Source organism: Peribacillus sp. NPDC101480, from assembly GCF_050277335.1.
Taxonomy (GTDB): Bacteria; Bacillota; Bacilli; order Bacillales; family DSM-1321; genus Peribacillus.
Window position 1 is genome coordinate 1 of record NZ_JBNNSB010000012.1, and the last position, 57,671, is coordinate 57,671.

At 36.6% G+C, this 57,671-nt stretch carries 56 protein-coding genes and 3 pseudogenes (1 of these 59 running past the window's edge); 51 read left to right on the top strand and 8 right to left on the bottom strand.

Annotated elements, in window-relative coordinates; genetic code table 11:
- The 4 genes and pseudogenes from ACQKMF_RS24920 to ACQKMF_RS24935 form a co-directional block, all read left to right on the top strand.
- On the top strand, positions 1–211 hold a 211-nt coding region (locus ACQKMF_RS24920), incomplete at its 5' end, for a transposase domain-containing protein (protein WP_427575434.1).
- Positions 212–592: 381 nt separating this feature from the next.
- Positions 593–2,926, top strand: a complete 2,334-nt coding sequence (locus ACQKMF_RS24925; RefSeq protein WP_427575436.1) for a transglycosylase SLT domain-containing protein — start codon at positions 593–595, stop codon at positions 2,924–2,926.
- Positions 2,927–3,462: 536 nt separating this feature from the next.
- Positions 3,463–3,606 (top strand): annotated as a pseudogene (locus tag ACQKMF_RS24930) (iron chaperone); the annotation flags it as partial.
- 254 nt (positions 3,607–3,860) lie between these two features.
- Positions 3,861–4,301 carry a CoxG family protein gene (locus ACQKMF_RS24935; RefSeq protein WP_089364937.1) on the top strand — a complete coding sequence of 147 codons (441 nt, stop codon included), beginning with the start codon at positions 3,861–3,863 and terminating at the stop codon, positions 4,299–4,301.
- 378 nt (positions 4,302–4,679) lie between these two features.
- Here the strand turns inward: ACQKMF_RS24935 and ACQKMF_RS24940 are convergent, their stop codons facing one another.
- Complete coding sequence (locus ACQKMF_RS24940; RefSeq protein ID WP_427575439.1) at positions 4,680–4,883, bottom strand: small, acid-soluble spore protein, alpha/beta type; 204 nt, start codon at positions 4,881–4,883, stop codon at positions 4,680–4,682.
- Positions 4,884–5,485: 602 nt separating this feature from the next.
- Here ACQKMF_RS24940 and ACQKMF_RS24945 point away from each other — a divergent pair.
- Positions 5,486–5,746: a hypothetical protein gene (locus tag ACQKMF_RS24945; RefSeq protein ID WP_260356706.1), complete on the top strand. Its 261-nt coding sequence runs from the start codon at positions 5,486–5,488 to the stop codon at positions 5,744–5,746.
- Positions 5,747–5,850: 104 nt separating this feature from the next.
- On the opposite strand, the gene ACQKMF_RS24950 is transcribed toward ACQKMF_RS24945, so the two are convergent.
- Positions 5,851–6,201 (bottom strand): c-type cytochrome, encoded by a 351-nt coding sequence (locus tag ACQKMF_RS24950; protein ID WP_402940559.1) that lies wholly within the window; start codon positions 6,199–6,201, stop codon positions 5,851–5,853.
- A 540-nt stretch (positions 6,202–6,741) separates the two neighbouring features.
- Between ACQKMF_RS24950 and ACQKMF_RS24955 the strand changes: the two genes are divergently transcribed.
- The 26 genes and pseudogenes from ACQKMF_RS24955 (at position 6,742) to ACQKMF_RS25080 (ending at position 37,538) form a co-directional block, all read left to right on the top strand.
- On the top strand, positions 6,742–6,960 hold the full coding sequence (locus ACQKMF_RS24955) for a twin-arginine translocase TatA/TatE family subunit (protein WP_034312681.1): 219 nt from the start codon (positions 6,742–6,744) through the stop codon (positions 6,958–6,960).
- 54 nt (positions 6,961–7,014) lie between these two features.
- Entirely contained in the window at positions 7,015–7,737 is a 723-nt protein-coding gene (gene tatC / locus ACQKMF_RS24960) for a twin-arginine translocase subunit TatC (protein WP_427575442.1), read from the top strand.
- Between the two features lie 43 nt (positions 7,738–7,780).
- Entirely contained in the window at positions 7,781–8,551 is a 771-nt protein-coding gene (locus ACQKMF_RS24965) for a gluconate 2-dehydrogenase subunit 3 family protein (RefSeq protein WP_427575444.1), read from the top strand.
- Positions 8,552–8,569: 18 nt separating this feature from the next.
- Complete coding sequence (locus ACQKMF_RS24970) at positions 8,570–10,285, top strand: GMC family oxidoreductase (RefSeq protein ID WP_427575446.1); 1,716 nt, start codon at positions 8,570–8,572, stop codon at positions 10,283–10,285.
- A gap of 175 nt (positions 10,286–10,460) precedes the next feature.
- Complete coding sequence (locus tag ACQKMF_RS24975) at positions 10,461–10,721, top strand: hypothetical protein (RefSeq protein ID WP_230178574.1); 261 nt, start codon at positions 10,461–10,463, stop codon at positions 10,719–10,721.
- Positions 10,722–10,920: 199 nt separating this feature from the next.
- Positions 10,921–12,321, top strand: a complete 1,401-nt coding sequence (locus ACQKMF_RS24980) for an MFS transporter (RefSeq protein ID WP_101225727.1) — start codon at positions 10,921–10,923, stop codon at positions 12,319–12,321.
- 135 nt (positions 12,322–12,456) lie between these two features.
- Positions 12,457–12,621, top strand: coding sequence for a hypothetical protein (locus ACQKMF_RS24985; protein ID WP_230178570.1), 165 nt, complete (start codon positions 12,457–12,459; stop codon positions 12,619–12,621).
- A 153-nt stretch (positions 12,622–12,774) separates the two neighbouring features.
- A pseudogene (locus ACQKMF_RS24990) lies at positions 12,775–13,002 on the top strand (DUF4181 domain-containing protein); the annotation flags it as partial.
- Positions 13,003–13,247: 245 nt separating this feature from the next.
- Entirely contained in the window at positions 13,248–13,646 is a 399-nt protein-coding gene (locus tag ACQKMF_RS24995; RefSeq protein WP_427575449.1) for a hypothetical protein, read from the top strand.
- Between the two features lie 471 nt (positions 13,647–14,117).
- On the top strand, positions 14,118–15,500 hold the full coding sequence (locus tag ACQKMF_RS25000; RefSeq protein WP_427575450.1) for a PLP-dependent aminotransferase family protein: 1,383 nt from the start codon (positions 14,118–14,120) through the stop codon (positions 15,498–15,500).
- A gap of 217 nt (positions 15,501–15,717) precedes the next feature.
- The gene (locus tag ACQKMF_RS25005) at positions 15,718–16,920 is read left to right on the top strand and encodes a PLP-dependent aminotransferase family protein (protein WP_402940575.1); all 1,203 of its coding nucleotides are present in this window, start codon (positions 15,718–15,720) and stop codon (positions 16,918–16,920) included.
- A gap of 312 nt (positions 16,921–17,232) precedes the next feature.
- Entirely contained in the window at positions 17,233–18,126 is an 894-nt protein-coding gene (locus ACQKMF_RS25010; protein WP_427575453.1) for a DMT family transporter, read from the top strand.
- Between the two features lie 370 nt (positions 18,127–18,496).
- A complete protein-coding gene (locus ACQKMF_RS25015; protein ID WP_402940579.1) occupies positions 18,497–19,039 on the top strand; it encodes a sigma-70 family RNA polymerase sigma factor in 543 nt (180 codons plus the stop codon).
- Positions 19,032–20,447, top strand: a complete 1,416-nt coding sequence (locus ACQKMF_RS25020; RefSeq protein WP_427575455.1) for a DUF4179 domain-containing protein — start codon at positions 19,032–19,034, stop codon at positions 20,445–20,447. Before ACQKMF_RS25015 ends, ACQKMF_RS25020 begins: the two co-directional genes overlap by 8 nt.
- Before the next feature lie 345 nt (positions 20,448–20,792).
- Positions 20,793–21,350 (top strand): cysteine hydrolase family protein, encoded by a 558-nt coding sequence (locus tag ACQKMF_RS25025; RefSeq protein WP_427575457.1) that lies wholly within the window; start codon positions 20,793–20,795, stop codon positions 21,348–21,350.
- A 552-nt stretch (positions 21,351–21,902) separates the two neighbouring features.
- Entirely contained in the window at positions 21,903–22,655 is a 753-nt protein-coding gene (locus ACQKMF_RS25030) for a DeoR/GlpR family DNA-binding transcription regulator (protein WP_402940586.1), read from the top strand.
- Positions 22,656–23,208: 553 nt separating this feature from the next.
- Positions 23,209–24,189, top strand: coding sequence for a substrate-binding domain-containing protein (locus tag ACQKMF_RS25035; RefSeq protein WP_402940589.1), 981 nt, complete (start codon positions 23,209–23,211; stop codon positions 24,187–24,189).
- A gap of 80 nt (positions 24,190–24,269) precedes the next feature.
- On the top strand, positions 24,270–25,835 hold the full coding sequence (locus ACQKMF_RS25040; RefSeq protein WP_427575460.1) for a sugar ABC transporter ATP-binding protein: 1,566 nt from the start codon (positions 24,270–24,272) through the stop codon (positions 25,833–25,835).
- Between the two features lie 80 nt (positions 25,836–25,915).
- Positions 25,916–26,818 carry an ABC transporter permease gene (locus ACQKMF_RS25045; protein ID WP_225988884.1) on the top strand — a complete coding sequence of 301 codons (903 nt, stop codon included), beginning with the start codon at positions 25,916–25,918 and terminating at the stop codon, positions 26,816–26,818.
- A gap of 56 nt (positions 26,819–26,874) precedes the next feature.
- Positions 26,875–27,909, top strand: a pseudogene (locus tag ACQKMF_RS25050) (glycoside hydrolase family 32 protein); the annotation flags it as partial.
- Between the two features lie 999 nt (positions 27,910–28,908).
- On the top strand, positions 28,909–29,922 hold the full coding sequence (locus tag ACQKMF_RS25055; RefSeq protein WP_427575497.1) for a glycoside hydrolase family 32 protein: 1,014 nt from the start codon (positions 28,909–28,911) through the stop codon (positions 29,920–29,922).
- A gap of 91 nt (positions 29,923–30,013) precedes the next feature.
- Complete coding sequence (locus ACQKMF_RS25060) at positions 30,014–30,979, top strand: carbohydrate kinase family protein (protein ID WP_260356719.1); 966 nt, start codon at positions 30,014–30,016, stop codon at positions 30,977–30,979.
- An 823-nt stretch (positions 30,980–31,802) separates the two neighbouring features.
- Positions 31,803–32,102, top strand: coding sequence for a hypothetical protein (locus ACQKMF_RS25065; RefSeq protein ID WP_101225743.1), 300 nt, complete (start codon positions 31,803–31,805; stop codon positions 32,100–32,102).
- Positions 32,103–32,941: 839 nt separating this feature from the next.
- On the top strand, positions 32,942–34,294 hold the full coding sequence (locus tag ACQKMF_RS25070) for a TrkH family potassium uptake protein (RefSeq protein WP_427575463.1): 1,353 nt from the start codon (positions 32,942–32,944) through the stop codon (positions 34,292–34,294).
- 515 nt (positions 34,295–34,809) lie between these two features.
- Positions 34,810–35,280 (top strand): DUF6530 family protein, encoded by a 471-nt coding sequence (locus ACQKMF_RS25075; RefSeq protein WP_402940600.1) that lies wholly within the window; start codon positions 34,810–34,812, stop codon positions 35,278–35,280.
- Positions 35,281–35,291: 11 nt separating this feature from the next.
- Positions 35,292–37,538 (top strand): AAA family ATPase, encoded by a 2,247-nt coding sequence (locus tag ACQKMF_RS25080; protein ID WP_402940603.1) that lies wholly within the window; start codon positions 35,292–35,294, stop codon positions 37,536–37,538.
- Positions 37,539–37,712: 174 nt separating this feature from the next.
- Here the strand turns inward: ACQKMF_RS25080 and ACQKMF_RS25085 are convergent, their stop codons facing one another.
- From ACQKMF_RS25085 to ACQKMF_RS25095, 3 genes are read right to left on the bottom strand one after another with little or no spacing between them, the layout of a single operon-like run.
- On the bottom strand, positions 37,713–37,994 hold the full coding sequence (locus ACQKMF_RS25085; RefSeq protein WP_402940606.1) for a hypothetical protein: 282 nt from the start codon (positions 37,992–37,994) through the stop codon (positions 37,713–37,715).
- 10 nt (positions 37,995–38,004) lie between these two features.
- Positions 38,005–38,394, bottom strand: a complete 390-nt coding sequence (locus tag ACQKMF_RS25090; RefSeq protein WP_063236560.1) for an SHOCT-like domain-containing protein — start codon at positions 38,392–38,394, stop codon at positions 38,005–38,007.
- A 13-nt stretch (positions 38,395–38,407) separates the two neighbouring features.
- Positions 38,408–38,773, bottom strand: coding sequence for a DUF2089 domain-containing protein (locus ACQKMF_RS25095; RefSeq protein WP_101225747.1), 366 nt, complete (start codon positions 38,771–38,773; stop codon positions 38,408–38,410).
- Positions 38,774–39,331: 558 nt separating this feature from the next.
- Between ACQKMF_RS25095 and ACQKMF_RS25100 the strand changes: the two genes are divergently transcribed.
- From ACQKMF_RS25100 to ACQKMF_RS25120, 5 genes are all read left to right on the top strand, one after another.
- Complete coding sequence (locus ACQKMF_RS25100; protein WP_427575467.1) at positions 39,332–40,534, top strand: macrolide family glycosyltransferase; 1,203 nt, start codon at positions 39,332–39,334, stop codon at positions 40,532–40,534.
- Positions 40,535–40,906: 372 nt separating this feature from the next.
- Positions 40,907–41,542, top strand: a complete 636-nt coding sequence (locus ACQKMF_RS25105) for a Type 1 glutamine amidotransferase-like domain-containing protein (RefSeq protein ID WP_427575469.1) — start codon at positions 40,907–40,909, stop codon at positions 41,540–41,542.
- Between the two features lie 80 nt (positions 41,543–41,622).
- Complete coding sequence (locus tag ACQKMF_RS25110) at positions 41,623–41,934, top strand: hypothetical protein (protein WP_101225754.1); 312 nt, start codon at positions 41,623–41,625, stop codon at positions 41,932–41,934.
- A 38-nt stretch (positions 41,935–41,972) separates the two neighbouring features.
- Positions 41,973–42,470, top strand: a complete 498-nt coding sequence (locus tag ACQKMF_RS25115) for an SRPBCC family protein (protein WP_427575471.1) — start codon at positions 41,973–41,975, stop codon at positions 42,468–42,470.
- A gap of 29 nt (positions 42,471–42,499) precedes the next feature.
- Positions 42,500–42,919 carry a VOC family protein gene (locus ACQKMF_RS25120; protein WP_402940621.1) on the top strand — a complete coding sequence of 140 codons (420 nt, stop codon included), beginning with the start codon at positions 42,500–42,502 and terminating at the stop codon, positions 42,917–42,919.
- A 52-nt stretch (positions 42,920–42,971) separates the two neighbouring features.
- Here the strand turns inward: ACQKMF_RS25120 and ACQKMF_RS25125 are convergent, their stop codons facing one another.
- A complete protein-coding gene (locus ACQKMF_RS25125) occupies positions 42,972–43,838 on the bottom strand; it encodes an SDR family oxidoreductase (RefSeq protein ID WP_427575473.1) in 867 nt (288 codons plus the stop codon).
- Positions 43,839–44,013: 175 nt separating this feature from the next.
- On the opposite strand from ACQKMF_RS25125, the gene ACQKMF_RS25130 reads away from it, so the two are divergent.
- The 5 genes from ACQKMF_RS25130 to ACQKMF_RS25150 all read left to right on the top strand — a co-directional run bounded on the left by ACQKMF_RS25130 (position 44,014) and on the right by ACQKMF_RS25150 (position 47,389).
- Positions 44,014–44,448 carry a GNAT family N-acetyltransferase gene (locus tag ACQKMF_RS25130; RefSeq protein WP_427575475.1) on the top strand — a complete coding sequence of 145 codons (435 nt, stop codon included), beginning with the start codon at positions 44,014–44,016 and terminating at the stop codon, positions 44,446–44,448.
- A 680-nt stretch (positions 44,449–45,128) separates the two neighbouring features.
- Positions 45,129–45,392, top strand: a complete 264-nt coding sequence (locus ACQKMF_RS25135) for a hypothetical protein (RefSeq protein ID WP_427575477.1) — start codon at positions 45,129–45,131, stop codon at positions 45,390–45,392.
- Positions 45,393–45,441: 49 nt separating this feature from the next.
- Positions 45,442–45,633 carry a hypothetical protein gene (locus tag ACQKMF_RS25140; RefSeq protein WP_101225760.1) on the top strand — a complete coding sequence of 64 codons (192 nt, stop codon included), beginning with the start codon at positions 45,442–45,444 and terminating at the stop codon, positions 45,631–45,633.
- Positions 45,634–45,839: 206 nt separating this feature from the next.
- The gene (locus ACQKMF_RS25145) at positions 45,840–46,844 is read left to right on the top strand and encodes a phosphotransferase enzyme family protein (RefSeq protein ID WP_427575479.1); all 1,005 of its coding nucleotides are present in this window, start codon (positions 45,840–45,842) and stop codon (positions 46,842–46,844) included.
- A gap of 11 nt (positions 46,845–46,855) precedes the next feature.
- Positions 46,856–47,389: a GNAT family N-acetyltransferase gene (locus tag ACQKMF_RS25150; protein WP_260356733.1), complete on the top strand. Its 534-nt coding sequence runs from the start codon at positions 46,856–46,858 to the stop codon at positions 47,387–47,389.
- Between the two features lie 92 nt (positions 47,390–47,481).
- Here the strand turns inward: ACQKMF_RS25150 and ACQKMF_RS25155 are convergent, their stop codons facing one another.
- A complete protein-coding gene (locus ACQKMF_RS25155; protein ID WP_101225763.1) occupies positions 47,482–48,279 on the bottom strand; it encodes a peptidoglycan-binding protein in 798 nt (265 codons plus the stop codon).
- 293 nt (positions 48,280–48,572) lie between these two features.
- On the opposite strand from ACQKMF_RS25155, the gene ACQKMF_RS25160 reads away from it, so the two are divergent.
- The 8 genes from ACQKMF_RS25160 (at position 48,573) to ACQKMF_RS25195 (ending at position 55,037) form a co-directional block, all read left to right on the top strand.
- Positions 48,573–49,223, top strand: a complete 651-nt coding sequence (locus ACQKMF_RS25160) for an HAD family hydrolase (protein WP_427575499.1) — start codon at positions 48,573–48,575, stop codon at positions 49,221–49,223.
- 113 nt (positions 49,224–49,336) lie between these two features.
- Positions 49,337–49,831, top strand: coding sequence for a GNAT family N-acetyltransferase (locus tag ACQKMF_RS25165; protein ID WP_427575482.1), 495 nt, complete (start codon positions 49,337–49,339; stop codon positions 49,829–49,831).
- A gap of 49 nt (positions 49,832–49,880) precedes the next feature.
- Complete coding sequence (locus tag ACQKMF_RS25170) at positions 49,881–50,114, top strand: hypothetical protein (RefSeq protein WP_402940642.1); 234 nt, start codon at positions 49,881–49,883, stop codon at positions 50,112–50,114.
- Positions 50,115–50,452: 338 nt separating this feature from the next.
- Positions 50,453–51,385 (top strand): ABC transporter ATP-binding protein, encoded by a 933-nt coding sequence (locus ACQKMF_RS25175; protein WP_427575485.1) that lies wholly within the window; start codon positions 50,453–50,455, stop codon positions 51,383–51,385.
- Complete coding sequence (locus ACQKMF_RS25180) at positions 51,385–52,338, top strand: ABC transporter permease (RefSeq protein WP_402940645.1); 954 nt, start codon at positions 51,385–51,387, stop codon at positions 52,336–52,338. Before ACQKMF_RS25175 ends, ACQKMF_RS25180 begins: the two co-directional genes overlap by 1 nt.
- A 388-nt stretch (positions 52,339–52,726) precedes the next feature.
- A complete protein-coding gene (locus ACQKMF_RS25185; protein WP_402940648.1) occupies positions 52,727–53,269 on the top strand; it encodes a hypothetical protein in 543 nt (180 codons plus the stop codon).
- 400 nt (positions 53,270–53,669) lie between these two features.
- Positions 53,670–53,873 carry a zinc ribbon domain-containing protein gene (locus ACQKMF_RS25190; RefSeq protein WP_137020214.1) on the top strand — a complete coding sequence of 68 codons (204 nt, stop codon included), beginning with the start codon at positions 53,670–53,672 and terminating at the stop codon, positions 53,871–53,873.
- Positions 53,874–54,140: 267 nt separating this feature from the next.
- The gene (locus ACQKMF_RS25195; protein WP_427575488.1) at positions 54,141–55,037 is read left to right on the top strand and encodes a DMT family transporter; all 897 of its coding nucleotides are present in this window, start codon (positions 54,141–54,143) and stop codon (positions 55,035–55,037) included.
- A gap of 24 nt (positions 55,038–55,061) precedes the next feature.
- Here ACQKMF_RS25195 and ACQKMF_RS25200 read toward each other — a convergent pair whose 3' ends face one another.
- Positions 55,062–56,471 (bottom strand): LysM peptidoglycan-binding domain-containing protein, encoded by a 1,410-nt coding sequence (locus ACQKMF_RS25200; RefSeq protein WP_427575490.1) that lies wholly within the window; start codon positions 56,469–56,471, stop codon positions 55,062–55,064.
- A 365-nt stretch (positions 56,472–56,836) separates the two neighbouring features.
- Between ACQKMF_RS25200 and ACQKMF_RS25205 the strand changes: the two genes are divergently transcribed.
- Positions 56,837–57,346, top strand: coding sequence for a DinB family protein (locus tag ACQKMF_RS25205; RefSeq protein ID WP_260356740.1), 510 nt, complete (start codon positions 56,837–56,839; stop codon positions 57,344–57,346).
- 281 nt (positions 57,347–57,627) lie between these two features.
- A protein-coding gene (locus ACQKMF_RS25210) for a fatty acid desaturase (RefSeq protein ID WP_101225773.1) crosses the window boundary here: on the top strand, positions 57,628–57,671 show its start. It continues 988 nt past the right edge of the window; the window shows 44 of its 1,032 coding nt (coding positions 1–44); its start codon is at positions 57,628–57,630; its stop codon lies off the right edge, out of view.

The following is a 57,671-nucleotide window of genomic DNA, read 5'->3' on the forward strand; positions in this document are numbered from 1 at the left end:
AGGTGCTAGAGGGAGTGCCATCATGTATAGTGTGGTTGAAACGGCAAAAGAGAACGATTTGAGTCCCTATCATTATCTTCGCTATTTGTTTGAAACGCTACCAAATATGGATCTAACGAATAAAAAAGAAATAGATAAAGTCTTGCCGTGGTCATCTAGTTTACCCTCTGCATGCAGAGTACCGATAAAAAGTGAAGCAAACAAAACATAGTCCCGAAATACACCATCCATGTAGTATTTGGGGGCTACTTAACGTTTACGATTAACTGGAAGGGCTAGCTGCAATATTGCAGTTTATAATGGAGTAAGGAGGTAGGTGGGTTAAAGACGTATAGAATAAAACCTTCCATTAACATAATCCGTTGGGTTACATCAAGAGTGATGCTACCCATCTAATATCGAAATTTCTTTGAGGAAGTATTTGTTATCGAAGATTGATTTAAATAATTTTTAAAAAAAGTGCTTCATTGAAACTTTTACTTCAACAATGTGAAACACTTAATCTGGACTAAGTATGTTAAAATAAATTGATAACTACATAAATAAATAGAATGGTAACTACATAAACAAATAGAGTGGGGAAGATGGAGTCATGAAATCTTTTTTAGTAAAAACAGGGTTACTAGTGGCATGTATGGTCGGTTTGTTTCATGGTAAAGCGACAGCAGAATCGGAAACAGAATGGTCATTGAATTGTGAACAATATAGTGACATTAAACCAAATGAAAACCCAACTTACCAACATATCAATTGTTTGTTGACAAACGCTGCAATCCAAGCGGATATTCCGCCTGAAGTCGTAAAAGGGATTGCCACAAGAGAATCATACTGGAGACAATTCGTCGATGGTAAGCCGTTCATCTCGAAGGACGGGGGAATTGGGATTATGCAAATCACAGATACAACCTTACCAGAGGAACAGCAAGAGCGCTTAAAGAATGATATTCTTTACAATATCGAAACAGGCGTACGTATTCTCAATAGCAAGGCCAGTTTGACTACGCTTCCGAGCATCAAAGGAGCAGGACGAGACATCATTGAAAATTGGTATTTTCCTGTCATGGCATACAATGGGGTCGTGCCAGTGAATAGCCCTCTATACCAAGAAACAGGAGAAATTAATCATGAGGCCTATCAAGAATTAGTTTTCGGAAAAATCGAAAAAGACAGTTTCGGAAAAATCGAAGAAGAAAGTTACAGGGGCGATACCATCTTAGCAAGGTATCCATTTGACGTAAAGGATTTCAAATACGACAGAGAAAGTGATAAGCCCATTGAATTCCTAAAGCCCGAATATATCGTACAGGGTGTTCATGAGACAACGATCAAATTAAAAGCAGGGGACCGAGTACTGACAACTGAGAATGACGTTAAATTACGAAAAAAACCAGGGTCACCGGATTATAAAAGGTTGCCGATCAATACACCCTTACTAATTGAAGGCACATTTGAATTTGATGAGTCTGAAATCAGTCAAAATCAATTTGTCTGGTTTCCAGCGAAAACACTCGATGGACAGTATAGTGGATACGTTTCATCGGCTTATATCGAGAAACAAGTCGCGTTTAAAGCCGCATCTTCTTCCTATAATAGTATTAAAACTAGCTGGGCGGCAGTAAGCGGTGCATCAGGGTATGAGATTTATCGATCGACATCAAGCACAGGTACGTATTCTAAGGTTGGAACGACGACATCCACAAGTTTTATGAATAGCGGCCTGACAACCAATCAATCGTATTATTACAAAATGAGAGCATACCAAACGGTTGGAAGTACCAGAGATTATAGTAATTATTCAGCTATTGTTACGGCAAAACCGTTACCAGCTGTACCAAGTTCAGTTAAAGCCGCATCTTCTTCCTATAATAGTATTAAAACTAGCTGGGCGGCAGTAAGCGGTGCATCAGGGTATGAGATTTATCGATCGACATCAAGCGCAGGTACGTATTCTAAGGTTGGAACGACGACATCTACAAGTTTTATGAATAGCGGCCTGACAACCAATCAATCGTATTATTACAAAATGAGAGCATACCGAACGGTTGGAAGTACCAGAGTTTATAGTAATTATTCAGCTATTGTTACGGCAAAACCGTTACCAGCTGTACCAAGTTCAGTTAAAGCCGCATCTTCTTCCTATAATAGTATTAAAACTAGCTGGGCGGCAGTAAGCGGTGCATCAGGGTATGAGATTTATCGATCGACATCAAGCACAGGTACGTATTCTAAGGTTGGAACGACGACATCCACAAGTTTTATGAATAGCGGCCTGACAACCAATCAATCGTATTATTATAAAATGAGAGCTTATCGAACGGTCGGAAGTACGAAAGTTTATAGCAATTACTCAGCTATTGTTTCGGTAAAACCGATACCCGCAACACCGATTTCAGTCAAAGCAGCTTCATTGTCTTATAATAGTGTAAGAACTAGTTGGACCGCAGTAAGTGGAGCAAGTGGGTATGAAGTATATCGGGCCACATCAAGCACAGGGACTTATTCTCTTGCAGGATCAACAACCTCAACAAGTTATACTAATACAGGACTTACAACGAATAAACCATATTATTACAAAATTAGAGCTTACAGGACCGTAGGAAGTATGAAGGTATATAGTAATTATTCAACTGTAGTTACTGTAAAACCAGTACCAACTGTTCCAACTATTTTTAAGGCAACCAGAATAAGTTCAACCAGCTTAAAACTGACATGGGGCTCTGTATCTGGAGCAAGTGGCTATGAACTTTACAGGTCTACATCATTCTCAGGAACATATAATCTACTAAAAAGCACAACTTCCTTATATTATACAAATAGTAGTTTAACAACAGGAAAGACATATTATTATAAATTAAGAGCATATAGAACGGTTGGCACAGCAAAGGTATACAGTGGTTGGACAACAATAATTAGTGCCAAACCTTAATTATTATTACCTGAATATGTATAAAAAGCTGACAAAATCAAAGCCCCCACTTCATACAGGAGGGGGCTATTTTCTTTTCACGGACAATTTATCAATTAAGGTGTACCATTACTTTTAGTTCCGTTACATCTTCCTTGAGAGGTTGATAATCTAAAAAATGCCATTTCAAAAGCGTAAAAATACGCTTATAGTAAGGTGAACAAAGCTACATCATCACTTTATTATTTTTTCTACAATCAGCAGTCCGCACATGTTGAATGTGTCTCGCAGCTCATTTTAAAAGAAGGCAACTAACCCTTATGGGAGTTGCCTTCTTATGTTTATTGTAATGGATTTACAAAGCTGTATTTAATATGAATTGTTATGTCTAAGGGTGCGATTCCCAATAATGAAGGATCGCTTTTTCTTATTCGAGTAAAAGGAAGTTTTATGGAAGAAGGAGTTTGTGTATTATTTGTAGAAGTTTAAAAAGTTACAAACGAATGGTTTGAGGAATTTCTCTGAACGACCTAATTTTTATTTTAGGAGGGAACAACATGGAAGTTTTTGCGAAATATTTAGCGGGTATCTATAAACCCGAGCACTGCGAACGAACAGAGGAAATTTTGGCGTGGGTTGCTAATAAATTCCCCAATTTGGAATCACAAATCAAGTGGAATACGCCAATGTTTTCCGATCACGTTTATATAGGGAATTATTAAACTAACGAGTGCATTAACTTAAGATTAGAGCTGTCTTTAAGGCAGCCTTTTCTTTATGGAACTAAAGGGCCGGATTGTGGAGGATTGGAAAATTTTGATTCTACAAAAAAAATGGGGGATTGGAAGAAGGAAAGCTATGTATAATTAGTGATGTAAGTTTATGCTTTTTATGTAATAATTATTTTGTAGAGATGTAAAGTTACAATTCATACATAGTGAAGGTGGGGATCATGATGGCAACGGGAACGCATACTGTAGTAGTTCCAGTAGATGTACAAGCAGTTTGGGATTATGTCAGTGATCTCGAAAAATGGGCAACGACAGTACCAGCCTATAAAGAACATGAAATCATAAATGACAAGCAATCTATTTGGACGTTTGAAGGTAGTGTGAAAGGTATTAAAAAAACAATACAAGCACAGGTAGATATTACCGAATGGAATGAACCTTCAAATATTAAGTTTGAATTAAAAGGTTTATCAGATAATTTTACAGGAAGCGGTCACTTTACTGCAGAAGATGTTAATGGTGAAACAATAATGACTTGTACGGTGGAAATACATGCAGGCGGATTATCTGGTGCGGTGTTAACACCAATTATTAAATGGGCTGTTCCAAAAGTAGCATCTCGTTTAACAGAATCTATCGCACGTAAAATTGCAGTATTCTCATAGTTTTCAAAGATTGAAAGCCAATTCATTTTGGAGATACCTTCTCTGAAGTATAGATGGTAACATTCTGAAGTGACCAATATAATTATATCGAGAAATTTTATAATTAGCGGAAGGGGGGCTGTCCAAAAAGGATGGCCTCTTTTTTTCAATATTCCAGAATCGCTTTTCTTAATGAACTAACATGAGCGTTAGCTGAAGATCGAGCTGTCTTTAAGGCAGCTTTTTCTTTATGGAACTATCGGGGCAGGTTAGTTGAATAAGCGTAGTGTATTCCTAATGCGACATAGCAAAATATTGTTTCTGTTTCTTTTTTAAAATTTGTAAAATTATAAATAGGGATAGTCCAATGACTATCCCTAACATTACATATGATTTCGATTAACGAGTTCTTCCGCCTAATTGTTGTTCAGCCATTTGCACTAAACGTTTTGTAATTTCTCCACCAACAGATCCGTTCGCACGGGATGGTGTATAAGCGCCAAGTGTAACACCGAATTCACTAGCGATTTCGTATTTCATTTGTTCTAGAGCTTGCTCTGCGCCATTAACTACTAATTGATTACTGTTGTTATTTCTAGCCATGTTGTCAGCTCCTATGAATGTAATGTGTTGCTAGTCATAGGTTTTGATATTGTTAAGAGTTATATGCATAGAATTTAAAATAAATCAAGGCAGTGATTAAGTGAAATTAAACTCATCTGTAGCTCTAGAAGGGAAGAGTTACAGGAAAACATTGAAGCCACCGGCAAGGTAAGGGTTTCAGAAGCTCCGAAAAGCAAATAATCTGATGTAGAGGTTTTCTCCTCCTATTGCACAGTTTATATCATAGCCGAAGTTAAGGTAAAGAAAAGGCGATAATAAACGGGATATTAATTAATAATCAGAGCTGTTCTTAGACGGCTTTTTATTTTTGAATAGAAGGTACAGATTAGTGTGAGGAGGCACTGCCTTCTGTTAACAACGGAAGGCCTCCCTTATGCCGGCGGTCTCGGTTAGAATCAAAGGCTAAGAAGTTATAACATTAATTTGGAGCCGGTGTTTTAGCACTGATGATAACACCTGTAACGATTGAATAAATAGACTATTGTCTTTTATAAATCTAAAACGGGCGCAGGCAATTTCGTATAAAAAATTCACCATGAAGTATTATAGGAAGATAATATCTATTTCGAAGGAGGAAAAAATTGAGCGATCATATTAAAAGCGAATTATCATTATTCACCGAGTACCTTGTATCATTATTATTCACAGCTTGCCTTGCGGTTTTTCTCACAAAGTTCACTGATTCATTTCCATGGCTTTCCTTTATTGGTGTTTCAATAGGTCTTGCCCTCATGATTTACTGTTGGGAACAAAAGAAAAACCAATGGTCTCTTTTTATTACAGGCTTATTATTGAACACTGTTGTTTGGTCTATTGTTTTGAATTGGTCCTCATTTTTTTAAATATATTTATTCCTGAAAAATACAAAACAGCCTGATCCATATTGATTGGATTTGGCTGTTTTATTTTAAGTTTAATTAAGGCCTTTTTTTAGAAAATTGCCTACTCACTTTTTCTGTGATAACCACTCTGCCACGATTGCAGCTTCTTCATTTGAAATAACGCCTGCTGGCATCCCATTTTTACCATTATTAATAATATCCTCTATATCACTTTGTGAATATTTTGAACCAATTTTATTTAAAGCTGGACCAGCTCCTCCTTGTAAATTTTCTCCGTGACAAGATATACAACTATTACTCACAATTTCTTCAGGATTACCAGCTGAAGTATCCTGTGGTCCCCCATTTGAATTTGGGGAAGGTGAGGGTTGATGGCCTCTGTAAAAAAACAGTAAAAATATTAAACATCCTGCAAGAGCAATACTGACTCCAGAAGTAAACCAAATTTTTTTCATAAATACCTCCGTATTTAATGTAGATTGGAGTAAAAATCTTTTTTGATAAAAGAACAAAGAAAGTTTCTAATTTATCTTCTAATAGAATCCGTGGAAAATACATAAACATCTAAGTTCTTATTTACTCTTCCAAAGTACTTAAGCATTATTATTTAATTCATATCTTTCCCCAAAGTTATTTTTGCATGAATACATTTTTACAAAAAGGTGAGGTTCTTTTAATCTATCTCGGGTACCAAAAATTCCTTTATAAATTTTCAACTTTCTGCATGGTATTTAATAAAAGTTAATACATATGGTCGAATTACTGAAAAACTAATATGAACTATTAGAAAGATGAGGAATTTGGATATTGAACTGTAAACAAAACAGGCATGTATAAATATAAGCTAGGTATAAAATTGAGCAGTTTTGTGAATATATTATAAGGAATAAAAAAGGCAACTAACCACCCTTTGGTGTAAATAATAAAGTTTACTGGAAAGGTTACAAACGGTTTTTAGTAAATGTAACTGATGTTTTTTATGGAGGATTGACGTGATGTTTCAGAATATTGGGATTCCAGGCTTGGTCGTAATTCTTATCATTGCACTTGTTATTTTCGGTCCGAAAAAACTACCTGAAATTGGTCGGGCGTTTGGACGGACATTAACGGAATTCAAGGGTGCAACAAATGGATTAATTTCTGATGAGGATAAACAGGAAGAGAAAAAACATGAGTTATCGACTGCTGAAAAGAAGATGCTGGATAAACAGTAGAGTCCATAGTGGATATGAAGGTGGGCATTTTTCATATAACAGGAGGAGGCCACCATGGAAAACAAAGATTCACATCTCATTGAACATCTTGATGAACTTCGGCAACGAATGATTAAAACTTTGATAGCCTTCGTTATCTTTTTCGTTGGTGCGTTAGTTTTTGTTGAAGACATCTATAGTTGGGTAATTAGAGATCTTGGGAGGGATTTAGCTATCCTAGGACCAAGTGATATTTTATGGGTGTATATGATTATTTCGTGTGTTTTTGCCATTGCAGCTACGATTCCTGTAGTTGCCTATCAGACTTGGAAATTTATAGCACCTGCCCTGACAAAAGAAGAACGCAAAGTGACTCTAAGGTTTATCCCAGGATTATTCATTTTGTTTATTATCGGAATCTCTTTTGGATACTTTTTGTTATTTCCCATTGTGCTAGGATTTTTAACAAATATGTCAGCGGGGCAGTTTGAAATGATGTTTACAGCAGATAAATATTTTCGGTTCATGATTAATTTGATTTTACCGTTTGGCATTCTATTTGAAATGCCATTGGTAGTGATGTTTTTAACAAGATTAGGAATTCTCAATCCAGAAAGGTTGGCAAAAACGAGGAAGGTATCCTATTTTTTTCTGGTAGTCGTATCTATTATGATTACCCCTCCAGATTTCATATCGGATATGCTGGTCATTATTCCTTTACTGATTCTTTACGAATTGAGTGTCACTATATCCAGGATTGTGTATAAGAAAAAGATAGTAAGCGATGCATTAATGTGATAAGGGAATTCACACCTTTTTTTTAAAAATAGGAGGGTTTTTTTTGTCGGATAAAGAGAAAAGTCAAATTGAAAAACAAGGTAGTACGAGACGTACCTTTTTAAAGAACTCTGGATTAGCTGTTGGAGGCCTCATTTTAGGTGGAGCAGTTGGAAGCATGTTTGATAGAAATTCGGAAAGTGGTGTGACAACAGAACGGAAAGGTCAAACTCAAACTCAAGCTAATAATCCGAATGAAGCCCTGATGTTTTTTTATCCAGAAGAATATCAGACGACAGCGGCAGCGGCAGAACGTATTTTCCCAAAGGACGATCTTGGACCAGGGGCTATGGAATTAAATGCGGCGATTTATATTGACCATCAACTTAACAGTGGGTGGGGAGTAAATGAAAAGGATTATAAACTTGGACCCTATTATAAGCCAGAAATAACACAAGGTGAACAGAATAAGCTTTACCGAAAAGATTTGTTTCGGCTAGGCTTAAAAGAATTGAATACATATAGTAACAAAAACTTTAAAAAGAAATTTACAGAATTAGAGGCTAATGAACAGGATGAAGTTTTAGCTGCGTTTGAGAAAGGTAAAGCAAGTTCACTTTCTGGTGCATCTTCATCGGCATTTTTCCAATTGTTAAGAACTTTGACCATTGAAGGTGTTTATGCCGACCCATTGTACGGAGGAAATAAGGAAATGCTAGGCTGGCAGATGCGAAAGTATCCTGGTTCTCGAATGAGTTATACAAAAGAAATCCAAAGTAAAGAATTTTTAAAGCTAGATCCAAATAGCCTTCAAAGTCATATGAAACATTCATGATAGAAAGGGATGAAAAACATGGCAAAAAAACTACCTAAGGTACCCGTCGTTGTTGTCGGGATGGGCTGGGCTGGAGGTATTATTGCCTCGGAATTAACAAAGGCAGGAATCAAAGTCGTTGGACTAGAGCGCGGGAAAGAACGGGATATGAGTGATTATTTAATGGTGCATGACGAATTGCGTTTCCAACATCGTGAAGAGTTAATGCAAGATTTATCAAAAGAAACTATTACTCATCGTAATAACCAAAAAATGAGAGCACTCCCTATGCGTAATTATGGAACTTTTATCGTAGGTGAAGGTCTTGGAGGAGCTGGTAGTCACTGGAATGGACAGACCTACCGTTTTCTTCCTTATGATTTTGAAATTAAATCTCTAACTGAAAAAAGGTATGGTAAAAATAAAATTAAATCAGACTATCCGATTCAAGACTGGGGCATTACATATGACCAAATAGAACCATATTATGATACATTTGAAAAAATGGCAGGAATATCTGGTGAAACTGTTAAGTTATATGGAAAACGCTCAAATCCTTATCCAACAGGACCGATGATAAAAACACCTGTTTTAGCGGAATTCGAACAAGCAGCGAAGAAGCTTGGCTACAAACCATATATGATTCCATCTGCAAATCTATCAGAGAATTACGAAAACCCTGATGGTATTTCACGTTCAGCCTGTCAATATTGTGCGTTTTGTGAAAACTTCGGTTGTGAGTATGGTGCAAAAGCAGATCCAGTTGTTACGGTCATTCCTGTTGCAAAAAAAACTCGTAACCTTGACCTGCGCACATACTCAAATGTCACCCGTATTTTAAATGATGGTACGAAAGCGACAGGTGTTATTTATGTGGACACCTTCACGGGTGAAGAATTCGAACAACCGGCAGAAGTAGTGGTCTTAGCGAGTTATGTATTTAATAATGTTAGACTTTTACTTAATTCAAATCTTGGAACACCCTATGATCCAAAAACCAGAAATGGGGTAATTGGTAAAAACTATTGTTACCAAGTGAGTTCAGGATATTCAAGCCTTTATTATAATGACCGTGAGTTCAATTTATATGGAGGTGCAGGTGCATTAGGTATTGAGATTGCAGAATTCACAGGTGATAATTTTGACCATTCGGATGTAAACTTCCTTCACGGAGCAGGAATTCGTACAACCCAATATGGGAATAGACCTATAGCAAATAATAACTCACCGATCGGGACACCTTCTTGGGGTGCAGAATTCAAAAAGCAATCAATCAAATATGCCAATAGCATCCTGCAAGTCAAATCACAAGGTGCAAGCATGCCACACATACAAAACTACCTTGATCTGGATCCTACTTATAAAGATGTATATGGTATGCCTTTATTACGGATGACATATGATTATACTTCCCAAGACCGTGAGTTAGTAAAATACATGGCGAAGGTAACAAGATCGATTGCTAAAAAAATGAGTCCAGATCATATTGATACGGTCGCAGAACAAGCAGATTTTAACGTAAACACAGATACGAATACGCATAACACAGGAGGCGTCATCATGGGGGCTGATCCTAAAGATTCCGCAGTCAACACTTACCTGCAAATGTGGGATGCTGAAAATGTATTTGTTGCTGGTTCTTCGGCATTTCCTCATAACAGTTCGTTTAACCCAACTGGTACATTAGGTGCTTTTTCATATAGAGCGGCAGAGGGAATTGTAAAATATCTTAAAAAAGGGGGTTCTCTCGTATAAGCCCTTTTCTTTGACCTAAAAATAACATGACCTGCTCCCACAATAATTGGGGGCAGTTTTTTAATTTTAGGATGCTAAAAAAAACAAACATGCATGCTCCATTTAAGACTAAGGGTATCGTTTAAGGTACATATTAAAATTAATACCAAAAACTTAAGATACGGGGGGTTATAAAATGAAAGGCAAATGGAAAATCACTATTTTATTCGCATTACTTTCGGTAAGTATTCTGTCAGCATGTAACGCTGGTAATAACGACTTTAATGATCAAGAGGAAGTAGATTATCGTCCTGTTCGAAATGACACTGACACGAATCCAAATAATAATGATGATAATAATCGATCATTTAAGCATGATGAAAACCCTGATCAAACAGATAAACAAATGGAAAAAGGCGATAACCTTGAATTTAATAAAACGAGAGGCGATTTATAGAACCCTAATAACTAATGTCCAAAGGCTTTTCGATTCGATTTCTGGTGAAGTTAGTCTAATGTTGTTGGAACTGTTTCCATAAGAAGACAAAATTTCATTTGGGATACCATTGGAAAAACTCCCAAAACCCGCTTATCCTCCAGTTTGACTTTATTTCTCATTCTTGCACAAATGTATTCCATGGAGTTGACATGATAAAATGAAATTTAACAAGAAAAAAATCAACGTTGTAGATATTAAAAAAGCGAAGAAAAGTGTGTTTGCTACAGGGGTAGGAAATGCTATGGAGTGGTTTGATTTTGGCTTATATTCCTATTTAGCTGTTATCATTAGTCAAAACTTTTTTAGTGCTGTTGAAAATGATGAGCTAAAATTAGTGTTCACCTTTGCAACATTTGCGATTGCCTTTTTAATGCGCCCGGTAGGCGGTATCATATTTGGTAAAATCGGAGATAAATTAGGAAGAAAAGTCGTTTTAACAACCACGATTATTTTGATGGCTTTTTCAACATTACTAATTGGTTTATTACCTACATATGATCAAATCGGTATATGGGCACCTATACTCTTATTAATTGCTAGAATTATTCAGGGTTTTTCAACTGGTGGCGAATACGCTGGTGCAATGGTCTATATTGCAGAGTCTTCTCCAGACAATAAACGTAATATGCTTGGAAGTGGATTGGAAATTGGTACGCTCATTGGTTATATATTAGCTTCACTACTTGCCAGTACACTCTTTATCACTCTATCTGATCAACAGATGGCCTCATGGGGTTGGAGAATACCGTTTCTACTTGGCTTACCTTTAGGGCTTATTGGGTTGTACTTAAGAAAAAGTTTAGAAGAATCACCGATTTTTGAAAATGAACTTTCTGATGATGAAGCCCAAGAGGAAAGCTTTCTATCTATTTTTAAAAATCACAAAAAGGATATTCTTGTATGTTTTGTAGCTGTTGCATTCTTTAATATTACAAGCTATATGCTATTATCATACATGCCTTCTTATTTAGATGAGATTATTGGATTATCTAGTACAGTAGGAACCCTATTAATTACGATTCTAATGATCATTATGGTGCCACTTACTTTAATGTTTGGAAAGCTCAGTGATAAAATTGGAAATAAGACTGTTTTCTTAATCGGTTTAGGCGGTTTAAGTCTATTATCTGCCTTTGCTTTTTATTTAATAAACTTGAATGCTTTAGTATTTATTTCGTTAGGTGTTCTAATTCTAGGTGTTCTGCTTTCAATTTATGAAGGCACAATGCCTGGATCATTACCAACCATGTTCTATACTGATATTCGATATCGAACATTATCAGTGACATTTAATGTTTCGGTTTCAATATTTGGTGGAACTACCCCTTTAGTTTCCACATGGTTAGTTCACCAAACGGGGAATAACTTAGCACCTGGTTTCTATCTAACAGCCGTGAATATTATCGGATTTTTAGTGATATTATTCTTGTTCAATAGTACTTCAGGAAAATCCCTAAAAGGTTCTTACCCAACAGTTGCTTCTAAATCTGAATATCAAGAAGCTGTTGAAAATCCAAAAGATTCCCTATGGTGGAAAACGGAAAAAAGAGAAAAGTAAATGGAATTAAAAAGCACCCATTCAATGGGATGACTACTCGAAATACAGACACTCAAACATGAGCGTCTGTATTTCGGGTTTTTGTTTTACTTATTGAGGTCTCGCCAGCTATTTAACAAAGGGTGGTGAGGAATTATGAAAAAGAATTATACGGTTTTCTTTTTACTTTTGTTTATTGAAGCTATTTCTAGTGGTATGCCACTTAAAAATTATTTCGACTATTCTATGATTATTGGAATTGGTTTAGCGACAGTATATTCGCTTGGAAAAAAGATCAGGGTAAATAATTCACATCATTAAATGGTTTACAATTGGTAGTCAGGGCAGGTGAGTTTTTTGTTAAATTACATCATTTTTATTATAACTTTTTTTATTATTGCAATAGTGTTTGAACGTTGGTTGAAGAAGAAATTGAAGATTGATAAAAGTTAGGGGGCATTTTATAAAGGTGTCAATCCATTTCAGAGGTGGACTGAAATTGCTATGATAATAGCATTTCTTTTATTAATATGGTTTGTTGATAATCCTATTTCCTGGCTTATTGGCTACTTTCTTATTTCATTAAGTTTTCGTGCTTTCATGGAATGGAAATATAAAAGGGAAGAAAAAGAATACATCTTAACTTTATACTCTATGTTTATATACCTTTTGGTTTTGGTCATAGGCTTTTATTTAATTTAATTTAATATTATCTAAATAAAAACAGCCCCAATAAGGGACTTTTTTTACTGTGTCCTTAATGAACTAACGGGTGCTTTAACTGAAGATCGGAGCTGTCTTTAAGGCAGCTCTTTCTTTATCCAATTAACGGTGCAGGTTAGTTTGTTTAATAAGCGTAGTATGTTCGTACTGTGTAAAAACAAACACGAACATTTTATGGAAAAAATTACATAAATTAGTTAAAATGTTTACGAGGTGATTTTGTTTTGGGATACACAGGTTTGTTCGTAATGCTGGCAATTATCTTTTTAATAGTAATTTCCAATAGGCATTTATTTTGGTGGATAAAAGCCACAATAGCAGCCTATTATTTTGTAATTTCTTATATCTTTATCACTACTAAAAACAAAATTGATAAACAATATGAGAATATACTTCCTGTACCAGATGCATATTGGGATAAGAATTCAGGATGGGTTAATACAATGGTTGGTTATTATTTCTGGCCTTTGGCTGTAATTCTCCTTTTTATTTACTACAAATGGTATAGAAGTGTACAAAGCAGGATAGCAAAAGGATGGATTGTTGTTAGTTTCATTCCAGCAACTGCTATTTTTTTAATTATTACTTTTTTCTTTGGTTTCGGATACGGGTACAGACCATAAGGTTTGTACTTTATTTTTATTGCATAGTTTGTGTCAACTCTACACTAAGCCTTTTAGAACTAATGGTGCTTTACTTCAATAAGGCAAGCCTTTTTCTTATGGAACTATCGGGGGAGAGGGCTGTTTGATCTTTAATTGGGCCATATTCTGGAGTAACTGATTGTGCAAATGACTAAAATTTGAAATAGTTGTTATTAATCTAAATGGTAGGATTGTTGAAGGAGTAATGCTTTTATTAATAAGGAATGTTAATGTGGATAAAAAAGGTAACACTAAGTCTGCAAGTAACTCCATAGTTTTTCCCACACTAATGGGTTCCTTTCCGGAATATCCATGCTGCGTGAATATTCCAGGCACGAGCGTTCCGCACACTACTAGTAAAAAATTTTAAAAGAATTTATGGATTTGAATTTGTTGCCATACAATTTTATAATTGTATGATTAATGATTGTATGAAAAAGGATGAGGAATGTGCCGATTAATTCGTTTGAGGATTATCCAATGACATGGAAGCCGACAATAAATCGAGAAGACAGACCGATTTATCAGGCATTAGCTAAGCAGTTAGAATATGACATTATAGAGGGGCGTTTAGTGCCTGGCACGAAACTTCCACCACAAAGGGAGTTAGCGGATTACTTAGAGGTGAATCTAAGTACGATTTCGAAAGCTTTTAAAGTATCTGAGTTAAAAGGAATGGTCAGTGCGACCATAGGTAGCGGCACTTATGTTTCGTATGATGCGATTTCGAACGCTTATTTGCTTGCAGAAGAAAAGCCAAAGCATTTAATTGAAATGGGAGCAATTTTACCAGATCGTGTGTCGTATGGGCCTTTATTTGACTTATTGCAATCAATGTTACAAGAATCAGATTGTGCGAGATGGTTTGGATACAGTCGGCCAGGCGATTCGATTTGGCAAAAAGATGCAGGCGTCAAATTATTGAAATTTGCCGGTTTTGAAACGACCAGAGAACATATCTTACTTGCTAATGGCGGACAAAACGCCATCACAGCAACACTTGCAAGCCTTTGTCAGCATGGAGATCGAATTGGAGTAGATCACCATACATATCCAGGCTTAAAGACAGCAGCCGCGATGCTGGGAATTCAGCTTGTACCGATTCGTTCAGAGTCTGATGAAATGAGTCCGGAAGCACTTCTTTATGCATGTAAAAATGAAAATATTAAAGGATTATATATTATCCCAGATTATCAGAATCCGATGACATATACGATGAGCGTTGAAACTCGTAAGGCTATTGCTGAGATTGCTGTAAAGTATAATTTATTTATTATTGAAGATGGAGCGTACCATTTAATCCAAGAAAAAGTCTTGCCGGCTGTAGCGACATATGCCCCTGAGCATACGATTTATATAGCGAGTTTATCGAAATCGATGGCACCTGGACTCCGTCTTGCTTATGTGGCAGTTCCTTTAAAATACCTGAATTCTACTCGAAAGGCTCTTTATAATTTAAATATTTCCGTATCGCCACTACTTGCAGAGTTAGCATCACGAGTAATTGTATCGAATCAGTTTGAAAACATTGTTGCATTTCATAAAGAGGAAACAAAAGCTCGCAATCAGTTGGTTAATCAATATTTAGGTAAAGAGAACTGTTTAGGTGAAGAAACAGGGATTTTTCATTGGTTACATCTGCCGCATCAGTATACAGGTGACCAATTTGAACAACTAGCTGCAGCACAAGGTGTACAGGTATATAGTGGACGGCGATTTGCGGTAGGTAATGTCGCTCCAGCAAATGCCGTACGTGTGGGGGTTTGTGCTCCAGAAACGAGAGAGGAACTTGAAAAAGCTCTTATTATACTTAGAAAAATAATTGAAATGTAAAATAAATATTGTTTGCCATACAATAATTATATTGTATGGCTTTTTTTTTACGTGTTATGATAATTCAAACTTAGTTGGGGGATGAAAGGCAATATTAATTTTGGTGTCATAAGCTTATCATTGGAATAAGTTTATTATAAAAAATCTGAATATTCCAATAAAATTGGAATTGGGTAGGTAAAAAAAATTGAAATGTTAAAGGAAGGAAGGTTTACAAATGGATAATAAATTTGCTGAGAGGGCCCGTCTAGTTAATTCGTCTGAGACCCGTGAAATATTAAAAGTAACAGAAAGGCCAGAAGTCATTTCTTTTGCGGGAGGACTTCCAGCTCCGGAGCTGTTTCCTGTTGAAGCCCTTAAAGTTGCTTGCAATGTTGTATTGAATGAAGAGGGCGCGGCTTCTCTTCAATATAGTACCACTGAAGGCTATGGTCCTTTGAGAGAAGCTATTTGTCAAAGGATGAAAGCCATTGGGATTAACTCTGCTATTAACAATGTTCTTATCACTTCAGGATCCCAGCAAGCGATAGATCTTACTGGAAGACTATTTATCAACGAAGGAGATACTATTATTTGTGAAAGCCCAACCTATCTTGCAGCAATTAATGCATTTAAATCATACAATGCAAACTTTGTGGAAGTTGCTATGGACAATGATGGGATGATAATGGAAGAGCTGGAGAGGAAACTGCAAGAGCATCCAAGCGCAAAATTCATCTATACTATTCCCGATTTCCAGAACCCTACAGGTCGTACATTAACACTTCAAAGACGTAAAAGAATGATCGAACTTGCTAATCAATACGATGTACTGATTGTAGAAGATAATCCCTATGGAGCTATAAGGTTTGCTGGAGAGGGGATACCGCCGGTGAAACATTTTGACACAGAGAACAGAGTAATTTATATGAGCACGTTCTCTAAAATTTTCACTCCAGGCATGCGAATTGGATGGATTTGTGCAGATCAATCGTTTATTGATAAGTACGTGGCTTTCAAGCAAACAGCTGATTTACATACTGACAGCTTTGCTCAAAGGATAACAGCAAAGTATATGGAACTTTACGATATGGAGGAGCATATTAAAAAAATCAAAGCAGTTTATAAAGCAAGATGTACAATAATGTTAAAATGCATAAAAGAATTCTTTCCGGAAGATTTGTCTTACAGTAAGCCAGAAGGTGGATTGTTTATTTGGATTGAGCTCCCAATGGGGATTGATTCCAAACATATATTTTCAGAGTGCTTGAAAAATAATGTTGCTTGTGTTCCTGGTGTTCCATTCTTTCCAAATGGCACACAGAAGAACACTTTACGTTTAAATTACTCGAATATGCCTGAAGAGCAAATCATTGAAGGCATGAAGCGTATGGGTGATGTATTACATCGTGAACTAAATAAAGAGACAATATGTTTGTAACTAAAGGAAACAAAATATAATTAAATCAAACACCAAAACCATTAATAAATACCTTCTAAATGTTTAATGAAAGCACTAATCTTAAAAATATCCAATTCAAAAAATAAGATTTTAATTATATTTTTTTATAAATCTTACATTTGAATAATCAGGAGGCTTATTATGCCAATATCATTTATAAATCCATATATTACAAAGTCCGTTTCGACATCACCACCACCACCGTTTACTCCTTTATATACGCTTATATATAAAACAGATTAAGAATCTGCGAAATATATAAGCTGTTTCGCAGATTCGAAGGAGTAGACGATGAAATCTAAAATTCAGTTTATATTATCAATGATTATTTTCGGTACAATGGGTTTAGTTGTGAAATACATTGATTTATCTTCGAGTGAAACAGCTTTTCTAAGCAGTTCAATTGGGTGTCTATTTTTAATGTTTGTATTTTTCATTATGAAGAAATCCATTCCATGGAATTTAGTGAAAGTTAATGCTTCTGCCCTTTTTCTTTCTGCGATTGCATTAGGAGGGAATTGGATTTTTCTTTATCAATCCTACGATCATACAACACTTGCTAATGCAACACTGGGGTATTATTTTGCGCCAGTGTTTGTCATGGTTCTCTCGCCATTTGTACTTAAGGAGCTTTTACCAATTAAAAAAATTGTTTGTATTGGTGTAGCGATATTAGGTATGTTATTGATTATTGGAAACGGCATTAGCGCCTCTGGTAAAGATGATCTACTTGGAATCCTTTTCGGATTAGTTGCGGCTGCATTTTACGCAGCCTTAATGTTATTAAATAAATTCATTCAAAACATGGGCATGTTAGAGATTACAATCATTCAACTTGGAACAACTGCTTTACTTCTCTTTCCCTATGTATTATTCACTGAGGGATTTGGTATCTTGGAAGTCTCAAGATCTTCCATTCCTTTTATAATACTATTAGGCGTTGTTAACACTGGTATTGGCTTTTGGTTATTTTTTTCTGGTATGCTAAAGTTAAAGGGACAAAGCATTGCTATGCTAAGCTATGTAGATCCTTTTGTAGCTATACTGATTTCTGCTGTAATCTTACAAGAAAAAATGACAATTGTTCAAATTATAGGTGGCACACTCCTTTTAGGTTCAACTTTTATTAGTGAAAATAATTCAATTAATTTTCGAGAACGACATACGAAGATTTTAACAAAATAAAGAAATGGGGCAGTGAGGGGAAATCCCGCACTGCCTTTTATTATGTTCAAGTAAAAAGACTAAGCTTTATTAATCACCTTACTTCCACCAAACTACTTCTTTATTTAACTTACGCAGAGTTTGTGTCACTCTACAATACGTCTTAATGAGCAAACGGGGCAGGATAGTTCAATAAGATGTCGCAGCACACACTAAAAGAATGGTACAGCTTTCAAGAAAAATAGAAAGCGGAAACCAAAAATGGTTTCCGTTTGTTTATTTTGAACTTAGGATTTTAATTGCATGATATGCTTTTCTTGGAAAATACTTAAACTTTTTGAAACTTTTCTTGTTTATAGATTCCACTAATTAGTAAAGGGGGTCAAATAAGATGGAAATAGAAAGCCACCGGCTAGTTAAAAAAGCAATCAAAGGTAATAAAAGCGCCTTTGAAAAGTTAGTTCAACAACATTATGAAAGAATCTACCGTACTGCCTATCTTTATGTACATAACGAAGAAGATGCGTTGGATGTTGTCCAAGAAGCAACCTATCAGGCCTTTACATCTATCCATTCGTTAAAAAATCCGGAGTACTTTATGACCTGGCTCACCAGGATTGTCATACGGTGTTCGGGACATGTCCTAAAGAGAAAAAGCAATGTCGTTCCTTTGAGTGATGAGATATTGTCAAACCTGCCGGGTCAAGTAAATCCAAACATTGAAGAATCATTACAGCTGATTGATGCAATTCAGCAGCTGAAAGAGAATTACCGTACTGTTATTATTCTATTTTACTATTACGACTACTCGATAAAAACGATTAGCAGTGTCATGGAAATTCCAGAGAATACCGTAAAAACTTATTTAAGCAGAGGGAAAGCGGAGTTAAAAAAGTCCTATAAAAATGAGGAGGAGGACAAATGCCATGGATAAGAAGGAACTCAAAGAAGCAATAGAACAAATAGCTGTACCGAAAGAAAAAGTATTTAGTGCCATTTCCAAAGGGATAAACAAGGAAGGTAATAGTGGAAAGGCAAAGAAAAAAAAGGTTCTTGCAGGTGTGGCGACTGCTGCTGCTCTTCTTGGAATCACCGTAGCCTCAGGATTTGTTAATCCTACAATGAATAGAGTATTAGCTAATACCCCTTTAATAGGCGGGATTTTTCAAGAATTTAATGATTCAACAGGCGTGGAATTAGCTAACCAGGATGCAGTTACAGAATTAAACCAATCAATTACAAAAAATGGGGTAACTGTAAGACTGACCAGCGCTTACTTTGATGGCAATGTAGTATCAATTACAGGATTTGTAGATGAAGATGTTGAAAAGGGGCATAACGAAAAAGGAGAAGTAAGCTTTGATGTAAACTTTGAACACAATAAAGGGGATCATGACCCTTGGTTAAATGGAAAGTCAAATGACATTAAGAAAGTGGAAAATGGATATAACTTTCAATGGAAAATGGTATATCCTTATAAATCATTTAAGGAGAATTCTACTCTTCCCATAACGATTCATAATATCAACGGGATAAAAGGTGAATGGAATTTTGATATTCCAATTCAACAAGAAAAAAATCGTACATTAGCTATTAATCAAGAGCAAGGATACCCGGACGATGAGGTCAAAATTCGTATTAAAGAGATTCTTACCGCAAAAGCGTCATCTTCGCTTGTTTATGAGACCGTGGAGAAATACAAGGGTGATGACATTATTATATTAAAAGCTGTTGATGATAAAGGAAATGTGTATAGGTTTGGAAACCAAACAGTTCTCGAGGATTCTGAACAAAAAGATGGATATCATAGTACCGTTCGGACAGAGATGACCAAGCTGAATTCTACTATTACTTCCCTTACTTTTAATCCGCAGATAAATATCGCAGATCCAAAAGTAAAACAGCTTTTGAATATTAAATCTTTCACCTTAAAAAGCACACGGTTCAATTTAGGCCTGCAGGTAAATGATGTTACTCAAAAAGATGAGAAATTGGTAATAGATTATCAACTTACAGGGCTTCCGAAGAATTTGAGTAAAGGTAAACTTGAAATAATTAACCATAATTTGAAATACCTTTTCTGGTTGGTTGATAAGGAATATTTAACTAAGATCGACCCGGAAAATCCATGGCCTCCTAAAAACCACGGTATTCCCTTTAATAAAGTAAAAATGATTGATAAGGAAACAGCACACTTCCAATCTACCTTTGACTTAAACGGAGAAGAAAGGATTGAGAATTTTAAGCTGGAAAATACAATGTTGCTATTTGACTTTTCAAGCTTGGTCCCAGCTAAGGAATTAAAACCATTTACTGTTGTACTTTCAGTGGGGAATGAATAAACAATTAAAGCAGCTCATTTTAGGGACCATATAGTTGACGAGTGGAATGCTACTAGTGCATTGAATAATTAGTAATATCGGGGCGATGACTTATATAAGTCACCGTCTTTTTTTATTAGTTAGAAGTCTGTGAAATATTGTACTTAAACTATAGGGTGCTTTAGTTCATTAACAGGGGTTGTTTCGGCAGCCTTTTTCTTATGGCACTAACGGGGCAGGTTGGTTCAAGAAGGTATTAGTAAATCTTTTGACGAAAATATAAAGAGCTTAGTAAGAAGCGCTTAAAATACCATTTAATAATAAACAGGAAAAAACTAACTGCTAAAAACTTTAGGGGGGAAAATATTGAAACAAACATTACTGATAATCGATGCTCAACAGGAATTAATAGAAGGTAATAAAGAAGAACAAGGAGTCTTTGAGAAAGAAAAAATCGTTAATAACATTAATACTGTAATTGAAAAAGCGATAAATGAAAGTATCCCCGTTGTTTTTATAAGAGATTTAGATGTTTCAAATGGAGAAGGACCTGGATTCCAGATACACAGGGATATTAAAATACCATCAACTGCTATCATATTTGATAAAGCTGCCACAAATTCATTTTATGGAACTCCATTACACGAACATTTAAGTAAAAACAATGTAGACCATATTGTAATAATGGGATGTAAGACGGAACATTGTATTGATTCAACTGTTAGAACAGCAACAATCAATCATTTTGATGTAACATTAGTTGGTGATGGACATTCCACTTCTGACTCCAAAAACTTATCTGCAAAACAAATAATCCTTCATCACAATGAAACCCTTCACGGTCACTATAATGTAGACAATTTTTCACTTGTTAGAAATTCTAATGAAGAATTGTTTAAACCTATTCACAATAATTACCGATAATAATCATCTTCAATTAACGAATGCGTTAGCCGAAGATCGGAGCTGTCTTTAAGGCAGCTTTTTCTTTATGCAACTAAAGGGGGAGGTAATCCGATAATAAAAAAATACATATATAACGAGATTTGGTAAAATTAATTAGAGGCTTTAATCATCTTGGTTATTTGTTTCTTTTCTGGAAATATAACACAAGTGGTTGACCCTAGAGTAACAACTTTTCGTGTATTGATGATATGTGGAATCATTATATCTTTCTCTTTCTCTTTTCTCAGTGAGAAAGGACTTTGGAGAAAATTAGCTTAGGTCTTAGTAGATTTGTTGGTTTAGTTTACTTTATGGTTGTTGAATTAATGAGAATAATATTCCAGGGTAATGGATTTTAAATTGTTTATTCAACAAACAGGTGCTTACTTAAAATTACCAGGAGCTGATCAACAGCTCCTTTTCTTATGGGGGTACCCTAATAGTTCTCACATGTCACTGCAAAATTCTATATACTAAAATTAAATACACGAAGAATCTTTAAATAGAAGTGTAATACGAGGAGGAGATATCATGCTTATTACGGAACGGCATCAATTAATTTTAAAGCTATTAAAAGAAAAGGAGAATGTTAAGATTCATGAGCTAGTAGAATTAACAAATACTTCAGAATCTACTTTGCGTCGTGATCTAGATCAATTAGAAAAGCAGAACTACTTAAAACGTGTACATGGTGGAGCTTCACTTTTACATAGTAAACGAGACGAACCGAGTGTGTTTGAGAAAATAACGCAGAACCTTGAGGAAAAAGCTAAGATAGCAAAATATGCGGCAGAACTAATTTTGGACGGCGACTGTGTTTATCTTGATGCTGGAACAACAACGTATCAGATGATCAAACATTTAAGACAAAAAGATATCGTTGTCATTACAAACGGAATTGATCATTTAGATGCATTACTTGAAAATGATATCTGTACATATTTTATTGGTGGATTTGTTAAAAAGATTACCAAAGCAACAGTTGGGCGTTATGCATACGAAAGTATAAAAAAATACAGATTTGATAAGTGTTTCATGGGTGCGAACGCTATTCATTATAATTTTGGATTGACTACCCCAGATCCAGAAGAGGCGCAAATTAAAGAAAGAGCCATTTTTTTGTCACGTGAGGCCTTTGTATTAGCAGATCATACAAAATTTGGAGAAGTATCATTTTCTAAGTTTGCAGATTTAAACCAGACAAAAGTTATTACGAATGAAGAAGGTACAATAACGTTAGGAAAATATAAGGAGAAAACGGAGATAATTATTGTGAAGGACTAAAAACTAAATTTGCTATCGTTGAAGGAAAGCTGGTATTCGAACTGTCTGATTCAGACATTTAGAATACTAGCTTTTTTTTTTGAAGATTCCGAAATTATTTTATAAAAAATTTTCCCCTTGTTGTATCAATATAATAAAGAATGCTTGATTTATTGTAATGTGGCCAATTAACAATGAGGGAAAATCTGCTCCATCTATTAAACATTCCATTGAAACGTTTAATATTTTGTTTTATCAATATATTTTTTGTAATAATTGGAACCATTGACAATTACAAACAGCTTTAATATAATCAAAATCAATCAAAACCAATCAAATTCACTCAATTATAATTCTAATGTGTAAAGGGTGATTATATTGTTATACAAAAGATGAAAGCGTTACCAATTGATTAAGATGTCATTTTAAAAACTATCAAAATCAACCATATTTCCATTGTTTCAACCAAAAATATTCATTTAAGGAGGTGATCTAGTTTAAGAGATTGAGAGCGTTAACAATTTCTCGTTCTGCAGCTAATTATTTTCATCTTCAAAAACTAGGGGGGACTAATATGGTGAAATATTTAAAAGTAATAGGAATGCTAGTTTTGGCGTTTGTAATTGCCGCGATGACGGCATGTAGTGGGGCTAGTGAATCATCAAATGGATCAACAGACGGTAACGAAGGACAAAAAGGTAACAAACAATTAACGATCGGTGTAGCGGTGGGTAGTTTAGCAAACCCTTTCTTCGTCTCCATGGCTAAAGGTGCTGAAGAAGCAGGAAAAGAATTAGGTGCTGAAGTTCTAGTTGAAAGCGCTGAATATGATTTAGCCAAACAAGCAGCTCAAATTGAAAACTTTATTACGAAAAAGGTAGATATCATTCTTTTAAATGCTGTTGATACAAAAGGAATTGCGGCAGCTGTTCAACAGGCCAAAGCGGCTGATATTCCAGTAGTTGCTGTAGATACCAATGCTGAAGGTGGTGTCGATGCCACTGTTACTTCAGACAACTATCAAGCTGGTAAACTGGCCGGAGAATATGTGATTGAAAAATTAGATGGAAAAGGAAAAATAGTTATTATTGATGGACCTCCTGTTTCGGCTGTATCTGATCGTATTCAAGGATTTGAAGATGCAATAAAGGATTCCGAAATTAAAGTTATCGCGAAGCAAAATGGAGAAGGGAATCGCGAAAAGGCATTAACGGTGATGGAAAGTGTTTTACAAGCTAATTCATCAGGCTCTATTGACGCTGTATTTGCGATTAATGATCCAGAAGCAATTGGTGTTGAAATTGCTCAAGAGCAAGCGAATCGTAAAGATGAATTTTTCATTGTCGGAGTGGACGGTGCTCCTGAAGCCACAGAAGCAATGGCAAAGGAAGGAAGTACAATTGCTGCTACTTCAGCTCAGTCACCTAGTAACATGATCAAAAAAGCTGTTGAAATCGGAATGAAAGTGAAAAATGATGAAAAAGTTGAGGAGCTTATTAAAGTTCCAGTTGAGATTGTAACTCAAGATACATTAGATTCTTACCAAGGTTGGTAAGAATCTTTCAATAAATAGGCTGATAAGGATTCCTCCTTTAATCAGCCGATTCAAATCAATATAAGGGGTGAGATAAAGGTATGGCAGTGAATGAAATGTCCCTTAAAGGCCAACAAAGTCTAAAAAAGCCAGTGTTGAATATGGAAGGGATTGGTAAGACGTTCTCGAGTGTAACCGTATTGAACAATGTGAGAATTGAACTTTATCCAGGTGAAGTACATGCATTAATGGGAGAGAATGGCGCTGGAAAGTCAACTTTCATGAAAATCCTCGCAGGCATTCATACACCTGATGACAATGGTGGGAAAATCTACTTGAAAGGTCAACCAATTTTATGGAAGGACCCTACTGATGCAAGGAACAAAGGAATTAGTGTTATTCATCAGGAGTTAAACCTTTCTCCTAATTTAACAATAAGTGAAAATATCTTAATGGGTTCCACCTTTCCTAGAAATGGTTTAGGAATGGTGAAATGGGATAAGGTCCATGAACGTGCCCAAGAGGTGTTAGATTCAATGGGGTCGAATCTAAATCCACGCCAATTGGTTTCGACCTTAAGTGTTGCTCAACAACAAATGGTCGAGATCGCCCGAGCATTATCCTTTAATGCAGAGGTACTCATAATGGATGAACCAACCGCCTCTTTAACAGATAAAGAAATAAAAAAGCTGTTTGAAATTATTGATGATTTGAAAAAGCAGGGAGTTGCCATTGTATATATCTCTCACAGAATGGAAGAAATCTTTAAAATTTCTAATAGGTTCACTGTATTACGTGACGGCGAATGGATTGCAAGTGGGCCGATTGAAGAGACAAATCCTGATCATCTCGTAAAGCTGATGGTAGGACGGGATTTAAAGGACTTGTTTAATCGGTCAAAAGCCTTTGGCACAAAAAATCCAAAGGAAGTTTCACCTGTACTTGAATTGAAAAATGTTTCTGATAACACAATTGTAAAGAATGTATCTTTAAAAATTTACCCAGGTGAAATTGTTGGTTTAGCGGGGCTTGTTGGTGCTGGCAGAACAGAATTGGTTAGGGCCATTTTCGGTTTGTCCGAGTTGAAAAGTGGCGAAATATTGGTTGATGGTCAATCTGTTAGAATCAAATCCTCAATAGATGCTATTGCTAATAGGATTGCACATGTACCTGAAAGCAGGAAAGAACAAGGGTTATTTTTATCAATGTCCGTAAAAGAAAACATCATAATGGCTGAATTGAAAAAACACGCTAAAGCAGGAATTGTTAGTTGGAAGCAAGCAAATGAAAGCGCTAACCAATATATTGAAGACTTAAATATAAAAATAGCTTCCCCAGAACAGCAAGTATCAAACTTAAGTGGTGGGAATCAACAAAAGGTAGTGATCGCTAGGTGGCTATCAATTGCACCAAAGGTATTACTACTTGATGAGCCAACACGAGGGGTTGATATAGGTGCCAAGACTGAAATCCACAAGATTGTTTCAAAGCTTGCAGATGAAGGATTGGCCGTTTTAATGATATCATCTGAACTTCCTGAAGTATTGGGGGTAAGTGATCGAATACTTGTCATGAGTGAAGGAAGGTTAAGAGGCGAGCTTTCGAAGGAAGAAGCTACACAGGAAACTATTATGCGTTTAGCTACCATAGGGGGAAGAGAGAAATGAGAGGGAATACGCAAACTATTACACATTCACAACGCCTAAATATAGGAAATGTCCTTTATTCTTTATGGAATAGGCTTGGCATGATCATGATTTTATTATTATTGTGTGTAGTACTTTCATTTACAGCACCAAATTTTTTAGATACAGCCAATTTATTGAATGTATTAAAACAAGTTTCCATTATTGCTATTTTAGCTGCTGGGATGACAATCGTTATTTTAACTGGTGGTATTGATTTATCAGTTGGTGCAACAGTTGCTCTATCTGGCGTTATCTCAGTCATGGTCTCTTCTGCAGGAGTTAATCCTATAATTGCGATGTTATCAGGCGTACTAGTAGGGTATGCAGTAGGACTGATTAATGGGTTTCTTACAGCCAAAGCAAAGTTACCAGCATTTATTGTTACACTAGGCAGCTTCACATATGTTCGTGGACTCGCTTATGTCATTAGTGGCGGTTATCCAATTGTTTTACAAAACGAAACATTTAAATTCATCGGTGGTGGAAGTATTTTCGGAATCCCCACTCCTATTTATATCATGTCTTTAGTATATGTCGTGATGTTTTTTGTTCTTAAATATACGATGTTCGGCCGTCATATTTATGCGATTGGTGGCAATGAAGAGGCAGCTCGGTTAACTGGAATTAAGGTTGAAAAGTCTTTAATCAATGTGTATTCGATTAGTGGTTTACTAGCTGGTTTAGGAGGAGTCGTTTTAGCGGGAAGGTTGTTTTCTGGACAGCCAACTGCTGGTCAAATGTATGAGTTAGACGCAATTGCTGCTGTTATTCTAGGAGGAACAAGTTTAACAGGTGGAAAAGGGAAAATAATAGGAACAATTATTGGGGTTTTAATTATGGGGGTAATCAGTAATGGGTTAACTCTAATGGATGTCAACTATTATTGGCAGTTAGTTGTAAAAGGTGGAGTCATTGTAGCAGCCGTTCTATTAGATCGATTGCGCGGAAATAGTCCAGCATAACGATCACATATCATTTTAGATTTTAAAAAAAGGGATGTGAAATAAAAGTGAAGAGGATCATTAGTATTCTACTAATATGTTCAACTGTCACTTGTTTACCATTTAATCGTGCATATGCAGAAGACCCTGGGTATTATAATGAACCATACCGTAATCAATTTCATTTTTCTCCTGAAGCTAACTGGATGAATGATCCGAATGGTATGGTTTTTTATAAAGGTGAATATCATTTGTTTTATCAATATCATCCGTATGGAACGACATGGGGACCGATGCATTGGGGGCATGCTGTCAGTAAAGATCTTGTTAATTGGGAGCATTTGCCGATTGCTTTATCGCCGGATGAAAACGGTCAGATTTTCTCGGGGAGTGCTGTTGTTGATTGGAACAATACAGCTGGCTTTGGAAAAGAAGCAATGGTTGCCATCTTTACGCATGCAGGAGATAAGCAAGTCCAAAGTATAGCGTATAGCCTAGATAAAGGAAGAACTTGGGGAAAGTATAAAGGGAATCCCGTAATGCCAGACCCTCCTTCACAAGATTGGCGCGATCCTAAAGTATTTTGGCATGAAGAATCAAACCAATGGGTTATGTCGTTAGCGGCTAAGGATAAGATCATGTTTTATACCTCACCTAATTTAAAAGAGTGGGAGTATGCAAGTGAATTCGGCGAAGATGGTGGAATACAAGCAAATAGCTTAGACAGAACTTCTTATAGCATGTCATCCCAGACAGGTGAATCATTTAGCTATGAGGGAGATATTACACTTAATGAAAAGAATGGGAGAGAAGGGACAGGCGGTTTAGTTTTTCGGTCAGATAGGCGTGCAAAGAACGGCTATTTTGCGAGCTTAGATGCCAAAAACGATGTCATAACATTAAGTAAGAATGTAGATGGAACAAACGAGGAAATTGCGAGAAAACCTTTTACCCTCAAAACTTCAACTACCTACCAGGTGAAGGTGGAAACAGATGGGGATCAAATTCAAGTCTCTGTAAACGATCAATCTGTTATAAACAAAACAGATAAAGAATTCGATTATGGATACTACGGATTGTCAGCGTGGAATTCAACGGCTGCCTTTCGAAATGTGGAGTTCAAGAATACATCTAACTTTGAAACCAATTTATCGAAATGGACAGATGTAAACGGAAGCTGGGAGAACACGATGGATGGAAAAAGTGGAACCTCTACGGAGGATGCTTTTGTAATGAGTGGTCAAACAGGGGATAACTTCTTTTATGAAGCAAACATTGAGATATCTGGGGAAAAAGGTGGCAATGGAGCTGGCTCGCTCGTTTTTCGTGCAGATCCTAATGCAACAAACGGTTATATGGCGAATGTCGATGCTTTAAACGATACAATAAAAATCATGAAAATCGAAAATGGAGACATATCCATTCTAGCTGAAAAAACAATAAATCTAGATACAGATAAAAGGTACCATTTAAAAGCAAGCACCCATGGAAAAAATATTAAAATTTCTTTAGATGGAAATCTCATTCATGATGTAAATGATTCAACTTTTTCATCAGGGCATTTTGGCTTAAATGTTTGGAATTCATCCACGTTATTCCAAGATGTTCAAGTTGGTAAGAACATCATGACAAATGAGAAGGAAATTATTAATCATGATTTTGAGACAGGTGATCTAACTGGGTGGAGTACAATCGAAGGTAATGCTTTCACAAAAGACCATGTGACAAATGTACCATCATACTGGGGAGGGGATTTCGGCCACCAAGGAAACTACCACCTATGGGGGTTTACTGATCTTCAAAAGGGAGATGACGCAACAGGTGAACTGCACTCCTCATATTTTAAACTAGATGGCTCTGGAGAAATCAACTTTCTGTTGGGCGGAGGTAATGATATCAACAACCGCTATGTTTCGTTAGTGAGAGCCTCTGATGATCAAGAATTAATTCGACAAGCCAATACCAAATTTAAAGAAGAAAAATATCAAAAATACGTCTGGGATGCTTCTAAATACATTGGAGAAGTGTTATATATTAAAGCTGTAGACCAAGCTACAGGTGGTTGGGGTCATATAAACATGGATGATGTTAATGTTTATAATGAAGGGGCCATGCCAAATGAAGTAGACCAAGTTGCCAAAGAGCCTGAGAAAGACGATTCGAAAGAAAGCGGTATCCTTACAGACTGGTCTGCTGTTTCTGGAGAGTGGATACCTTCTACTCATGGTAGTAACGGAGGGATTTGGGAATGTCCTACACTTATCGAATTACCAATTGATGGTGACCCTTCAAAAACAAAATGGGTACTACAGGTAAGCATTAATGATGGCGCTCCTGCAGGCGGGTCAGGTATGCAATATTTTGTAGGTACCTTTGACGGGAAAGCGTTTAAAAATGAAAATTCTTCCGATCAAGTGTTATGGACTGACTACGGGGCAGATTATTATGCCGCAGTAGATTGGAGCGGAATTGATGGTAAGAATGGCGAAAAATATTGGATTGGCTGGATGAGTAATTGGCTGTATGCAAATCATACACCAACTTCGACTTGGAGAAGTTCAACGACATTGCCAAGAAAGATGGAGCTAACTCAGACAGATGAAGGTTTACGTTTAAAACAAACACCAGTTTCTTTAAAAACCATTCGAGATAAGGGTGAAAAAATTTCATATAAAAATAAAGTCATATCTGGTGAAAGTAATCTCCTATCTAAACTATCAGAAGATACATTTGAAATGATAGCTGAGTTTGATGTAGATGATATAAAAGCAACTGAATTCGGCTTTCAAGTTCGTAAAGGAGCAACTGAATATACGACTATTGGCTATGATGTTGCCACCAAACAATTATTCGTAGACCGTTCAAATTCAGGAAGCTTTGATTATGGGAACAATGTGGTCGGTAAGCATGACGGACCGTTAAATGCATTAAATGGGACTGTGAAAATGCATATTTTCATTGACCGATCTGCTGTAGAAGTGTTTGGAAACAAAGGTGAAACGGTTATTTCTGATCAAATTTTCCCGGATCCATCAAGTAAAGGATTACAAATTTATAGCAAGGGTGGAGAAGTTACATTAAAGTCTTTGAAAATATACCCTTTAAAGAGTATATGGAAAAGATAGATGGGTTGATAGTAAGAGTTTATGAAGGCTGTCGAAAATGATCGATAGCCTTTCATTTTACCTAAATCACAAGAATGGAGATGTAATGTAAATGAATAAAACAAACCGCGCAGTCATATGCGTTGGGGAGCTTTTGATCGATTTTTATTGTACAGATATTGATGTTAATTTAATGGAAGGTAATCATTTTCTAAAGAAAGCAGGGGGTGCACCAGCGAATGTCGCAGCTGCTATTTCAAGGCTAGGTGGGGAAGCAAGTCTTATTGGAAAAGTAGGAAATGACCCATTTGGATTATTTTTAATAGAAACGATAAAAGAGGTGGGGGTTGATACATCGATGATTGTTACTGATGATTTGGCACCAACTACTTTAGCATTTGTTTCTTTACAAGCAAATGGTGAAAGGGATTTTGTATTCAATAGAGGAGCGGATCGAAATTTAACAGAGGATAACTTATACCCAGATAGATTAAGTGGTGCAAAGATCATTCACTTTGGATCTGCAACTGCATTTCTGGAAAACCCTTTTAAAACAACTTATTTAAAGGCAATGGAATTTGCACAAAATAGGGGGATATTTCTATCGTTTGACCCTAACTTCCGACATGATTTATGGAAAAATAGAGTGGCTGAATTTATTAGTTTAGCTAGAAAGGGTATATCAATGGCTGACTTTGTAAAAGTAAGCGAAGTAGAGCTTGAACTAATCACGGGAAAAATGGATAAATATGATGGAATAGCAATGCTCCATCATTTAGGGGCAAAAATAGTGGCTGTTACCCTTGGATGGGAAGGCACTCTTCTTTCAAATGGAAGTGGAATGAGTGTAATAAACAGCGTCGAAGTAAATTCAATTGACTCAACTGGTGCTGGTGATGCATTTGTCGGTGCTGCTTTATTTCAATTTGCAAATCTTGAGTCCTATGACACAATTCTTAGTGATTTTAGTAAACTTAAAGAGATCATTCTTTTTGCAAATAAAGTGGGTGCCGTCGTATGTACGAAGGTAGGAGCGATTTCTTCTCTACCAAACGAAGAGGATATATATAAGGTTTAGTCTACATCGTATTGTTTCGAATTTTTAGTTTATATTGGTCCCTTAGCGGATAAATATTATATATATATAAATAAGAAGAACCATGAACTGAAGTGAATTAGATTTTATTTTGATTAACTAGTAAAAAAACAGATGAATAACAAAATCATGCCTTAATCGTTACTTAGAACAGTAATTAGGTAATTACTAATAGTGCCTCGCCCATTTGGATTGAAGGCACTATTTAGTGATTTAAGAAAAATGAGCCCACTTAATGTGAACTTTGTGAAATATTGTACATAAACTAACGGGTGCGTTAGCTGAAGATCGGAGCTGTCTTTAAGGCAGCTTTTCCTTATGGAACTATCGGGGGCAGGTTTGTTCAATAAGGGACTTGAGTACAAGCTGCTAAAATAGTTAGAAATAGGCAGGGAAGGGTGAAGTAAATGTGTGGAATCAATTTCATTTTAGCTAACACTTATAAAGAAACGTATAAGGAAGAAACATATGTAGAATTTGAAGAGGGAATACATTCATATCTTTTAAGCAAGGAAAAGGACTCTAATAAAACGAGTTATGTTTACTTCTAAATCTTAATATTTATGGTGAAACAATATTGTATAGAGACGAGATTAATGAATTAAAATTTTTTTGCATAGAAGCGTTAGAGCGAAAAAAACATATATTTGCCATAGGTGATTAGTTTTAAAAAGTCTTAAACTTGGTGCGTTAATTCAAGATCGGAGCTGTCTTTAAGGCAGCTGTTTCTTATGGAACTAACGGTTTAATAAGGAATGCTATAATAGCCTTAATTTTCAAAACGATTTTAAGGAGTTAAACTCTTATGATAATAAAAATTGACTTTGGTGACGATTTTATTCAATACCTTTCTTGTTCAACAAAAGTAGGTAGGAAGATGAATAGTATTCAGGAGGACTTTCTAAATTGGATTTTTGACGAGGAAAAGAATACAGAACATTGGGCTTTAGAAAATGGGGAAAGAATTCACCCTAATTATGATGCAAAAGCAATTGTTGAATGGTTAAACAATGTAAGATTTAAGCGAGGAATGGCGAAAGCTAAATTAATCACGAATCCTCAATTATGTGTTAAAAAAAATTATATTTTTAGAGTGTTTTTTTAATATTTACTGGTCAAACCATAAGATTGTGGAAAAATGTACTTAAAATATCGGGGAAGGTTAGTTAAAGAAGGTATAATCAATTAATCAACAAGAATATGAGGAACACGAGGTCAAAAGTGATGTATCAACCATAAAAGGCTGTCAATTGGCGGCCTTTTGAAAGTAAATCAAAGTCATTGTTTTTTATTAAATCCTTGAAAATGTAAGCGCTTTCTATTATAATGATAATGGGTTGGATGGCATGTGTGGCTGTCATAGTATCTGGCGTAGGCGGGGCCGATACTAGGAAGAGGGCTTAGGCAATGTCCTTTTTTATTTGTTAAAACTAGTTTTTTTATGCGGTCAGAAGTCAAAATGTTAATGTCCAACGATGTATAAATACATACATAAACAATAAAAACGAAAGACATTAAACCCCTTGAGGCCTAAGGGGTTTTTAGCATGCTGCTTAATTACATTCGTTAAATTACACTATTATGGACCTACAGCATTCATAATTAGATAAATCAATGATTGAAATAGAAAAAGCTCTAGTGGTTAATCTAGTGGTTTTATTGATCATCTAGCAAACCCTTGCTACATCAAGGTTGTATAAAATCCTGAATATACGATAATAAATGACTAAGAACTAAACCCTTGATACACATGGGTTTGGCTTTTTTAGCTACTACCTAAAATAGAGTTGTATAACATATGCATTCGTTCCTTTGAGGTCTTCTTCAACGGGGCAGTTTATTTTCTTAATTTAATGGACAAATTATTATAAGTTGAATTGTGTAATGGTACGTTAGTACAAATAGGTTTATGTTAGTCAAAAAACATATAGAAATTGGAGAAAAATGAATAGTAAAATAGAGAACTTAACAAAACGACTATCTGCTGCTCAAATAATTGTTTTTTATTACCTAGTGGCTGTAGTGGTTTCAACCATTTTATTGCTGCTTCCTATTACTCAAACGCAGAATGCAGAGCTCTCATTTATTGATGGAGTATTCATTTCTATTAGTGCGGTAACTGTAACAGGATTATCTCCGGTAGATGTAAGCCAGCTGCTTAGTGTTCCCGGTACGTTTATTTTTGCAATCATCCTCCAGTTTGGTGGAATTGGGATCATGGCTTTCGGAACAATACTATGGCTTGCATCAGGAAAGAAAATAGGACTCAGGGCAAGAATACTCATGACGACGGAACAAAACAGCTCCACTTTTTCCGGGATTGTTCGGTTTATACGAATGATCTTCTTTTTCTTTGTCATGATTGAGCTATTAGGGGCTATTGTCTTCGGTACATATTTTTTGAAGTATTTCCCAACATGGCAAGAGGCATATTTACAGGGTTTCTTCGCCTCTGTGTCTGCTACGACAAATGCCGGTTTTGATATCACAGGAAAATCACTGATTCCGTTTGCAGACGATTATTTTGTCTTGACCCTTAATATAGTACTCTTTATTATCGGATCCCTTGGGTTTCCTGTTCTAATGGAGGTAAGTCAGTGGCTGAGGCATAAGGGTAAGATGCCATTCCGGTTCACCTTGTTCACAAAAATTACAACCGTAACTTTTTTCATACTGATCGTAATCGGAGCCATTTTCACTTATCTGTTTGAGTACAGTCATTTCTATTCAGAAACCTGGCATCAATCCTTTGTCCATTCTTTGTTTTATTCGATATCTTCAAGGACTGGCGGAATGGCGATCAGCGACGTCAACCAATTTTCAGTGCCTACCATTTTGTTACTGAGTATTTTTATGTTCATAGGGGCATCCCCCAGCAGTGCTGGGGGTGGGATAAGAACCACCACGTTTGCTGTGATGCTGCTTACCATTTACAACTATGCGAAAGGGAACAGAACAATAAAAATATTCAAAAGGGAGATCGATGAGGAAGATATCATCAAGTCATTCATCGTTTTCACAACAGGTATGATACTGTGCAGTTTGGCAGTTGTCATTCTTGCATGCATTGAATCTGCCTTTTCCCTAATGGAAATTTTATTTGAAGTTTCCTCTGCTTTTGGCACTGTAGGCCTTTCGCTTGGCATTACACCGGAATTGAGTACTGCTGGGAAGGCCGTAATCATGATTTTAATGTTTATAGGGAAAATCGGGATGTTTACCTTCTTATTCAGTATGGGAGGCAAACCAGTTAAACATCCGTATCACTATCCCAAAGAGCGCATCATTATAGGATAAAAAATGTACTACAGCAAAGGTAATCAATTAATAAAGATATACAAAAGTGCAATAGTTGTATTGAAAATCCTTTTCTTCTTCAACTATCTCCTCCACTTATATTAAACAAGCAGTAAAAAGGATCCTTCAGTTTTGAAGATCCTTTTTTTATACCGTCTCATGAGGATAAATACGTATAAGAGACATATATAAATCAGACTCTCGAATATACCCCGTAATTCTTCTAATAATGCGTTCCAAAAAAATCGTGAAATCTTCATTATTTAAACATAATCAATTTTATTATGCATAACAATAAACGTAATTAACTTTTGTTTGCAATATAACAAACATAATAATATAATGTTTGTTAATTAGCGGGAGTAGAATGTGGTGTTTAAAATATGAATTTCGCCTGTCCTATGTTTATCAGAAATCTTAAATAAGAAGATAATTAGGATTTCTAAGCAGAAATTTCTGACGGAACATCGTATTGGGGGAAGGAAAAAAACGAAAAAATAAAAAGGAGCAATGATATGAATAAAGGTGAATATAAGTATAAATCAATTATCACTGTTGAAAATTACGACAAAGTAGATGGTAAGGCTGCCTATGGTAAAGAAATCGAATCGTTAAGCACAGGAATGCTACAGGGGAAATCGCCCAGAACAGGAGATATCGTTGGAAAAATTGTAATGATTGATGATTCTGCTCAAGAAATTGAGTTATCTGCCACTAGAATTTTAGATTTAGCCATCCTTATTTTATCGACCAACTTATATTTTAGAGATGCTTATAAATTTGAAAAGCTGTATGATCCTGAAAATCCAATCGTTACAGCTTTAGGGTTGCAGGGAAATAAGATGCAATTAGAAATTGACACAAAAAATGAGAATTTAGATAAAGATATTCAATATTTTTATGATATGTTGCAATCGGATGGCGAAATTTTGGGAGAAAGATTTAGAATCATCAACGATATTATGAAGGAAATGGGATATCGGTAAGGAGAATCATAATGATAAGAGGATTTGTCGTTTCAGATGGCAGAAAATTTACAGAAGAAGAAAAACAAATGATTTGGAAAAAGTCTCCTAGCCATCAAGAAAGTGTGGAGGAATTACGTGTTGCAGATACAATCAATAGGAATTGGCATAATGGAGAACTGCGAGTCATCAATGTACTGCTAGAGGGGGATGCTGGCTCAGGTAAAACACAACTTGCCAAAGCTCTCTCTCATGATCTTCGATTGCCATATACGAAAATTACCTGTTTTGCCGACATGGATAAATCAGATATTTTCGGCTCACTTTTGCCAGTAATGGAAGAAGCACAAGTGGAAGATAAAAAAATAATTCAGTTTTTTGAAAATAATAGCACGGCGCAGCAGTTTTTAGAAAATTTGTCTTCCTATCTACAGTTAAATATGGCAGAAACGAAAGAATACTTGGCAAAACTTGAAAAGAAAATCAAAGACACCGGTAAGAATGTAACATATAAGTATTATCCATCAGAAATCGTTCGTGCACTACATGAAGGCTACCTGTTAGAGATACAAGAACCTACTGTCATTAGAGATGCATCGGTTTTAGTTGCATTGAATTCTGCTCTTGAAATTGATGGTATTTTAAATACTCCAACTGGAATGATCAAACGGCACCATGATGCTGTAGTAGTTATTACAACCAATAGAAATTATCAGGGGAATAGACCCCTTAATGAATCATTACGTGATCGAGTTCAACACACGGAACGAATGAATCTTCCTTCTAAGGGAGTGATGGTCAACCGGGCTCTCAGTAAAGTTGGTTTTGCAGATGAAGAGCTATTAGCAATGATGGCTGAAATCATTATTTTATTAGATGCTACTTCAAAAGCTAATGGAATCAAGGGTGTAGCAGGAATGAGAAGTTATTTCTATTGGGTGAATGCAGTGCATCAAGGAGAAAATATCTTTGATTCTATTTATCAAAAAGTCATCTATAAAATTACCACCGATGAAACTGAGATTAGAATACTAGAAAAAGAATTAGAAAGCAGTCAATTATTGGAGCGTATTCAATCTTATTTACTGAATCAAAAGAATCCAATGAATAAACCGCAAGCTCCTCCAGGGTCACCAATGGTAGATAATTATGAGGAACAACAAGACGGTGAGGAGGAACTTCAAAAAGATACATCTTCCATTTATTTTACAAAAGAAGAGGAGAAAATTCAAAATAGTGATTCCGCTCTGCCTCAACAAGAAAAAGGGGAACCCTTAGAGATTTTTTCTGAAAAGAGATCAAAGGACATTGAAATCGATAGTAATAAAGGAAAAGAGCATGAGGAATCTCAAACAGGTATTTCTCAGCAACAAGTAAAACAGTTGCCGGAAATACTAGAGAAGCAAGAAGCTGATAAGAAAAAAGAGTTGAATAAAGAAGCTCGAACGCTTATGAAAAACACGATTCATCAAAAAGAAGGGATCATTATCCACCGCCCTCATGCAACGAAGGAAAGTATGAGTGAAGCAGAACATATTAAAAAGGAAATAACACCTCTTGTGGAGAGTATGGCAAGAAAAATTCTTGCTGTATTAGAAAAAAAAGAGTCAGTAACATACACTCCAGGGAAGTTATACGGTACGCGATTTAATGCTTCTAAGGTTGCAATGGGAGACTATCGTTACTTTGATAAAAAAAATCCTCCAACTGAAAATCCCTCTCTAGCTATAGCGATACGTATAGATGAGTCTGGTTCCATGGTTCGGGCTCAACGAATGGAGAGTGCCAAAAAAGCAATAATCGCTTTAACAGAGTTTTGTAGAATGTTAAATGTTCCTTTGATGATTTATGGAGACACTGCAGATATTAGTCAAAGGGAAATGACTTCACTATACTCGTACAAAGAGTTTGATGATGGGTACGATGGGGCTATAGGGAAAATTGCGACAATGAAGCCTCGCCAAAATAATCGTGATGGTGTTAATTTACGAATATTGGCAGACAAACTATCGAAACAAATCGCTTCTACCAAGCTATTGATAAATATTAGTGATGGACAACCAAAAGCCATGCCTAATTATTCAGGGGATGCAGCGAGGGTGGATATCCAATCAGTTATTAGAGAATATGAAAGAAAAGACGTGCTATTCCTATCTGTTGCTATTGGAGAAGATAAAGAAAAGATTGCAGAATTACACGGAAGAGAGAGATTCCTTGATATGACTGACCTTAAATCGTTTCCTCAAAAATTAGTGGAAACAATCAGTCGCTTTTTATAGGAGGGATTTGAAAATGGTTGAAAAAAGCAAAAAGGCACTGGTACGGTATCAATAAAGATTTTTCCGTTTTTTTAACCCCGTCCTATATTTAGAACGGGGTTATGCTTGTTTGAGGTTTTAAAATTAAATAACTTTGTTGTCTTTGTGCAATTTTCTCGGTATTGTAAGCGAAAATTATAGTCTAACCATAACCTCAGTGCCGTCCTTAGCTTTGACATCTACTAGCACGATCCCCCTATAATTTTTCAGTTCCTTGACGATAGGCTTTAGCGTTTTTTTGTCTATTAGTGGAAAGGTAAAGTCCAGTTTTTTTCTTTCGAAGTGCACTTTTGTCCATTTGTTTGCATTTTGCTGAATAAATTTTGAAGATAAAATTGAAATAACAATGTTTAAAATGGCATATGGAATTGGAAGGGTAAACCGAACGCCTTTCGCTTTCACTTTAACATGCATCATAAGCGAATCACTAATCAATGATGACTGAAACGGTATCCCCGTTTGCCGATTTAATATCAACAATTTGTCCATCTAATTCGTTTTCGATTGCTTCAATAATAAGACTTATGTCTATATCTTTAACGTATTTTTCCGATTGAGGAATACTCGCTGCGATGCTGTGTCCAGCCACTAATACTGCCTTGACAAGTTTTATAGGCAAATTGACCGTGACATTATCATTTTCGGCGGATACAACACGAACTTTTAAGGTTTTATCTAAATATTTAGTCGGTTTTTCAAGAAGCTTGTTACCTGTTTCTTCTTTCTCTTTTAATATTTGAATCAGTTCTGATCCCTTATCTGCATCAATCTTCCCTTCTTGAACCATTGTTAACACTCTTGTAATTTCCTCTTTCATGATAAATTCCTCCCTATTCCTCTTTTAAGAGCTTAATGGCTTCTTCTGTTGTGATTTCGCCATTTTCCAACATGGTGACAACTTTTTTCTCGTCCACTTCATTTTTCTTCTTCTGTACATATCCAAGGGATGAAATGATGTCAGTTAGCTTGCCTCGAACCGTTGGATACGAAATCCCCAGTTCCTTTTCAACTTCTTTGATATTCCCTCTGCATGTTAAAAATACTTCCACAAAATGAAGCTGATCCTTTGATAAGGATGCCAGCTTAGATATTTCAAACTCATTTTCAATCGTAGTGTGACAATGAGAGCACTGCAACTTTGTAATTTTCAATGTTTTACTGCAAACAGGGCAATTTGTGATTAATTTATAAGCCATAATGAAATCACTTCCTTTTAGTTAATTCGATTATAAAACAAGGAATTAAAAATATAAATAATAAAATTTAAATTTTTAATAAAATAATTCAATAATATTAATTTAAGGTTTAATATTATTGATTATTCGTTTTTATTATCCATTCAAGTATTATAATGGTTGAAATTGTAGACATTTTTCTTGGGTAAAATAACCAGTCACATAATGAGCACAATTACATAGTCTTTGAGATGCTGTTCAATAATCCATTTGATATTAATATTCCAATTATGATGATTATTCAGCAGTCGGTGGCATTGATGTATTATTATTGATTTAACTTGAAAATTATAAGCTTACGGGTTGATTAATCTCCGATTATGCAGTGAGTTGAGGACTTAGTCTTTATTAATGTGTTGAATGCCGTTTTCAGCTAAGCTCCTCTAATGTACCAAAACAAGGGTGATTAAGAATTTGAGATTTTCCAGTATTGTACTATGATAAATTTATATTATTTTGAGTTTGGAAGGGTATGGGTCAGTAACCATACTCTTACAGATTTATTTAAGGAGTGGTAAAATGGCACGTGTTTTATTTATTAATGCTGGATCAGAAGGACATATCAATCCAACTATTGGAGTTGTGCAAGAGCTTATTTCGCGTGGAGAAGAGGTAGTGTACTTTACGATAGAATCATTTCGAGAACGTATCGAGAAGACGGGAGCTACTGTACGAACAATTGACGGTGAAAAATTTATAGAAGCTTTTCTCTCAGGCGGAAGAAATTATTTACTCGAAAGAATCAACGGTCTTTTAAATACGGTAGATATCGTCATACCTAGCGTTCTTGAACAGATCAAAGGAGAGCATTTTGATTACATCATCCATGATTCCATGTTTGGCTGTGGACGTTTACTTGCCCAAATCCTTAAGCTTCCCGCAATCAATTCTTGTACTTCTTTTGCGCAGACAAAAGCATCATTCGATAAAATGCTGGAACAGCTTTCTAAAGAAATTCCTCCAGACATAGTTAAACCTATACACGATGAATTTCAAAGACTGACGGTAATGGTGAAGGAAAAATATGATGTGGAGATCCATTCTACTTACGAAGTTTTTTGTAATCCTGCACCACTTTCAATCGTTTATACAACTAGGGAGTTTCAACCTTTTAAAGAAGCATTCGACCAAACTTACAAATTTGTAGGTCCATCCATCTCTTCACGGTTAAAGCAGGATAACTTTGACCTTGCTGATATCAAAGGAAAAAGTCCCATTTACATTTCTCTTGGAACAGTTTTTAACCGGTCTCTTGATTTTTATAAGCTTTGTTTTGAAGCATTTGGAAATAGCAATCACACGGTTGTCATGTCGGTCGGTCAACAAACCCCACTAATTGAATTAGGAGAAATCCCCCAAAACTTCATTGTGAAAAAATATGTTCCACAAACGGAAGTGCTAAAATGCACTAAATTATTTATCACACATGGTGGAATGAATAGTACCAATGAGGGTCTCTACTACGGGGTTCCGCTAATTGTAATCCCACAAAGCGCGGATCAGCCCATAATTGCAGGGCAAGTTGCCAATATCGGAGCCGGTATTAAATTACAAATGCAAAGCTTGACTGCAAATCAACTGCGTGAGGCCGCAGATCATGTATTAAACGACCCATCTTACCATAAATCTGTTTCAAATATAAGCGAATCCTTTCAAAAATCGGGTGGATATCACCAAGCTGTTGATGAGGTTTTTGAATTTATAGGTCAATACGATATTTAAAATAAATTATCGGTGGCATTTTCTTAGTGGCAATTCTTTTTTTATAAATGAAGGAATGAATCAATTTGTATTTTTGAAAGATGGAAAAGTGGTCTGCTATTTATATGGTTATCCTAAGAATAATGGATATGGTATATTTTTGAATCTGAGGATGCTGGCTAATTAAGGATGATTTAAAATTTCGAGTAGACAGAAATGACATTGTCGTATATTTGAGAAAATAGGCAAGGGTTTAATTGAGGGTTTCTGCGGCAGCCTTTTTTTGTGGAGCTAAAGGGGCAATTTAGCTGAAGAGTAGTGACATATAAAGGTATTGTCCTATTTACATAGAATATTTTAAGAGAATAGCATGTGGAAAATTGGGGGACATATATGGACATTTGTTTTATTGGTGGCGGAAATCACACGGATAATGAATTAGGTGAAGTGTTCCTGGAACTTTCAAAAATGATTAAACATGATGCTAAGATTTTAATTATCCCTTTTGCAACCGACAATTCCAGGTATGAAAGTTGGATGGCAAGTATAAAACAAGCCTTTTCAATCATGGAGAATGTAAGTATTGAATTATTAAACGAAGACCTTTCAGACAAAGAAATGAAAGAGTCTATAAAAGAACATGATATTCTTTACTTTATTGGTGGAAAGCCAGAAAGGTTAATCCATGTTATAGAAGAAAAAGGACTCGTCCCAATTATCAAAGACTTTCAAGGTTTAATCATCGGATATAGTGCGGGTTCATTAGCCTTCTGTAATGATTGCATAATAACAAAAGATAAAGACTACCCAGTAACGGTAGTGATCAAGGGCTTAGGATTAGTTGGGTTTAGCGTTGAGGTCCATTACGAGGATAATATAGATGGAGAATTAATTCCCCTTTCAAATGAACGAAGGATATATGCAATACCAAATGGAAGTGCGATTTTCTCCAAGAACGGGGAACTATTTAAAGTTGCAAATGATATCTATTCCTTTCAAAATATGAAAAAGGAAATAGTGAATTCCTAAGTCTTAAAGAACCAACAAGCTCTTTACCTCAATTGGAGCAAGGGCGCCGGGCGCTAAAGGATAGAGAAAAGGAGACTGCAATGAAAATAAATTTAATGATTTTCATTACATCAATAAAAGAACAAGAAAATGGTATATCAATGATGAAAACAGTTGAATCTGATATTCGTCCTGTTAAAGGGGATATAATGGATGATCCAGGATTCGATTCAGGATTTCATAATGGATATGAAGTTGTAAAGGTTTCGATTAATTATGCCTCAAATGAATGTTTTGTTTCGCTGCACCCGCTTGCGATTGAGATTAAGGAAATCAGGATGGAAACCTATATAGAGAAACTGGAAGCAAACGGTTGGCGTGCTGTCTCAAAAGAGGAATTGAAAAGTATGTAAAAAGGTAAACCCATAAAATTGACGTAAGGAGCATGTAAATGGAAAAATACTCAACAACCACTTTAAAGATGACAAGAAATTTTGATGTAGTGCCTGAAATGGTTTTTGATGCATGGTTGAACCCTGAGATGATGAGAAAATGGTTTTTTACATTGGAAGGGACAAATAAGGTGGCACAAAATGATCCTCAAGTGGGAGGTACTTGGGAAATTATTGATCATCGCGATGGAAAAGATTATCGGGCGATAGGGGAGTACCTTGAAATGGACCCTCCCAATAAATTAGTGTTCACTTTTAAAATGCCGCAATTCAGTGAATTAGTAGATACAATTACAGTTGAACTGAAAGAACTTCAAAAGGGCTGTGAAATGACATTTTCACAAAAAATCATCGTTCCTCATGAAGAAAATTGGACAGAATCCGATATCGAAAAAGCTCTTGGAGAGTATCACGATGGATCTGAACATGGCTGGAACTTAATGTTTATGGGACTGAAGGAACTGGTTGAAACTGGACAAGTTAGCTATAAAGGCTAATGATTCGAATTTCAGAGAGGGATGGGACAATGGAAAGTAAATGGCCAAATGATATGAAAGTAGCGCAAATGCGGGTTGCACGTCCTACTGATCAACTAAAAAAGGTTATAAACTTCTATTGTGAAGGATTAGGCTTGAAAAAAATCGGTTCTTTTGAAGGGCACGAGGGATATGACGGTATCATGATCGGTCTTCCTGATTCCAGCTATCATCTGGAGTTTACTCAACATAAGGATGGCAGTCCTTGTCCTGCCCCATCAAAAGATAATCTGCTTGTCTTTTATATTCCTGAACGTAAAACCATTGAGGAAATCACGAATAGGTTGAAAGGTATGGGATATGAACCGGTTTCTCCGGAAAATCCATATTGGGAAAAATCAGGTGTTACTTTTGAAGATCCGGATGGTTGGAGAATTGTATTGATGAATTCGCCCGGCATAGGAAATTAAATTTTGAAATGAAAACGACCAAAAAGCACCATGCTTTTCGGTCGTTTTGGGTTTATGAGGACATCGTGATCCCGCCATTGATGTGAATGCACTGTCCTGTTATATAGGCACCTTCATCAGATGCCAGCAGCACGTAGGCACCTGCATGATCTGCAGGCTGCCCGGGGCGGCCAAGCGGTGCCTCGGTACCAAATTCGGCAACGGATCGTTCGTCGAATGTCGCAGGGATGAGCGGAGTCCAAATCGGTCCTGGTGCAACCATATTGACCCGGATCCCTTTTTTAGCCACATTCTGTGCAAGGCTGCGTGTGAATCCGACGATTGCTCCTTTTGTCGCTGTATAATCCATCAAAGTTGCATGGCCTCTGTAAGGATTGATCGATGTTGTGCTGATGACCGAGTTGCCTTGTTTCATATGAGGAACCGCGTGCTTGCTCATGTAAAATACTGAATAAATATTGGTGCGGAACGTTCTGTCCCATTGCTCGTCCGTGATATCTTCAATGTTTTCCGTCGGAAATTGCACCGCAGCATTATTGACGAGGATGTCCAGCTTTCCGAACTCGTCCAGCGTCTTAGTAATCAATTCTTTACAATTCGCCTCCACGGAAACGTCACTTGGAAGTAGGAGGCAGCGAACGCCTTCCGCTTCAATCAGCTGCTTTGTTTCTTCGGCATCACCGTGCTCATCTAAATAATTCACAATCACATGGGCGCCTTCCTTTGCATAAGCAATGGCAACCGCACGTCCGATGCCGCTATCTCCGCCTGTAATTAAGGCAACGCGGTCCTTAAGCTTACCGCTTCCTATGTAATCCTTTGGCTGAATCGGAAGTGGATTCATCTCAGATTCAATACCAGGCTGTCTTTCCTGCGTTTGTCCGGGCTGTCCATTCTTTTGCTGTTCATATATATTCAATGAAATCTCCTCCTTTTAAACTATTGATCTAGTCATACTTTAGCCGGTAAAAAGTACGGTTAAACATCGACATTCCCACCGATTCCATCTGCAAACGATTACAAAAATATAGTGAAGAAGGACTTACGGTGTTCAAAGTTGAATTACATTTAAATAAAAATTTCAGGGGTGAAATATGAATTCGACAGGAACAATACAAGAATTGACCAAAAAAGAACAATGGTTAGAAGCCTTTCCAATCATGAATCAGTTGCGTACTGACTTAACTCAAAAAACATATCTGGAGTTACTTGAAGAAATGAGGAAGGACGGATACTGTTTGTTTGCTTTATATAAAGATAACCAGGTTGTATCCTTGGCTGGTTTAAGCTGGAGAGTGAACTTTTATAATAAACGTCACGTGTTTATTTATGACCTTGTAACAGATTCTGCACACCGCTCATTTGGATATGGAGAGAAGTTATTAAGTTATATACATAACTGGGCAAAAGAAAACGGAGCTGCATATGTGGCATTGGAATCTGGGATCCAACGAAACGAAGCCCACCGATTCTATGAAGAGAAATTAGATTATGATAAATGGTGCTACTCATTTAGAAAAACGCTGTGAGTAAGAATAGCAACGTAAAAGAGCTGAGTATTCAGCTTTTTTTGTGCCACTTTATAGAGCAAATGGAGTGAATGTAAGACACGTTGTCCACTATGTGTATTGGATTATAAACATTTTTAGTAAGAAGAGATCAATTAAAGATAAATTCACGAGTAAACCGCTGAAACTTACAAGAATAAGCCCCAAACTCACCGCAAATGCTCCAATACCCAGAAATTGGAACGTTTATAGCAAGTATAATAATGAATCCAATTCCTTTGAAAAAATATATTGAACTACTCATCTTACTAACTAGAATATCCTTCTGCTGCAGAGTTTGATCAAAAGTCCTTATTTTGATGTTTACGTCAAGATGAAAAGTGAGGAGTTCGATGAAGTGTTGGAAATGCTAGTTTGTTTTTTTGTTTTATAACGGGAGTCGTGTTTCTATATTTTGGTTTGTTTCAATACAATTGGCTGTATAAGGGTGTAAAGGAGATTGAAGAAGACAATGATTTTCCTTTCATAAGCAGTTATTGGTTCTGGCGGATTTTGTTCATCGGAATCAGTTTATTCATCATTTTTAGGACTGTAAATTCATTCTTTCGCTGAAAAACCCAAATTTTTGTAATGATTTATTTAGCCTTGGACATACTTAATTAAGATATCAAAATGTAACATTTAATTAAGGAGGAAACCAAATGGCTAACGAAAATATACAAATGAAAATGGAACATATTTGGCAGGATACCTGTGGTTCTTGGGAAAATTGTACGGAAACCACAATTCAGTCATTCTTGGCAAAATCCGAAGAAGGCAATATAGATCCGCAGTATTGCATGAGCTGGGTGGAACAACATAAAGCTCAAATACCCGAGTGGGATGCCGTTTCAAAAGTGTCGCTCGCCTGGGTTAATCAACATACATCAACGGGTTCACCCATTTCAATCAAGGAAGATTATTAAAAGGCTTATGAATGGTTCGAATTCCACTATATTTAAGAGGTGAAGATAGTTGTCAAATAATGAGGAAAACGGTAAATCAAATCGTCGGGATCCAGATTACAGAGTTAATGCTTGGGATGAAATGAATGGTGAAGATAAGTTTGTACAATCAGCCATCCAAGAGGAATTCAATAATCCAGTAATTGAAGAAACGATTTTGAAGTTCAATAAAATAGCAAATGAAGAAGAAAAGGAAACTTGATTTTTGGACGCGCCCTATAGGGCGTTTTTTTTTTGAAAAAAGGAAGAAGGAACTGCTAATAACTTATTATTCAAAAGCTTTATCTTTTAGATTTATAAAAAACAATAATATACAAATAAAGGGGAAAGGCATCTTGGTATCGTATAAAGCATAGTATAAATCGTTTTTAATAATAAGTTAGCAATATCATTATGGGAGTGAAGATCATGGAAGCTGCTGTAGAACGGATTTTTTCTAATGAATTGGTGAAATTGGCTGGAGATTTTTTTCAAGTGAATGCGGGGAATCCGGTTAAACTTGGAGATGCAGAGAACTACGTATTTGAGGTTTACAGGGATGGAACGCCATACATTTTAAGAATGACACATCAATCACATCGTACAAAAGCTCAAGTGCTTGCTGAGTTAAAGTGGATTGAGCATTTACAGAATAATGGTAGTGAAATTCCTAAGGTTCTCTTTTCGAAAGATAATAACTTAGTTGAAATTGTAAAGGGCTCGGATGGTTCAGAATTTTATTGTTGCCTGTTTGAAAAAGCTCCTGGTGTAAGAATGAAAGTCACCGATGAAAATTTCAATGAACCTTTATTTTTTGAATGGGGAAGAACCATTGGCCAAATGCACAAACAAACTAAAAGTTATAAGCCAAAAGCGGAATATAAAAGGCTGGATTGGCATGAAGAAGAATTATTGAATGCTCAGCTCTTTCAATCCGATGTACCGGAGCAATTGATGCGCCAACAAGAATTAGTCACGAAGAAGTTAAATGCCCTTCCGGTTCATCAAGATAATTTTGGATTGATTCATTCTGATATACATAACGGCAATTTCCATTTTCATGAGGGGAAGATTCATGTTTTTGACTTTGATGACTGTTCTTATCATTGGTTTGCCAGTGATTTGGCCATACCTCTGTACTATCTGATGTGGAGCTTGGAACGTGAAGGGACAAAAGGGCTCGATGAATATGCTGCCAAGTTCATGAGGGAATTCATAAAAGGCTATGAGACGGAAAATATTCTTGCGCCTATAGAATATGAAACGATTCCTCTATTTTTAAAGCTAAGGGATTTAACGTTATATAATTTTTTCCATAAAAAATACGATTTGAAGAATGCGGATAGTCCATTATACAAAACCGTTCAAAAAATCGAACAAAGAATCATCGAAAGCCGTCCTATTGTTCACTTCGATCCGAACATGGTTCATTAAGGGGGATTGGAATGTCAGATATAAAAAATAATGGGCTTGCATATAGAATTCGGACTGGTGTATTGGAAGATGCGGAAGCGGTTTTGGATGTGCAAAATTCCGTTATTTCCGAAGGCGAGTATTTTATTGCCGTATCGGAGGAGTTCAATAAAACATATGAACAGCAACGAGATTGGATACGAAGGTTATTGGAAAATGAACGGGAAACCATCATCGTGGCCGAAATAAATGATAAAGTGGTTGGATGGATAGCCTTTCAATCGGAGAATAGGAAGAGAATGTCCCACAAGGGTTCATTTGGGGTGATGATCAGAAAAAATTTCAGAGGGATGGGATTGGGAAAGGAGCTTATTGAAGCGTTATTGGATTGGGCAGAAGCCAATCCGTTGATTGAGAAGGTGAGTTTAGGAGTTTTTTCCACAAATCATCGGGCAATATCATTGTATAAAAGGCTGGGGTTTGTTGAAGAAGGCCGTAAAATAAAAGAATTCAAGATGAGCGAAAGTGAATACGTTGATGATATTATCATGTACAAAATGGTTTGATCAGACCGAAAGAGCATGAATGGATTCATTACATGCTCTTCCGGTTTGGTTATGTATCTATTTTTATAGTAAAACGATATTTATGTCATGCATTATTTAATTACTCTTACCTTCACTTGCTTTCTTCCCCACGTTAAAGCATCCGCTTCCTTCGCGATGAAGACATCGATTCTGTTTCCTTTGATCGCACCGCCCGTGTCTGCAGCGATAGCTTGTCCGTAGCCTTCGACTTCAACGATGGAGCCTAGCGGAATCACGTTCGGATCGACTGCTATCAGTTTGGCATCATCATATTTTTCTAAATCGACACCCATTCTTGTAGTGCCTGAGCATCCCTCGCAACTTGCTGTATATGCTGTACTTGTAACCGTCAGTTCTTTAACGGCTGAGCTTGCCGAACTGGCTCTTTCTTCTAATTTACTGATGGTCCGTGCACCGGCTATACCGTCAGCGGATAAGCCCTTTTGCTTTTGAAAGTTGATAACGGCTTGCTTTGTACCTGAACCATAAATGCCATCGACCGTTGATGAGTAAACATCCCAGGCTTTCAATAGCCTTTGCAGTTCAGCTACAGGCCTTCCCATATCCCCGCTTTTCAGTACCTGTATTTTCTGATTCGTTTGTGTTCCTGCTATTCCATCGACTTTCAGCCCTGATTTTTCCTGGAACTTCTTTACGGATTCCTTTGTAATCGGTCCGTAGTAACCTGTTGCTTCATGATAGGGAAAAACCCCTTTTGTCAGTAATAATTCTTGTAATTGTTTTACATCACTATTACTCATCCCAAATGAAAGTGTGCGATCCAAAGCAGCGGCTTCGCCTTTTGTTGGCATGCAAACTCCTAGAATGAATACAGAAGCCGTTAGGATCGTTAATAAAATTTTCTTCATGTTTATCCTCCTCGTTGTTTCCTGCAATTAAACCATTCGTTAAACTATCACTCTTTTAGGCGCAGTAAAGGAAAAACACCGCGAAGGCACTAAGTAATTGTTAAAACATGTAACATATAAAAAAGAAATGAGGCGGACATCGGGTTACCATATCCTTAGTGATTAACTAATTATGGAAAAAATCACCTTCATATGGAAACGGACCGGAACCGTTTGGTTGAACAGGGGCATTCATTCATGTACGTTTAAGTTAATAGAAGTTCTATTTTAAGGTTAAAGGAGGAAATCATTTGATTAAGGCAGTTATTTTCGACTTTGATGGTTTAATTTTAGACACGGAAACGGCTTGGTATGAGGCTTATAAAGAAACGATGGCTTTTTATGAATCTGATTTGCCCCTCGAACATTTTGTTACATGTATCGGAACGGATAATACTGAGCTTAATCAGTACTTTAAAGATCAGCTGGGGGAAAGGTGTAATATTGAAGAAATTGAATCCAGAGCAAAAAGCCTCCATGAAGTAAAGATGAAAACATCACAGGCACGTGAAGGTGTGAAGGATTATTTAGAAGAAGCAAAAAGAAATGGATATAAAATCGCCCTCGCTTCAAGCTCGACAAAAGAGTGGGTCACTCATCATTTGGCGGAACTCGGACTGTTACACTATTTTGAAGTTATTATCACAGGGGATGAAGTCGAGAAAGTAAAACCAGCGCCTGATTTGTATGTAAAGGCAATTGATGTTCTGGCCATTCAGCCGACAGAAGCCGTAGCATTTGAAGATTCGTTAAATGGGCTTCAAGCGGCCCTGACTGCAGGTTTAAAATGTGTGATCGTTCCTAATCCCGTGACGGAAGCTTTAGCTTTTGAAAATCATCATTTACGCCTCCGTTCCATGATGGATAAGAGCTTGTCTGACGTCATAAAACATATTGAGCAATAAGCGTTCGAAGGAAAGTATAGTATGATAAAGGGATGAAACCGAGCCGAAGATGGCAGAGTCTTCGGTTTTTCTGGTTTTAATGAAAGTTATATTTTGGTGGGGAGGGTGAGTTTATGGGATTGCATATCAATGACGAAGGAGTCCGGCTGCAGGAGGTCAATGAGAGCGATCTTCCAATCTTTTTCGAGCAGCAATTGGATCCTGCCGCAAACTATATGGCTGCCTTCACATCTAAAGATCCATCAGACAAGGCGGTTTTTTTGACACACTGGAAGAACATCTTATTGAACCGGGATATTCAAAAAATGACCATAATCCACAACGGATGTGTTGCGGGCAGTATTCTCAAGTTTGAACAGTTTGGTAACCCGGAAGTGAGTTATTGGATCGGGAAGCAATATTGGGGGGAAGGGATCGCTACAGGGGCACTGCTCCATTTTTTGCCGAAAATAAAAGTCCGCCCTCTTTATGCCCGCGCAGCCAAGGATAATCTTGGTTCCATCAGGGTGCTGGAGAAATGCGGATTTGAAAGATTTGATGAAGACAAAGGTTATTCCCATGCAAGAGGCAAAGAGGTTGAAGAATTCATTTTGAAACTTGAAAGTTAAGATAATAATAACAATATCGTTTAGCCTATGAGGAAACGGGTGACAGACAATGGGATATAAGATTTTTTCGATCATTTTTATTTTATGCGGTCTATTTGTAATGTGGTTCGCCATTTTTGGCAAAAAGAAAGAGATTAAAGAGATCGGCATACCAACGAATTTCATCGATGTAGTTTTAATGATGATATATAAGCTTTTACCTTCCAGTATTAGAAAAATCCTTCTTTTTGCATTGGGTCTGTCCATTTCTATCGGATTTACCTATATATTGATTAAGTTATGAAAAATTTTCCTTATTAGATTAAATAATCCTGAAACTTTATTCTTGCGGAATCGTATTAAATGGTAACGATATATAGGAGTTGTTGCTATTTCGAGGAAAAAAAGTGATGGCAGTGTTTAGGATAATTGGGGCGGGAAGTTGACGCAGACGGAAGGCTTGATGTTATTTCACAATAAGGTCAAGAACGGGAAACCATAAAATTCAAATCTATTGATTGCAGCTGATTCAAGGGGTGTTTATATCCAAATGGAAGAATATCAGTATAGTAATAATATGCATAATATGGTAATGTTGAATTTGTGTGATTTTGGAAATTTATAAAAAAAGGAAGGTATTATATGTCTGAATCGGTTCTTAAGGTTCAATCCTTAACTAAAAAAATTGGAAAAGCAACCATCGTAGACAATGTTAGCTTTGAAATAAAAAGCAATGAAATATTCGGTTTGCTTGGTCCGAATGGAGCGGGTAAGACCACGATCATCCGTATGATCACAGGTCTCATCAATCGTACGGGCGGTACTGTCATGATCAATGGCAGTGACCTGGATAATGATTTTGAAGGTGCGATGAATCAATTGGGGGCCATTGTTGAAAACCCGGAGTTCTATAAGTACATGACAGGCAGAAAGAATATCCTGCATTATGCCCGAATGTCATCCAATGACATATCCACTGAGAGAATAGAAGAGGTCATTAAGCTTGTCAAACTGGATCATGCCATCGATAAGAAGGTTAAAACCTATTCATTGGGAATGCGCCAGCGCCTTGGAGTGGCACAGGCCATTTTACATAAACCATCGTTATTGATTTTTGATGAACCGACGAATGGCTTGGATCCGCAAGGGATCCGCGAGTTTCGTGATTATTTGAAAGTACTGGCAAGTGAAGGCGTCGGGATATTGATTTCATCACATTTACTATCGGAAATGCAATTGATGTGTGATAGTTTTGCCGTTATCGAAAAGGGAAAACTGATCCATACGAAAGAACATATTGTTGATGAAAAAACCGAAACGATCAATGAAGTTTCATTCACTGTCAGTGATGGGAAGCTAGCTAAAAAAATCCTTCAAGAACAGTTTGCGGATATTACGATTCTAAAAAATGGTGCGAAGACAATCTCCGTATCGGCCACCCGAGAACAAACGGCCAATATAAACCGGAGTTTTAATGTAAATGAACTGGATGTCTTTGAAATTGGCATAACCACAAAATCGCTGGAAGATAAATTCTTCGAAATCACTGAGCAGGAAATGAGGGAGTCTGTATGATGTCCTTAGTAAAAAATGAATGGATGAAAATCTTCTCAAAAGTATCAACTTATATATTCATCGCTTTTCTATTATTGGCAGCATTAGGGGCTGCGGTCATCGATTATAAACTAAGTCCTGACGAAACGAATAAAGATTGGAAGCAAGAGTTAAACGCAGATATCCAAGAACAGGAAAAGGCTTTGGAAGCTAAGGAAATCAGTGAAGATGAAAAAGCCGCCATCATGGAAGACATTAATTACAACAAGCAACTGTTGGCTGATAATATAAACCCTGACTTAAACACGAATTGGACCTATATGGCTGAATGGACTACATCACTAACATCATTTGTCACTTTATTCGTCGTTATAGTTTGCAGCTCGCTCGTTTCTTCGGAATTTTCCGATGGCACCATTAAACAACTGTTGATCAGGCCTTATAAACGTTGGAAGATCCTATTTTCCAAATATATTACTTCCCTGTTATTTGCAGCGTTACTACTTGCGAGCCTTCTTATATTCAGTTATCTAATCGGAATCATATTCTTTGGCAATGGTTCGTATTCAGATAAAATCATGGATCCTGCATCTTTCGAATTCAGTCCGGTGGTAGTCGGCGAATATTTCGTAGACATGATCGTTTACTGGATACCAGGATTCCTAGTCATCACGACCATCGCTTTCATGTTAAGCACATTATTTAAAAACCAAGCACTTGCAGTAGGGATATCCATTTTCATCCTATTTGCATCTTCGACATTAAATATGGTCATTCAATCATTCATCGGAAAATACGAGTGGTTAAAATTCGTCTTATTCCCCCACCTTGATTTAAGGGGCTATATTTCCGGAACCATAGAAATGTTCGATGGAGCTACACTTGGATTCTCGATGGGTGTACTCGGCATCTATTATCTTATCTTTTTAGCGCTAACTTTCTTCTTCTTCCAGAAAAAAGATATCACTAATTAAATAGAGCGAAAAACCGAAATCAGTGGCTGATTTCGGTTTTTCTTATGCAAAAGGAATGTTGCTACTTAGAATCTGGCATAAAGTGAAACCTTTATCCAAAATTATCCGTATAAGATAATATGAGGATATTCAGTTGGGTGTAGGGGTGAAAAATGAATAAAAACAAGGTTCTATGAATTGGACTTATAGGATTTTCTTTATTTCTAATAGGCATGATGATTTCACAATGGACAGTTGCTGGCGTAGTGATCGGGATAGGCGGAGGGTTCATAATGGGGATCAGTTCCTACCTGCTTGCTAGTCAGTAGCTCCATGTACATATGAACAATACACTAGTTAATTGCGGGCTTCGCGGAAATAATCTGATAGAGATGGAGCAGATTTAAAGATGGGGAAAATGCATTATAAACGAAAGTTAGTCATTGTATTTATAATTATTGGAACAGCATTAGGGCTCTATGTGTACTCGGCATTCTCTGAAAAATTGACAAAATCAACAGATTTGTCTGATGAATCTATCGGGGGATTTAAAGTGTTGGATAACATATCGAGTCCAGAATTCATTAGGGAATATGGTGAACCCATCGATCAAGATAATAATAATGCTTATGATTATTATTATTGGAAGGGCGGGTTGAAAACGGCCTCTATCAATACAGACGAGGATAAAGGGAAAATCATGCGGTTGATCATTTCAAGTACGGACGACGCCCAATTTGAAAACTCCCTTCAAACAAGCAAAGGTATTAAATTAGGAAGTAAGAAAGCGGACGTCCTTTCGAAGTACGGGGATCATTATTATAAAAGTTATGAACAGGGAGCGGATATTATCGGATACATTGACCATAAACGAAATATTACCTTAGAATTCTGGTGTGTACCAGGTGGAAGGGTCGCAGAAATACGATTGGATGATGCAGATGTCATGTAATGTTTTTTCACCAGCGTCCCCGATTAAGGGTCTTGGCTGTTTAAGTGAATAAGAAAGCGATGCGATAAATAATATGTTCATAAAAAATTTCATCTATCATTACATCATTTATCCAATCATATTTGTTGGGGTATATGCAGCATTTACCATTTTCAAACTTGATGATACCCCGGTTCCTATAAATGATGCTCTGCATAGGTTTTACTCTATTATTTTGCAATAAGTGTGTATCATGCTTTTCCTACTATAAATTCTAAGGGGAAACAGAAAAAATTTCCATTTTTTTCATGATCTCCGAAACCATTTATTACTTTATCCGTATATCTAAGTATGTACGGTGCTTAGGAGCACCGGTATTTATCGGCATTTATCATTTTAATAAATTGGGAGATGAAGGATCATGAGCGAAAAGGGTTGTATGAAATGCGGAAGCAATGATGCGGCTAAGAAGGATGTAGCCATGACAGGAACAGGCTTGTCAAAAATGTTCGATGTCCAGAATAATCAATTTACGGTTGTGTATTGCAAGCAGTGCGGTTATTCGGAGTTTTATAATAAGCAATCATCTGCAGGCAGTAATCTCCTGGATCTATTCTTGGGATGATCATTGGCAAAACAAGAATCCCCTTTTTCATGAAAAGGGGATTCTTGTTTTTTATTCATTTTAGGAAGAGAATTACTGATGGAACCGGACTAGGCCGCCAAAATAAAGGAAGGCAGGGAAGACGAGATCATGACAATCTTGCCGCGAGATAGCAGGTGTAAATTAAGTATTCCGGATCAAATGTGGGCGAATATCATTACTCGTGACGGCATGCCCGAGAAATGATAGTATTAATGTAAAAAATGGAAATTTCATGAGGGGAATTAAATGAATAAAATAGCACTTCTTCAACTGTCTCTAGCCATGACAATCTTCGGTTCTGTCGGTTTCTTTTCGGAACTATCAGGACTTCCTGCATTGGAATTGGTTTTTGTTCGCTGTATTTGTGCTGCCGTATTCTTATGTGCAGCCTGGATGATTACCGGACATTTCAAGAACGAAATATGGAATGGCAGGGAGGTAATGCTCATCATTTTCTGCGCGGTGGCGAACTTGTTAAACTGGATATTCCTCTTTAAATCTTTTGAGCTGATATCAGTGACAATCGCCATTTCGCTTTATCATTTAGCGCCGATCATTGTACTCATTATAGGGAGCTTCATCTTTAGGGAGAAAATGAATTTATTCTCCATCTTGGCCATTTCCATTTGCTTCATCGGCACATTACTCATTATGGGAACAGATGGATTTCGATCATCATCTCCTGAATGGGAGGGCATCATGTATGGAATCATTGCTGCATTTTTCTATGCGGCAACCATGCTTTTAGGAAAGAGCATTACAAAGACCAGTGTATATGCGACCACATTTCTGCAAATGTTCATTGGATTTCTATTACTGATTCCTTTTGTCGATTATTCCGTATATACAACTTTAAATTCTTCCGAATGGTTTTATACGGTTCTTACCGGCATCATCCATACAGGCGTCGTGTATTTGCTGTTTTTTAATAGTATTCGCCATTTGCCTACAAATGTAGTATCTTTCATGATTTTTGTCGATCCGGCAGTTGCCATCCTTTTGGATATTCTGCTTTCAGGATTTAAACCGGACGGTATTCAAATTCTGGGTATTTCCTTGATATTTATTGGGGTGGTCTATTCACTTAAAACGACTAGACCGACTGAAAATGATGTCATGCAGAAAAGGCCGCACACAATGTGAGGCCTTTTTCCTTTATGAATTTACCTATTGATTAAAATGATAGACATCCCAAATGTCAGGGGTTTCTGATCCAATGTACCAAGCAGCTGCACCGCCTAGATGATTTTGTTTTACCAGGTCAATCCGGAGCTTGATCGATTTTTTATCCTCTATCCAAATTTGATGCTTTTTCCCTTTGGAAGTATACACCACGTAATTTTGTTGAGTCTTTTTATCCCATACCTTTTTAAGTTTTTGAGATGAAATGATTTTGTTGACCTCAGCCATGGTACGGTCATGACTTATCACTTTTTTGGTCGACAAATCGGTTACCCATTCTCTCGTATAAAATGGTACAGCCAATATGATCTTATGAGCAGGTACTTCTTTCATTAAAAGCTTGGTTCCTTCTTTGATCCAAGGTAACGAGGAAACGGACCCGGCTACTGGGCTCCCTCCCCAATGCTCGTCATAACCCATTATGATTATATAGTCCGCTATTTTGCCAAGTGCTTTCCTATCTAGACTTTTTGACCAATAAGGGTCGTCATTTTCTCGGGTGACATCCACAGACACTTTAATTCCATGCGGTTTTAGTGCCTTTTTTAGTTCGCCTATGAAAAGTACAAAGTCCTTCTTATTTTTTGGGTCGATGTTTTCGAAATCTACATTTATTCCATCACTTTTCGTTTTAACAAGTGAATCCCGTAAAGTTGAAACCAATTTCTGGCGTTTTTTTGTATTGCCTAGTACTGAACCAGTTAAAACAGGGTCAAATTTATTCCCGATTAGCTGCCAAACTTGTTTTCCTTGTTTATGTGCAGCTTGGATGTATTTTGTATCTACAGAAACCGAAACGTAATTACCGGTATCCGTCAGTGTATAAGAACGGGGAGAAACTACATTCAAATTGGGTTGTTTAAGTTGCTGGGTATAGTTTTCTTTCGATCCATTATGCTTCCAGCCCATGACGATCCGGTTTTGCGCCTTTTTTTGAAGTTGGGATTTCTTTATCCATCCCTTTTTTCCGCCAAGCAATTGGACCTGGTAGTAATAATCCGGAACCTTCAATTTTTGGCCCACTTTAAGGGTAACCGAACCTAAGTTATTTAATTTCGTCAATTCACTTGTTGTTACCTTGTATTTAGTAGAAATCTTCCACAATGTATCTCCTGATACAACCTTATGAATCTTATATTTCTGGGGAATCTTCAGGTTTTGGCCGACAGTTATTTCGGAAGATGTTAATTTATTTTCTTTTTGTAGCGCACTTACTGTAACACCATATTGATTTGCTATTTTCCATAGTGTGTTTCCAGTCTTTACTTTATGAATGATGGGCCCAGCGGAATCCCCTACTGAAGAAGAAATGACGGGAAACGCCTCGCCCTTTTTTAAAGTCTTTAATAGAGTAGAACCTAATTTAGGAGAACTAAAAACTTTTGTATTGTCCACTTTAACAGAACCTATGTATTGGGTTTTACTTGATGAATGACCACTGGTTGGAAAGAGACACATACAAAGAAGGATTAACATAATAAAATATCCAAAGAATTTTTTCACAATTTTTTTATTCCCCTTTGTAAAATTTAACTTTACTAGTTTACTATGGAGAATAGCTTTAAAAATAGAGGTACATTGTGGAAAGGCATTTCTAACCTCGTGTGGGTTGAATTAATTCATGTGTAGGTCGAATTATTCGCTGTAGGTCGAATTAATTCATGTGTAGGTCGAATAATTTCGCTGTAGGTCGAATTATTCCGTATGAAGACCGTTAATTCGTAAGTTCTAGTCTATATATGAAGAAGGGGAGATTTCATATGTCACATTTTGCATTACAGTTTCATGATTTTAACGCATGGGCAAACGAACAAATCTTTAACCGCTTAAAAGAGCTTCCAAAGGATGTTTACCATCAAGAAGTACAAAGTGTGTTTCCATCGATATCGAGTGTGATGGCTCATGTGTATCTTTCCGATCTGGGGTGGGTGGAGGTTTTTTCCGGTAAAAGCATGAAACATGCATTGGAGTTGGCTGAACAACTGAAGGAACAAACAGAGTCAAAGGAATTAGAGGAAATGGAGGCCATGTTTTTTGAGTTGTCCGGTCGGTACAAATCGCTGCTTAGCCAAAAAGAAAATTTAGATAAGCCTCTTATAATTGAGAATCCAGCTGGCGGTCTAATGAAAACAGGTGTTGCCGAATTGATTCCGCATGTCGTGAACCATGGAACATATCACCGTGGCAATATCACAGCTATGTTGCGACAAATGGGTTATGCCTCTACTTCAACGGATTACGGTCTTTATTTATTTGTTAAAGGAGAGTAACTGGATTTCATTTGCTTACTGCTGGGACTTTTAGCCTGACATGAAAAATTGACAGTCCTGTTCTTAATGTGAGGTTACCTGTCATTTTGAAGATAATGAAATCCTATACATGTGAGCAGGTTAACCGGTTTTTACTGGTTGGCCTTTTTTACGTTTGCAGCTGGAAATGACTAGTACATGACATTTGTCATCTTCTAGTCATGACACCTGGTACTAATAATTTCAGGTTGATTTCTTTATACTATGTAATAACGACAAATAAAAGGAAGTGCAATTGAATAATGACCTTGCAAAATACGAAGAACTTGAAAAAACAAATTGCTCC

Coding starts and splice junctions, on each gene's coding strand:
- ACQKMF_RS24925 (WP_427575436.1), top strand. CDS start 593: ATGAAATCTTTTTTAGTAAAAACAGGGTTACTAGTGGCATGTATGGTC.
- ACQKMF_RS24935 (WP_089364937.1), top strand. CDS start 3,861: ATGGCAACGGGAACGCATACTGTAGTAGTTCCAGTAGATGTACAAGCA.
- ACQKMF_RS24940 (WP_427575439.1), bottom strand. CDS start 4,883: ATGGCTAGAAATAACAACAGTAATCAATTAGTAGTTAATGGCGCAGAG.
- ACQKMF_RS24950 (WP_402940559.1), bottom strand. CDS start 6,201: ATGAAAAAAATTTGGTTTACTTCTGGAGTCAGTATTGCTCTTGCAGGA.
- ACQKMF_RS24955 (WP_034312681.1), top strand. CDS start 6,742: ATGTTTCAGAATATTGGGATTCCAGGCTTGGTCGTAATTCTTATCATT.
- tatC (WP_427575442.1), top strand. CDS start 7,015: ATGGAAAACAAAGATTCACATCTCATTGAACATCTTGATGAACTTCGG.
- ACQKMF_RS24970 (WP_427575446.1), top strand. CDS start 8,570: ATGGCAAAAAAACTACCTAAGGTACCCGTCGTTGTTGTCGGGATGGGC.
- ACQKMF_RS24975 (WP_230178574.1), top strand. CDS start 10,461: ATGAAAGGCAAATGGAAAATCACTATTTTATTCGCATTACTTTCGGTA.
- ACQKMF_RS24980 (WP_101225727.1), top strand. CDS start 10,921: ATGAAATTTAACAAGAAAAAAATCAACGTTGTAGATATTAAAAAAGCG.
- ACQKMF_RS24985 (WP_230178570.1), top strand. CDS start 12,457: ATGAAAAAGAATTATACGGTTTTCTTTTTACTTTTGTTTATTGAAGCT.
- ACQKMF_RS25005 (WP_402940575.1), top strand. CDS start 15,718: ATGGATAATAAATTTGCTGAGAGGGCCCGTCTAGTTAATTCGTCTGAG.
- ACQKMF_RS25010 (WP_427575453.1), top strand. CDS start 17,233: ATGAAATCTAAAATTCAGTTTATATTATCAATGATTATTTTCGGTACA.
- ACQKMF_RS25015 (WP_402940579.1), top strand. CDS start 18,497: ATGGAAATAGAAAGCCACCGGCTAGTTAAAAAAGCAATCAAAGGTAAT.
- ACQKMF_RS25020 (WP_427575455.1), top strand. CDS start 19,032: ATGGATAAGAAGGAACTCAAAGAAGCAATAGAACAAATAGCTGTACCG.
- ACQKMF_RS25030 (WP_402940586.1), top strand. CDS start 21,903: ATGCTTATTACGGAACGGCATCAATTAATTTTAAAGCTATTAAAAGAA.
- ACQKMF_RS25035 (WP_402940589.1), top strand. CDS start 23,209: ATGGTGAAATATTTAAAAGTAATAGGAATGCTAGTTTTGGCGTTTGTA.
- ACQKMF_RS25040 (WP_427575460.1), top strand. CDS start 24,270: ATGGCAGTGAATGAAATGTCCCTTAAAGGCCAACAAAGTCTAAAAAAG.
- ACQKMF_RS25045 (WP_225988884.1), top strand. CDS start 25,916: ATGATCATGATTTTATTATTATTGTGTGTAGTACTTTCATTTACAGCA.
- ACQKMF_RS25055 (WP_427575497.1), top strand. CDS start 28,909: ATGCCAAATGAAGTAGACCAAGTTGCCAAAGAGCCTGAGAAAGACGAT.
- ACQKMF_RS25060 (WP_260356719.1), top strand. CDS start 30,014: ATGAATAAAACAAACCGCGCAGTCATATGCGTTGGGGAGCTTTTGATC.
- ACQKMF_RS25065 (WP_101225743.1), top strand. CDS start 31,803: ATGATAATAAAAATTGACTTTGGTGACGATTTTATTCAATACCTTTCT.
- ACQKMF_RS25070 (WP_427575463.1), top strand. CDS start 32,942: ATGAATAGTAAAATAGAGAACTTAACAAAACGACTATCTGCTGCTCAA.
- ACQKMF_RS25075 (WP_402940600.1), top strand. CDS start 34,810: ATGAATAAAGGTGAATATAAGTATAAATCAATTATCACTGTTGAAAAT.
- ACQKMF_RS25080 (WP_402940603.1), top strand. CDS start 35,292: ATGATAAGAGGATTTGTCGTTTCAGATGGCAGAAAATTTACAGAAGAA.
- ACQKMF_RS25085 (WP_402940606.1), bottom strand. CDS start 37,994: ATGATGCATGTTAAAGTGAAAGCGAAAGGCGTTCGGTTTACCCTTCCA.
- ACQKMF_RS25090 (WP_063236560.1), bottom strand. CDS start 38,394: ATGAAAGAGGAAATTACAAGAGTGTTAACAATGGTTCAAGAAGGGAAG.
- ACQKMF_RS25095 (WP_101225747.1), bottom strand. CDS start 38,773: ATGGCTTATAAATTAATCACAAATTGCCCTGTTTGCAGTAAAACATTG.
- ACQKMF_RS25100 (WP_427575467.1), top strand. CDS start 39,332: ATGGCACGTGTTTTATTTATTAATGCTGGATCAGAAGGACATATCAAT.
- ACQKMF_RS25105 (WP_427575469.1), top strand. CDS start 40,907: ATGGACATTTGTTTTATTGGTGGCGGAAATCACACGGATAATGAATTA.
- ACQKMF_RS25110 (WP_101225754.1), top strand. CDS start 41,623: ATGAAAATAAATTTAATGATTTTCATTACATCAATAAAAGAACAAGAA.
- ACQKMF_RS25115 (WP_427575471.1), top strand. CDS start 41,973: ATGGAAAAATACTCAACAACCACTTTAAAGATGACAAGAAATTTTGAT.
- ACQKMF_RS25120 (WP_402940621.1), top strand. CDS start 42,500: ATGGAAAGTAAATGGCCAAATGATATGAAAGTAGCGCAAATGCGGGTT.
- ACQKMF_RS25130 (WP_427575475.1), top strand. CDS start 44,014: ATGAATTCGACAGGAACAATACAAGAATTGACCAAAAAAGAACAATGG.
- ACQKMF_RS25135 (WP_427575477.1), top strand. CDS start 45,129: ATGGCTAACGAAAATATACAAATGAAAATGGAACATATTTGGCAGGAT.
- ACQKMF_RS25145 (WP_427575479.1), top strand. CDS start 45,840: ATGGAAGCTGCTGTAGAACGGATTTTTTCTAATGAATTGGTGAAATTG.
- ACQKMF_RS25150 (WP_260356733.1), top strand. CDS start 46,856: ATGTCAGATATAAAAAATAATGGGCTTGCATATAGAATTCGGACTGGT.
- ACQKMF_RS25155 (WP_101225763.1), bottom strand. CDS start 48,279: ATGAAGAAAATTTTATTAACGATCCTAACGGCTTCTGTATTCATTCTA.
- ACQKMF_RS25165 (WP_427575482.1), top strand. CDS start 49,337: ATGGGATTGCATATCAATGACGAAGGAGTCCGGCTGCAGGAGGTCAAT.
- ACQKMF_RS25170 (WP_402940642.1), top strand. CDS start 49,881: ATGGGATATAAGATTTTTTCGATCATTTTTATTTTATGCGGTCTATTT.
- ACQKMF_RS25175 (WP_427575485.1), top strand. CDS start 50,453: ATGTCTGAATCGGTTCTTAAGGTTCAATCCTTAACTAAAAAAATTGGA.
- ACQKMF_RS25180 (WP_402940645.1), top strand. CDS start 51,385: ATGTCCTTAGTAAAAAATGAATGGATGAAAATCTTCTCAAAAGTATCA.
- ACQKMF_RS25185 (WP_402940648.1), top strand. CDS start 52,727: ATGGGGAAAATGCATTATAAACGAAAGTTAGTCATTGTATTTATAATT.
- ACQKMF_RS25190 (WP_137020214.1), top strand. CDS start 53,670: ATGAGCGAAAAGGGTTGTATGAAATGCGGAAGCAATGATGCGGCTAAG.
- ACQKMF_RS25195 (WP_427575488.1), top strand. CDS start 54,141: ATGAATAAAATAGCACTTCTTCAACTGTCTCTAGCCATGACAATCTTC.
- ACQKMF_RS25205 (WP_260356740.1), top strand. CDS start 56,837: ATGTCACATTTTGCATTACAGTTTCATGATTTTAACGCATGGGCAAAC.